57 protein-coding genes and 2 pseudogenes (2 of these 59 only partly in view) are annotated in these 57,671 nt (G+C 37.6%); 43 read left to right on the top strand and 16 right to left on the bottom strand.

Features of this window, described 5'->3' with window-relative positions; all coding sequences use genetic code 11:
* Positions 1–419 carry the 5' portion of a DNA-3-methyladenine glycosylase gene (locus B5P37_RS03810; RefSeq protein ID WP_085236974.1) on the bottom strand. Its footprint begins 199 nt before the window's first position, so only the first 419 of its 618 coding nucleotides appear in the window; the start codon lies at positions 417–419; its stop codon lies beyond the left edge, outside the window.
* 170 nt (positions 420–589) lie between these two features.
* Here B5P37_RS03810 and B5P37_RS03805 point away from each other — a divergent pair, with 170 nt between their 5' ends.
* From B5P37_RS03805 to B5P37_RS03780, 6 genes are all read left to right on the top strand, one after another.
* Positions 590–1,249: a DUF805 domain-containing protein gene (locus B5P37_RS03805; RefSeq protein WP_085236973.1), complete on the top strand. Its 660-nt coding sequence runs from the start codon at positions 590–592 to the stop codon at positions 1,247–1,249.
* Between the two features lie 342 nt (positions 1,250–1,591).
* Complete coding sequence (locus tag B5P37_RS03800) at positions 1,592–2,497, top strand: ABC transporter ATP-binding protein (protein WP_085236972.1); 906 nt, start codon at positions 1,592–1,594, stop codon at positions 2,495–2,497.
* Positions 2,484–3,734 carry an ABC transporter permease gene (locus tag B5P37_RS03795; RefSeq protein ID WP_085236971.1) on the top strand — a complete coding sequence of 417 codons (1,251 nt, stop codon included), beginning with the start codon at positions 2,484–2,486 and terminating at the stop codon, positions 3,732–3,734. The genes B5P37_RS03800 and B5P37_RS03795 overlap by 14 nt, the downstream gene beginning before the upstream one ends.
* Before the next feature lie 457 nt (positions 3,735–4,191).
* Entirely contained in the window at positions 4,192–4,518 is a 327-nt protein-coding gene (locus B5P37_RS03790) for a YnfA family protein (RefSeq protein WP_085238411.1), read from the top strand.
* Between the two features lie 33 nt (positions 4,519–4,551).
* Positions 4,552–5,577: an aldose epimerase family protein gene (locus B5P37_RS03785; protein ID WP_085236970.1), complete on the top strand. Its 1,026-nt coding sequence runs from the start codon at positions 4,552–4,554 to the stop codon at positions 5,575–5,577.
* A gap of 186 nt (positions 5,578–5,763) precedes the next feature.
* Positions 5,764–7,083, top strand: a complete 1,320-nt coding sequence (locus tag B5P37_RS03780) for an ISL3 family transposase (protein ID WP_085238410.1) — start codon at positions 5,764–5,766, stop codon at positions 7,081–7,083.
* A 161-nt stretch (positions 7,084–7,244) separates the two neighbouring features.
* On the opposite strand, the gene B5P37_RS03775 is transcribed toward B5P37_RS03780, so the two are convergent.
* The gene (locus tag B5P37_RS03775) at positions 7,245–7,904 is read right to left on the bottom strand and encodes an MOSC domain-containing protein (RefSeq protein WP_085236969.1); all 660 of its coding nucleotides are present in this window, start codon (positions 7,902–7,904) and stop codon (positions 7,245–7,247) included.
* Between the two features lie 126 nt (positions 7,905–8,030).
* Here B5P37_RS03775 and rpiA point away from each other — a divergent pair, with 126 nt between their 5' ends.
* Complete coding sequence (gene rpiA / locus B5P37_RS03770) at positions 8,031–8,720, top strand: ribose 5-phosphate isomerase A (protein WP_085236968.1); 690 nt, start codon at positions 8,031–8,033, stop codon at positions 8,718–8,720.
* A 219-nt stretch (positions 8,721–8,939) separates the two neighbouring features.
* On the opposite strand, the gene hutG is transcribed toward rpiA, so the two are convergent.
* Positions 8,940–9,869, bottom strand: a complete 930-nt coding sequence (gene hutG / locus B5P37_RS03765) for a formimidoylglutamase (RefSeq protein ID WP_085236967.1) — start codon at positions 9,867–9,869, stop codon at positions 8,940–8,942.
* 416 nt (positions 9,870–10,285) lie between these two features.
* Here hutG and sdpC point away from each other — a divergent pair, with 416 nt between their 5' ends.
* Positions 10,286–11,233 (top strand): peptidoglycan release complex CPBP-like subunit SdpC, encoded by a 948-nt coding sequence (gene sdpC, locus B5P37_RS03760; RefSeq protein ID WP_085236966.1) that lies wholly within the window; start codon positions 10,286–10,288, stop codon positions 11,231–11,233.
* Between the two features lie 160 nt (positions 11,234–11,393).
* On the opposite strand, the gene B5P37_RS03755 is transcribed toward sdpC, so the two are convergent.
* On the bottom strand, positions 11,394–12,269 hold the full coding sequence (locus B5P37_RS03755) for a LysR family transcriptional regulator (RefSeq protein ID WP_085236965.1): 876 nt from the start codon (positions 12,267–12,269) through the stop codon (positions 11,394–11,396).
* 237 nt (positions 12,270–12,506) lie between these two features.
* Between B5P37_RS03755 and hutU the strand changes: the two genes are divergently transcribed.
* The 6 genes from hutU (at position 12,507) to B5P37_RS03725 (ending at position 19,196) form a co-directional block, all read left to right on the top strand.
* Positions 12,507–14,171: a urocanate hydratase gene (gene hutU, locus B5P37_RS03750; RefSeq protein ID WP_169710825.1), complete on the top strand. Its 1,665-nt coding sequence runs from the start codon at positions 12,507–12,509 to the stop codon at positions 14,169–14,171.
* Positions 14,171–15,433 carry an imidazolonepropionase gene (gene hutI / locus B5P37_RS03745; protein WP_169710824.1) on the top strand — a complete coding sequence of 421 codons (1,263 nt, stop codon included), beginning with the start codon at positions 14,171–14,173 and terminating at the stop codon, positions 15,431–15,433. Before hutU ends, hutI begins: the two co-directional genes overlap by 1 nt.
* Positions 15,434–15,598: 165 nt before the next feature.
* Positions 15,599–15,784: a hypothetical protein gene (locus B5P37_RS03740; protein ID WP_085236962.1), complete on the top strand. Its 186-nt coding sequence runs from the start codon at positions 15,599–15,601 to the stop codon at positions 15,782–15,784.
* A 53-nt stretch (positions 15,785–15,837) separates the two neighbouring features.
* Entirely contained in the window at positions 15,838–16,974 is a 1,137-nt protein-coding gene (locus B5P37_RS03735; RefSeq protein ID WP_085238409.1) for an amidohydrolase, read from the top strand.
* 321 nt (positions 16,975–17,295) lie between these two features.
* A complete protein-coding gene (locus B5P37_RS03730) occupies positions 17,296–18,612 on the top strand; it encodes a Na+/H+ antiporter NhaC family protein (protein ID WP_085236961.1) in 1,317 nt (438 codons plus the stop codon).
* Between the two features lie 77 nt (positions 18,613–18,689).
* Positions 18,690–19,196 carry an SRPBCC domain-containing protein gene (locus B5P37_RS03725; RefSeq protein ID WP_085236960.1) on the top strand — a complete coding sequence of 169 codons (507 nt, stop codon included), beginning with the start codon at positions 18,690–18,692 and terminating at the stop codon, positions 19,194–19,196.
* Between the two features lie 149 nt (positions 19,197–19,345).
* Here the strand turns inward: B5P37_RS03725 and B5P37_RS03720 are convergent, their stop codons facing one another.
* Positions 19,346–19,888 carry a hypothetical protein gene (locus tag B5P37_RS03720; RefSeq protein WP_244898635.1) on the bottom strand — a complete coding sequence of 181 codons (543 nt, stop codon included), beginning with the start codon at positions 19,886–19,888 and terminating at the stop codon, positions 19,346–19,348.
* 194 nt (positions 19,889–20,082) lie between these two features.
* Between B5P37_RS03720 and B5P37_RS03715 the strand changes: the two genes are divergently transcribed.
* The 3 genes from B5P37_RS03715 (at position 20,083) to B5P37_RS03700 (ending at position 23,273) form a co-directional block, all read left to right on the top strand.
* The gene (locus B5P37_RS03715; RefSeq protein WP_085236958.1) at positions 20,083–21,003 is read left to right on the top strand and encodes a bile acid:sodium symporter family protein; all 921 of its coding nucleotides are present in this window, start codon (positions 20,083–20,085) and stop codon (positions 21,001–21,003) included.
* Between the two features lie 726 nt (positions 21,004–21,729).
* Positions 21,730–22,560: a VOC family protein gene (locus tag B5P37_RS03705; protein ID WP_085236956.1), complete on the top strand. Its 831-nt coding sequence runs from the start codon at positions 21,730–21,732 to the stop codon at positions 22,558–22,560.
* A gap of 68 nt (positions 22,561–22,628) precedes the next feature.
* Entirely contained in the window at positions 22,629–23,273 is a 645-nt protein-coding gene (locus B5P37_RS03700) for an HAD family hydrolase (protein WP_085236955.1), read from the top strand.
* Between the two features lie 642 nt (positions 23,274–23,915).
* On the opposite strand, the gene B5P37_RS03690 is transcribed toward B5P37_RS03700, so the two are convergent.
* Positions 23,916–24,098, bottom strand: coding sequence for a hypothetical protein (locus tag B5P37_RS03690; protein WP_085236953.1), 183 nt, complete (start codon positions 24,096–24,098; stop codon positions 23,916–23,918).
* Between the two features lie 6 nt (positions 24,099–24,104).
* Positions 24,105–24,440 (bottom strand): hypothetical protein, encoded by a 336-nt coding sequence (locus tag B5P37_RS03685; protein ID WP_085236952.1) that lies wholly within the window; start codon positions 24,438–24,440, stop codon positions 24,105–24,107.
* 445 nt (positions 24,441–24,885) lie between these two features.
* Between B5P37_RS03685 and B5P37_RS03680 the strand changes: the two genes are divergently transcribed.
* Positions 24,886–26,274, top strand: a complete 1,389-nt coding sequence (locus B5P37_RS03680; protein WP_085236951.1) for an amino acid permease — start codon at positions 24,886–24,888, stop codon at positions 26,272–26,274.
* A gap of 306 nt (positions 26,275–26,580) precedes the next feature.
* On the opposite strand, the gene B5P37_RS03675 is transcribed toward B5P37_RS03680, so the two are convergent.
* Positions 26,581–26,961: a hypothetical protein gene (locus tag B5P37_RS03675; RefSeq protein WP_085236950.1), complete on the bottom strand. Its 381-nt coding sequence runs from the start codon at positions 26,959–26,961 to the stop codon at positions 26,581–26,583.
* A 290-nt stretch (positions 26,962–27,251) separates the two neighbouring features.
* On the bottom strand, positions 27,252–27,953 hold the full coding sequence (locus B5P37_RS03670) for a helix-turn-helix transcriptional regulator (protein ID WP_085236949.1): 702 nt from the start codon (positions 27,951–27,953) through the stop codon (positions 27,252–27,254).
* Positions 27,954–28,550: 597 nt separating this feature from the next.
* On the opposite strand from B5P37_RS03670, the gene B5P37_RS03665 reads away from it, so the two are divergent.
* The 15 genes from B5P37_RS03665 (at position 28,551) to B5P37_RS03595 (ending at position 42,841) form a co-directional block, all read left to right on the top strand.
* Positions 28,551–29,351, top strand: coding sequence for an inositol monophosphatase family protein (locus B5P37_RS03665; RefSeq protein WP_085236948.1), 801 nt, complete (start codon positions 28,551–28,553; stop codon positions 29,349–29,351).
* Positions 29,352–29,463: 112 nt separating this feature from the next.
* Positions 29,464–30,417 carry an LCP family glycopolymer transferase gene (locus B5P37_RS03660; RefSeq protein ID WP_085236947.1) on the top strand — a complete coding sequence of 318 codons (954 nt, stop codon included), beginning with the start codon at positions 29,464–29,466 and terminating at the stop codon, positions 30,415–30,417.
* A 292-nt stretch (positions 30,418–30,709) separates the two neighbouring features.
* Positions 30,710–31,417 carry a DUF969 domain-containing protein gene (locus tag B5P37_RS03655; protein ID WP_085236946.1) on the top strand — a complete coding sequence of 236 codons (708 nt, stop codon included), beginning with the start codon at positions 30,710–30,712 and terminating at the stop codon, positions 31,415–31,417.
* On the top strand, positions 31,398–32,324 hold the full coding sequence (locus B5P37_RS03650) for a DUF979 domain-containing protein (protein WP_085236945.1): 927 nt from the start codon (positions 31,398–31,400) through the stop codon (positions 32,322–32,324). The genes B5P37_RS03655 and B5P37_RS03650 overlap by 20 nt, the downstream gene beginning before the upstream one ends.
* A gap of 21 nt (positions 32,325–32,345) precedes the next feature.
* Positions 32,346–32,987: a pyroglutamyl-peptidase I gene (gene pcp, locus B5P37_RS03645; RefSeq protein ID WP_085236944.1), complete on the top strand. Its 642-nt coding sequence runs from the start codon at positions 32,346–32,348 to the stop codon at positions 32,985–32,987.
* Positions 32,988–33,151: 164 nt separating this feature from the next.
* Entirely contained in the window at positions 33,152–36,088 is a 2,937-nt protein-coding gene (gene fdhF / locus B5P37_RS03640; protein ID WP_085236943.1) for a formate dehydrogenase subunit alpha, read from the top strand.
* The gene (locus tag B5P37_RS03635; protein WP_085236942.1) at positions 36,088–36,555 is read left to right on the top strand and encodes a helical membrane plugin domain-containing protein; all 468 of its coding nucleotides are present in this window, start codon (positions 36,088–36,090) and stop codon (positions 36,553–36,555) included. The genes fdhF and B5P37_RS03635 overlap by 1 nt, the downstream gene beginning before the upstream one ends.
* Before the next feature lie 249 nt (positions 36,556–36,804).
* Entirely contained in the window at positions 36,805–37,050 is a 246-nt protein-coding gene (locus tag B5P37_RS03630; protein WP_085236941.1) for a hypothetical protein, read from the top strand.
* A gap of 23 nt (positions 37,051–37,073) precedes the next feature.
* Positions 37,074–37,850, top strand: coding sequence for an N-acetylglucosaminidase (locus B5P37_RS03625; protein ID WP_085236940.1), 777 nt, complete (start codon positions 37,074–37,076; stop codon positions 37,848–37,850).
* 28 nt (positions 37,851–37,878) lie between these two features.
* The gene (locus tag B5P37_RS03620; protein WP_085236939.1) at positions 37,879–39,006 is read left to right on the top strand and encodes an FAD-dependent monooxygenase; all 1,128 of its coding nucleotides are present in this window, start codon (positions 37,879–37,881) and stop codon (positions 39,004–39,006) included.
* Positions 39,007–39,678: 672 nt separating this feature from the next.
* On the top strand, positions 39,679–40,560 hold the full coding sequence (locus B5P37_RS03615; protein WP_162682398.1) for a metal ABC transporter ATP-binding protein: 882 nt from the start codon (positions 39,679–39,681) through the stop codon (positions 40,558–40,560).
* Between the two features lie 14 nt (positions 40,561–40,574).
* Entirely contained in the window at positions 40,575–41,375 is an 801-nt protein-coding gene (locus B5P37_RS03610; protein ID WP_085236937.1) for an ABC transporter permease, read from the top strand.
* 18 nt (positions 41,376–41,393) lie between these two features.
* Positions 41,394–41,675, top strand: a complete 282-nt coding sequence (locus tag B5P37_RS03605) for an ATP-binding cassette domain-containing protein (protein WP_085236936.1) — start codon at positions 41,394–41,396, stop codon at positions 41,673–41,675.
* 55 nt (positions 41,676–41,730) lie between these two features.
* Complete coding sequence (locus B5P37_RS03600; RefSeq protein WP_085236935.1) at positions 41,731–42,117, top strand: HAD hydrolase family protein; 387 nt, start codon at positions 41,731–41,733, stop codon at positions 42,115–42,117.
* A 73-nt stretch (positions 42,118–42,190) separates the two neighbouring features.
* Positions 42,191–42,841: an ATP-binding cassette domain-containing protein gene (locus tag B5P37_RS03595; protein WP_085236934.1), complete on the top strand. Its 651-nt coding sequence runs from the start codon at positions 42,191–42,193 to the stop codon at positions 42,839–42,841.
* Between the two features lie 229 nt (positions 42,842–43,070).
* Here B5P37_RS03595 and B5P37_RS03590 read toward each other — a convergent pair whose 3' ends face one another.
* From B5P37_RS03590 to B5P37_RS03575, 4 genes are all read right to left on the bottom strand, one after another.
* Positions 43,071–44,033, bottom strand: coding sequence for an NAD(P)-dependent oxidoreductase (locus tag B5P37_RS03590; protein ID WP_085236933.1), 963 nt, complete (start codon positions 44,031–44,033; stop codon positions 43,071–43,073).
* Positions 44,034–44,098: 65 nt separating this feature from the next.
* On the bottom strand, positions 44,099–44,413 hold the full coding sequence (locus tag B5P37_RS03585) for a DMT family transporter (RefSeq protein ID WP_085236932.1): 315 nt from the start codon (positions 44,411–44,413) through the stop codon (positions 44,099–44,101).
* On the bottom strand, positions 44,410–44,736 hold the full coding sequence (locus B5P37_RS03580) for a DMT family transporter (RefSeq protein WP_085236931.1): 327 nt from the start codon (positions 44,734–44,736) through the stop codon (positions 44,410–44,412). The genes B5P37_RS03585 and B5P37_RS03580 overlap by 4 nt, the downstream gene beginning before the upstream one ends.
* 133 nt (positions 44,737–44,869) lie before the next feature.
* A complete protein-coding gene (locus B5P37_RS03575) occupies positions 44,870–45,436 on the bottom strand; it encodes a CHAP domain-containing protein (protein WP_085236930.1) in 567 nt (188 codons plus the stop codon).
* Between the two features lie 662 nt (positions 45,437–46,098).
* Between B5P37_RS03575 and B5P37_RS03565 the strand changes: the two genes are divergently transcribed.
* Together B5P37_RS03565 and nhaC are read left to right on the top strand one after the other, a co-directional pair.
* Positions 46,099–47,175, top strand: a complete 1,077-nt coding sequence (locus tag B5P37_RS03565; protein WP_085236928.1) for an NAD/NADP-dependent octopine/nopaline dehydrogenase family protein — start codon at positions 46,099–46,101, stop codon at positions 47,173–47,175.
* A gap of 24 nt (positions 47,176–47,199) precedes the next feature.
* Positions 47,200–48,585 (top strand): Na+/H+ antiporter NhaC, encoded by a 1,386-nt coding sequence (nhaC, locus tag B5P37_RS03560; protein WP_085236927.1) that lies wholly within the window; start codon positions 47,200–47,202, stop codon positions 48,583–48,585.
* A gap of 369 nt (positions 48,586–48,954) precedes the next feature.
* Here nhaC and istB read toward each other — a convergent pair whose 3' ends face one another.
* Together istB and istA are read right to left on the bottom strand one after the other, a co-directional pair.
* Positions 48,955–49,713, bottom strand: a complete 759-nt coding sequence (gene istB / locus B5P37_RS03550) for an IS21-like element helper ATPase IstB (protein ID WP_085238408.1) — start codon at positions 49,711–49,713, stop codon at positions 48,955–48,957.
* Entirely contained in the window at positions 49,713–50,996 is a 1,284-nt protein-coding gene (gene istA / locus B5P37_RS03545; RefSeq protein ID WP_085236926.1) for an IS21 family transposase, read from the bottom strand. Before istA ends, istB begins: the two co-directional genes overlap by 1 nt.
* A gap of 91 nt (positions 50,997–51,087) precedes the next feature.
* On the opposite strand from istA, the pseudogene B5P37_RS12415 reads away from it, so the two are divergent.
* From B5P37_RS12415 to B5P37_RS03530, 4 genes and pseudogenes are all read left to right on the top strand, one after another.
* A pseudogene (locus B5P37_RS12415) lies at positions 51,088–51,348 on the top strand (transposase); the annotation flags it as partial.
* Between the two features lie 348 nt (positions 51,349–51,696).
* Entirely contained in the window at positions 51,697–52,191 is a 495-nt protein-coding gene (locus B5P37_RS12410; RefSeq protein ID WP_483409475.1) for a transposase, read from the top strand.
* Positions 52,192–52,236: 45 nt separating this feature from the next.
* The gene (locus B5P37_RS12405) at positions 52,237–52,488 is read left to right on the top strand and encodes a transposase (protein WP_085236924.1); all 252 of its coding nucleotides are present in this window, start codon (positions 52,237–52,239) and stop codon (positions 52,486–52,488) included.
* Positions 52,489–52,927: 439 nt separating this feature from the next.
* Positions 52,928–53,305: a hypothetical protein gene (locus tag B5P37_RS03530; RefSeq protein ID WP_244898634.1), complete on the top strand. Its 378-nt coding sequence runs from the start codon at positions 52,928–52,930 to the stop codon at positions 53,303–53,305.
* 157 nt (positions 53,306–53,462) lie between these two features.
* Here B5P37_RS03530 and B5P37_RS12325 read toward each other — a convergent pair.
* A pseudogene (locus tag B5P37_RS12325) lies at positions 53,463–53,777 on the bottom strand (CHAP domain-containing protein); the annotation flags it as partial.
* Positions 53,778–54,892: 1,115 nt separating this feature from the next.
* Between B5P37_RS12325 and B5P37_RS03520 the strand changes: the two are divergent.
* The 4 genes from B5P37_RS03520 to B5P37_RS03505 all read left to right on the top strand — a co-directional run.
* On the top strand, positions 54,893–55,945 hold the full coding sequence (locus B5P37_RS03520) for an LLM class flavin-dependent oxidoreductase (RefSeq protein ID WP_085236922.1): 1,053 nt from the start codon (positions 54,893–54,895) through the stop codon (positions 55,943–55,945).
* A gap of 12 nt (positions 55,946–55,957) precedes the next feature.
* The gene (locus B5P37_RS03515) at positions 55,958–56,311 is read left to right on the top strand and encodes a DoxX family protein (RefSeq protein WP_085236921.1); all 354 of its coding nucleotides are present in this window, start codon (positions 55,958–55,960) and stop codon (positions 56,309–56,311) included.
* 588 nt (positions 56,312–56,899) lie between these two features.
* Positions 56,900–57,247, top strand: a complete 348-nt coding sequence (locus B5P37_RS03510; protein WP_085236920.1) for a transcriptional regulator, SarA/Rot family — start codon at positions 56,900–56,902, stop codon at positions 57,245–57,247.
* A 379-nt stretch (positions 57,248–57,626) separates the two neighbouring features.
* Positions 57,627–57,671 carry the start of an acyl-CoA dehydrogenase family protein gene (locus B5P37_RS03505; RefSeq protein ID WP_085236919.1) on the top strand. It continues 1,122 nt past the right edge of the window, so the window shows 45 of its 1,167 coding nt (coding positions 1–45); it begins with the start codon at positions 57,627–57,629; its stop codon lies beyond the right edge, outside the window.

The raw sequence follows: 57,671 nt of genomic DNA, 5'->3' as shown, positions 1-57,671 counted from the left end.
TTGATCTCGCTACCATCCAGTGAGCGTGGGATTTGCATAGCCATTGTCCATTTTCCAGGCCCATTGGTGAGTTCCAATCCTTGGCGTCCTCGGTTTTTAATCATCATATCAATGCCTTCTTCAGGCTGAATCGCACGGATGAGCACCCCTTCTGGAATCCCTTCGTTTTGTGTCACAATATTAATTAAAATGTAGCGATGCATGGGGTGTGCGTAAATGGTGCCCCCTTTTTGATAAAGTGATGCGACTTTTGGTGTCCGTCGCCATTGATAGCTATGTGCGGCTTGATCCTTAATCCCTAAATAGGCCTCTGTTTCGACGATATAACCACTAAAGCGAACGGTCGGGCTTTCATAGATTAACTTCACACCGAGTAACGCTTGTGCCGTTTGACTTGTAGATTGATAAATAAAATCCATGTTAACCTCCATTTTTGATGTATGACTTTGATTGTCCTGAAAAGTGAATTGTGTATCTAATTATGAGTCATTTATATATTTATGAAAAGTAAGATATTTAAAGTGAAAAAATATGATAAACTAAAAGTAAGTTTTCTGAAATAATAATTTTTTGAAGGAGGCGTTTTAATATGGAATCACCTAAAGTAGGTTTTGTAGAAGCGTACAAATTATTTTGGTTGAATTATGTTAATTTTAAAGGTAGGAGTCGGCGTAGTGAATATTGGTGGGTTGCGTTATGGCATGTCATTGTTCTCGTATCCCTCATTTTAGTAGGTGGAATTTCTATTCTTATTCCAGTCGTTGGCGTAATCATCACCATCATTGCGGCACTGTTGATAATGATTTACGGATTAGCGATTGCGATTCCAAACTTATCATTGTTAGTTCGACGTTTTCATGATATCGGGTGGTCTATGGCAATTCCGATTGTTTCATTCATTGTGGGCGTCATCAATGCAATATTAACCTCTATCGAGGAAAATCAACAATTGAACTATACTAGTGAGACGGAAGTTTATGTTCATACAACTATTACGAATAGCTTGTTGCCGGAATGGTTGAGTTATATCATGTTGATTTTATCGATTGTTCTTTCTTTGACTTGCTTTATTGTCACATTGATTGATAGCAAGACAAAAGATAATAAGTACGGTCAATCGCCAAAGTATGGGCACAATTATGTCGTTAATCATGGCGCATTTGAAACACAACAAGGGCAAGCGACACATGGAGATATGCCGCAAAATATGGATGAAGAAGCAGAGAAGAAAGATCCATATCGCTATTAAAAATTTGTAGTAAAAATGAAAAAAATTATTTTATTGTTATACCGTGTGACTGAATAAGGTTGGGACAAAAACATTCAAGTATGAAGTGAGTCTGAACGGAGAAGCAAATGATTTTTTGACATGATGGTACATCGTGACACTTTGATCAAAGGGATTGTTTGGGTCAATGTTATCGAACTCACTTCTGTTGATGTCAGGCGTCTCAACCTTTCAATTGTTTTTATAAAGCATTTATGTTCAAAAAATATTTGAGAAGTCCATTGGGTTTATACAATAAGTATTGTTTACATTATCATAAATATTATATATTAATGATAGTATATTAAAAAGGAGTGTCCATAAATGGCTCTGAAAGTTGAATACGTCAGTAAGAAATTCAATCAATTTGTTGCAGTCAATCAAATTTCCTTTGAAGTTAAAAAAGGGGAAATGTTAGGCTTTCTCGGACGAAATGGTGCGGGCAAAACAACGACATTTCGTATGATTTTAGGTTTATCTGAACCGACAGAAGGCCGTATTACATATGAGGGGAAGTTAATTGATCACACGGTTTATAATCGCGTGGGTTATTTACCTGAAGAAAGAGGTTTGCATCCTAAAGTCACAGTGTCAGATGAGTTGAAATATTTAGCAACACTTAAAGGAATGGACTCAAAAGCGGTCAAAGAAGCCATTGATTATTGGTTAACCCGTTTTAAAATCAGTGAAAATCGTGATAAAAAAATTGAATCTCTGTCTAAAGGAAATCAGCAAAAAGTACAATTATTAGCAAGTATGTTACATGAACCGGAGTTGCTTATTTTAGATGAGCCGTTTAGTGGACTCGATCCAGTCAATGTGGAGCTGTTAAAAAAGGCAATTAAAGAATTAAATGACAAAGGAACGACCATTATTTTCAGTTCGCATCGCATGGAACATATTGAAGAGTTATGTGATTCAATATGCATTATGAATAAAGGGGAGTTGGTCGTTCAAGGAGATATCCAAACCGTTAAAGAAACAGCAGGCTACAAACGAATTGTTGTCGATGCACCTTACGACTTAACCGAAGTGGAGACATTACCAGGCGTTCTCAAACATGAAGTGATTAAAACGGAGCATTACTTTACAGTAAAAGATGAGTCGGTGGCAGAAGCGGTTTTTAAAATGATCCAGGATAAAGGATATGTGAAACGCTTTCAATTGATGGACCCAACGATTAACGAAATATTTATTGAAAAAGTAGGTGATATCGATGAAGAAATTTAATGCTACTTTAAGGTTTACATATTTAAATAAGGTTAAAACAAGAGGGTTTGTTATTAATACCATACTGATGGTTTTAGCTATTACAGTCATCATGAATTTGGATACAATTATTAAGTTTTTTAATAACGACGAAGAAAATGTGGCCATCGTTACAAATAATCAAAGACTGTATCAACAATTAGAAGGTCAACTTAAAGTGGTCGATAATAAGATACATTATCAAAATTTATCAGAAAAAGAGGCTAAAGCAAAAGTTAAAAATGATGAATTAGATCGTGCGTATGTGATTCACGAAGGTCAACAGCGAACGCTATCAGCAACGATTATTTCAAAATCCAATCCATCTGAGGAAAATAAAGGGACTTTGCAATCCATACTGACACAAATTCAAGTACAACAAGTGACCCAATCGCTAGGCTTAAACGGTGATGATTTAAAGAAAATCCAGAGTCAGAGTCAAGTGGATCACACAATTATTCAAAGTGACGATCATCATGGACTTACAATTTCCGATGAAGAACAACAACACGCATTAACAATTGTCTTTGCTGGCATCACGCTAATGTTCTTTATTATTTTTAATTATGCTCAACAAATTGCCTCAGAAATGGCGACTGAAAAAACATCGCGTGTGTCTGAGATGATTATTACCAGTGTACAACCGACTTATCATATTTTAGCGAAAATTGCAGCCATTTTATGTGTTGCATTTACTCAAATATTCATTTTAGGTGTTACATTTGTAGCTAATTATTTTATTTTTAATTCAAAATCTAATACTGGCAGCATACAATTATGGGGGACCCCTCATGTTGAGCGCCTCATTGTTTTTGGTGTCATTTTCTTGATTATCGGTGTGTTGACTTATGTGATTTTAGCAGCCATTTTAGGTAATATGACAGCACGAATTGAAGATTTAGCGCAATCGCTCATGCCGATGAGTTTTATACTCATATTAGCCTTTTATAGCAGTATATTCGGTGCGCAGAATCCAGATCATCTCTATTTTAAAATTCTGTCTTATGTGCCGTTCTTCTCGCCTTTTGTAACTTTTTTACGTTTATCCTTACCAACGACGTCGATAATGGAAGGGATTATCGCTGTTGGGATACACATTGTTTTGATTTTTGTTTTAACATTTATCGCGACGAAATCTTATAAAAATTCGGTACTATCCTTTGAAAAGGGATGGAAAAATGTGCTGAAACGTGCCTTTCAACGTAATCACCATGCTTGATTGGTTATATTTCGATGATGCAAGCACCGCACCTCATTTTTAATGACATCTAGATATAGTACTTTATGATTTTGTCTATAAAAAGCCGAGCGTCTTTGAAGCGTTCTCGTGAAGTTGAATCTTAAGAATCAATTTTGGGAGCGTACGACCTACTCGGCTTTTTTGTATATAGGAAAATGCCCTATCTCAATCTAACATTCAGCTTGCTCACAGTTTGATAAAACATTTATTTTTGAGAATATTCGAGGAAGCTAATGTTCTGATGTTCATTTTTTTCAAGTCTTCCATTATCGAACAACCACTGAACAGATGTGATGTCTTTTATTGAATGTGTATATTAATAACTTGAAGTAGGTCAATTTAAGCGTTATAAGAAAAAATACGAGATTTTATCACCCACTTCAAATTTGGAAACTGATACAATAAAATAAAAGTAATATGAGGTGAACATGTGACTATTTTATATTCCACAGCAATTTTTATCATAGCGGGTTTGTGTGAAATCGGCGGTGGTTATCTCATATGGTTATGGTTGCGTGCGGATCGACCATTTTGGCTAGGAGCAATCGGAGGGATTGTACTCATCTTGTACGGTATGATTGCCACGCTACAAACTTTTCCAAGTTTTGGTCGTGTATACGCAGCTTATGGCGGTGTTTTTATCGTTATGAGTCTCTTATGGGCTTATTGGGTGGATAAGACACAGCCAGATAAATATGATTTGATCGGTGGCATTGTTTGTATCATAGGGGTGTTGATTATGGTGTTGCCGACGAGAGGGTAATCTTTGGGAGAGAGTAAAGGAGCTAGATTAATAATGAATATTAATATTGAACAACAATCTAACGGGGTTGAATTAATTAAGATTGAAAACAAAGAAAGCAAAATTGTGTTCATGAATTATGGTGCGCGTATTGTGAGTTGGAAAATAGGGGACAATAACATTGTTTTAGGGAATGAAGTTGAAGCGGATGAGTTTTATCCGTACAATCCTTTTTATTTTGGTGCAACAGTTGGCCGTTATGGGGGACGTATCGCTAAAGGACAATTTGAACTTAACGGTGAGACATATCAACTTGAACAAAATGATGGTGAAAATCATTTGCACGGGGGGATGCAAGGATTGTCAGACCGTTTATTTGAGTACGATATTGTTCAGGACGAGTTGGGTGAAAAGGTACAAGTTCATTTCACAACGACATTAAGTTCAGCTGCGGATCATTACCCAGGAAATATAGCGCTTAAAGTGGTATTTACTTATGATGCCTCAAAAACATGGACAATTGAGTATTTTGCCGAATCGGATGCGGATACGTTATTTAATCCTATGAATCATGTGTATTTTAATTTGAATCGTGATAATAACGTGGTTGACAATCATGTCATTTCGAGTGAACAGCTTCAAATGTTTCCTTTGGATGATGCAGGCATGCCAATGCTGAAGCCGATTGATTTAGTAGCACAATTGGGAACAAACGAAATTCCACTAGCGACGCTTTTTAATAGTACGCATCCTACACTTCAAGCACAAGTGGGGGCAAGAGGCGGATTAGACCATCCTTTTGAAGTGAATGCTGGGAAAATGACACTTTCAAATCAAGATTTCAAGTTGCATGTAGAAACCGATACACCACAGATCGTGCTGTATACGCTCAATGATTCAGAAGGTTGGAAAAGCCATATGAATATTTATAAGCCGCATGCAGGCATTACTGTAGAAACACAAAGCATGCCGAATGATATTCAACTTTTTGGCGAGACTGCGCATTCTATATTAAAGGCCCATACACCGTTTTATTCTAAAACAAGCTACCGAATTGAAACATTGCAGTCTCGTTCATAGTCAGATTCATTGATAAGTGAATGGAGTTGTTTTATGGACAAAGCGCCTTGATAAAAGGTTCTATACTTTTAACGGTTGGTGAGTTTTTCACTGGCCGTTATTTTTGTTTTAAATACAAAAATAGCACAAATACCTCTATAATTGTAAGTGACTAAACCAACAAATTAAGGAGAGATATTCGTGCCTATGTATAATGATATATCAGAAATGATTGGAATAAAAGTATCAAATTTAAAAATCACTGAATGTTTAGGTATTCAAACCTTCAAGAACGTTCAATCATTGTTTTATAAAGGGATGTTAACTTATCAACCTAAAGGTTGTGAGTGTTGTGGTATCAAGAATGAGCAACACACAGTTATTAAAAATGGCTTTCGCAGTACAAGAGTGTATATGGGGCTTATTCTTGAAAGACCTAGTTATCTTGTTTTAAAAAAGCAACGCTTCTATTGTAAAGCTTGTGGTCAAACTTTTACGGCTAAAACACCATATATAGAACCGCGTTGTACAATTTCTAATGACGTAAAACTAATGGTGACGAGAAAGCTCGCCACTGTCATATCTGAAAAAGATATAGCGAATAGTGTTTTAGTTTCACCTTCAACTGTTCATAGATATTTGAAAGACCTAGGGGAAGCAGTAAAAACACAACCTAGTGATATATTGCCCCAACATTTATCCTTTGATGAATTTAAGTCAACTAATGATGTCGACAGCTCTATGAGCTTTATATACTGTGATAGTATCACGCATGATATTATTGATATCTTGCCAGATCGACGTAAGTTCAAGTTGGAAGAATACTTTTTAAGATTCTCAAGAAAGCAACGTGAAGGAGTTAAAAGTGTTTCTATTGATATGTATCCACCATACATGTCGCTAATTCAATCATTATTTCCCAATGCAGATATTATCTTAGACCGTTTTCATATTGTTCAAGCGGTTAACCGTGAAATCAATCACAGTCGCGTTAAAACAATGAATAGTTTTAAGACTAGAGAAAAACCCAAGTACAATAAATTAAAACGGTATTGGAAGCTTTTATTAAAATCTCCAATTGAATTAGACAGAGTCCATTATCACTCGTTCAGACTTTTTAATACATGGCATAGTCAGTATAGTTTAGTACAATTCTTGTTAACTTTTGATGAAGAATTCCAATTAACGTATGAAGCAGGACATCATATTCTAGAAACTCTAAGATCAAATAACATTGAACAATTAGAGGAAGCATTACAACGTTCGAAGAGTTTAAATATTTCAAATGGACTCAAACGTGTTGTTAACACACTCATAAAATATATACCTTATATTTCAAATACGATTCAAAATCCTCATTTGACCAATGGTCCAATTGAAGGTATTAACAATAAAATAAAGCTTATTAAGCGTGTCTCTTATGGTTATAGAAATTTTTATAACTTTAGAAATAGGATTTTAATTATTTCAAGGTTATACGTGAGTGAATATAAAAAACGTACTAAGCAACAAAAAATTGCCACTTAGTACGATATTTCTTCACCAACCGACGTTGACAAAGAGCCTGATAAAAAGCAGCCGTAAAAAATCGGCTGCTTTTTAAGTTGATGTACGGATTGCGTTTAAAAATATGATATGGGCGTCTCTTTTAAAAATAGGAAAATTAATCGTCTAAATCGGTAATTGGGTTATTGTGTTGTACATTGCTGAAGCATTTTTTTTAATGTTTCTTTTCGTTTATTCGTCAGGTATGGATTTTGTAATGCATAGGTAAGACGCGCTTGGTTTTTACGGTCATTATAATAGAGATCATTAAGTGATTGAACGGATAAGCGTGTTGCTTTAGGTGCAGAACGGAAAAGTGAGAGTACGGCGTTAGGCTTTACGAATCCTTCTTTGATAACTCGGAAGTAACAACCTGTTTTCCCAGTTTTTGACATTTCTTTAACTAGTGAGGGATAGCCATATTTACTTTGAATTTTCCAGCAAGGTTCTCGAATTTCAGAGACTTCAATTATTGCTTCTCCTAATCGATACTGGTCGCCAAAAAAAAGTTCTGTTTCGTCTATATCACAAACGGTAATGTTTTCACCAAACATCGCATATTCAGGTAGGGGACGAATAGCCTTTTGCCACATCATATAGTTGGCTCGACTATATAAACAAACGGCTTTGTCTGGTCCGCCATGCCCGTGATACGCTTGTTCATCCTCTACAAAACCCGTGCGCGATAACCACATTTTTTCTTGAATCGGTTGTTTGTTCATTGCACTTTTCATAGGACGATCATTTCCGTATTGCAGATCTTCAATTTTGCCAGTTGAAATTGCGTGAATTGCGTAATGCATTTTAATCGACCTCCATGTTTAAGTTAAACTCATTTTAGCGTATTTTGTATGCTTCGTCATGGTATTTTATGATGAATATTGTAAAATAAGAATCATAAGGATAAGTCAAAATCAAGGAGTGGGGTAATGAGTAATAAAGCATTGAAATTAAAGACTGCGGATGAGGCAGTGAAACGGATTCAAGATGGTATGACAATTGGAATTGGGACAGGGAGTACAGTGGAATTACTGGTGCCTAAAATTGCGACATTAATTCAAGACAAAGGTTATCAATTAATCGGCGTTTGTACATCAGAGCGGACAGAGAACCAAGCAAAGGCGCTCAATATCCCTACGGCTAATATTAATGATGTCACACATATTGATATTGCCATTGATGGGGCCGATGAAATTGATCCGCAGTTAAACTTAATTAAAGGCGGCGGTGGTGCACTATTTCGCGAAAAGGTCATCGATACATTTGCCGATCAATTTTATGTGATTGTCGATCAAACCAAATGTGTCGACTATTTAGGACAAACTTTTAAATTACCGGTAGAAGTGGATCGTTTTAATTGGTGTCAGACTGTCAGAAGTATTGAGCAACACTTTAACATTAAAGTCACACGTCGTATGGTGGAAGATAAGCCATTTATAACAGATAATGGACATTATATTTTAGACTGTGCTTTCGAATCTGAAGTGGATCCTTATGAAGTGCATGAGTATCTGATTCATCTTGTAGGTGTCATAGAGACAGGGTATTTCTTAGATACTGTAACGGAAGCCATTGTAGGGACTGAAGAAGGTGTGAAATTAATTTACGCTAAGGCGTAAATCATTTTTATGCTGTGTCATTGATGATGAGCACTTTAAGGCGTACATATCATGATGAGTGACCCCGTTTAAAAATGAAAGATGTGGAAACGATTAAAATACGCGTTGAAGGGGTCTAGCGACAGATGTCTTCAACGCGTATTTTAATTTATTTTAGTCTGTTAAGTTTGAAATACGTTTAAGCGCGAAGTCTAAAAAATAAAGCGAATGTGGACACATTTAGCAGTGAATAAAATGCGCGAGAAAATGTGCCGCTAACTTAGCTGTCCGTTGATCGATATCATAGCGTGGATTCGTCTCGGCGATACTGACTGAAGTGACTTTGTCATGCTTTAAAATACGTCTTGCAAGCTCTAAGACCGTGTGAGGTGTTAAGCCGAGTACAGCACTGGCACTCACGCCTGGCGCAAAGGCACTATCAATGACGTCCATACAAATAGTAAACAAAATGACATCATGATCATTAATAAAGTGATCGATTTTATCTTTGACAGGGGGACAGATTTGTTCAATTAATTCTTCAGAGAGTACATATTGTGTATGGGTTGCATCAGCATAATCAAACAGGCTTTGGGTATTACTTGTGCGTTGAATGCCAAGGACAAAATAATCTAGCGCTTCGTCTTCCTCTAGCATTTGATAGAAGCTTGTTCCAGATGTAGAAAACGTCTCTTGACGGTTATCAAAATGTGCGTCGATATTGATGACACCAATGCTTTTGTCAGGATAAGCTTGGCGGACACCGAGATATTGTGCATATGCAATGTCGTGGCCACCGCCTAATAAAAAAGTACGCTCATGGCGTGTTAATAATTGGGCGACGTATGACCCGAATAATTGTTGTGATTGTACTAAAGTCGATGCTGTATGTGTCCAGTTGCCATAGTCAATGATTTTCAAATTTGATAATGTCGGTAATCCTGCAAAGGCACTTTTAATGGCGTCAGGGCCCTCTTTTGCGCCAACACGTCCTTGATTAAGCGCGACACCCTCATCAATCGCATAGCCTAATAATGCAACATCACTGGTTGGAAGGGGTGTATTTTCGATATCAGCGAATTGGACGGTTTGAAAATGACGGAATGCTTGTGGGTCTGTTTCACTATCTAAACGACCTGACCAAAGTTTAGGATTGGGCTTTTCATACATAAATTGAACTCCTTTCACATTCATGGCATAGTTGTACATCAAATACATGTGTCAATTCCATGCTACTATTTTTACAGCGCGATTGCCAAAGAAAAAGTAAGCGCTTTATTTTGGTTTTCGAGACGATGCGAAAGCGTGCGCCCCCAAATGAACCGCATGTCAAATGCGATGAACTGTAGGCACATCACGTCCATTTCTTTTTCTAAAAAACGTCATTTATTATAGGACTTATATTACAATTCAATGATATTTAACGGCTAGTAATTTATTTCTATTACATATATGGTTATAATGGACGATAGAGACTATGAGTTGATAGTCGTCCAACATGAAAAGGATTTGTGAAGTGAATCTTGTACGTTGGACCCTCATGCATACGAACATGAATAGCGATGGTTTAATATGGAGGATTAATAATGAATCGAACGCGCATCTCTGGCTTTCAGTGGGCAATGACGATTTTTGTGTTTTTTGTACTATCTTATGTGATACCCATCATATTGCAAGATTTTCAAAAAGCATCTGGTTTAAAATCATTTGTATTTACATTAAATAGTTTAGGCCCATTTATTGCTGCAGTTATATGTATATTAGTATTTAAAAATAAAAAAGAACAACTTGCAGGACTGAAGTTTTCAATTAATTTAAAAGTCATCGAACGACTTTTAATCGCATTTACATTACCGCTCATTATCTTTATGATCGGCATGTACATTTTTAACACGTACGCAGATAGTTTTATTTTATTGCAATCAAAAGATTTATCTGAATCGATTTGTACGATTTTAATCGGACATATTTTGATGGCCTTTTTTATTGAATTGGGCTTTCGGTCGTATCTTTTAAATATAGTTGAAACGCGATTGCCACACTTTTTTTCGAATATTGTCGTCAGTGTCTTGTATCTCGTATGGGACGTGAATACGGCTTTTGGTATGCCATACACTTTGTATAGCGCCATCTATGTCTTTGCTTTTTCAATGATTGCGGGTGAATTGGTTCGTGGGACAGGCGGCCGAGCGATATACGTTGCGACATTATTCCATGCAGGGATGACGTTCGCAAAAGTCTTCTTTTTTAGTGAAGAAATTGGAGACGTATTCTCGATGAAAGTGTTAGCGTATTCAACAGCAGGTGTCGCAATTGTTGTCGTCATACTCGGTTTATTGATGCGACTATTCACACTCCGTCAAAAAGAAGATGTGGTGGAGGCACCGGTGAGTGAAGACGAAACGGCGCCTGAAACAGAACAACAAAATGATGATGTCAATGACGTGAATGTGAATGAAGCGCACGACGTGAATGAAGCGGAAGTAGCGACTACATCGGCAGAGTCAGAGGAACATACCGAAGAGACAAAATAGTGGGGCACCGTGCCTTGCGATTAATAAATGAAAATGAAAGAACCAGACGAGATCATTATGAGATGATAACGGTCTGGTTCTTTTACATTTGGCGTTATTAACGTGCGATTTTTGAACGATTTCAATTCTAAAATGTGAGGAAGTAATACTTTTAGGTGAATCAAAATTCAACTTGCCAATAGGTACAACAAGCACGAACTAAATCAAAAAACTGACGATTATACTCACGTTTTTTAGAAAAATTGAGATAAATGGTTCTTTGGATATTCGGGCGAATTTTAACAGCATTCAGTTGAAAAGTGGCATAGGATTGGGCATACATTTGTGGTATCACAGCATATCCCATGCCTTGGTGCACAAAATTTGTAGCGCTCTCAAAACGGTCTACCTCCATGATGATATTCGGAGGAATCTCTAAACGAGTGAAATAGTCATCGATATGTTTACGGACTTGATACCCTTGATTAGGAACAATCAGGGGCAAATCTTTTATAGATATCGATTTTTGGTTGTCAAATGTATCATGAGGAACAAGGAGGACATAATCTTCTTGATATAGTGGCAAAGAATGAATATGTTCATGTCGGATTTGATCATTAGACAGGCCCAAATGAATGTCAAATTGAATCAATTTTTGGGCCAATTCATGCGGGTCTAATATTTCGGTGATTTGATAATGCTGCTCTGGATGGATTTGGTGATGGGTTTGAACCACAGTTGCGACCCAACGTGCTGTCGATTCGATGACTGCCATTTTAATCTTAGGTGTTTGACTGATTTTAAGATCATACATTTTTTCGACAGACTGGTGATAGTGCTTCACCAAAGCAATCGCCTCATTATAAAATTGGATGCCTTTTTCGGTAATAGAGATTTCTTTCGTCGTTCTTTTCAGCAGTTGATAGCCAAGTTCATTTTCCATTTTTTTAATGGCTGCAGTCAGTGAGGGTTGGCTAATATGTAAGACTTGAGCGGCTTTAGTAAAACTGTTTTGATGAACGATTTCAATAAAATATTCCAGTTGTATGACTTTCATGACAGGCTCCTTTTATAGTTTGAAGTTATAAATTATTAGTTTATTGATATTAGTGATTTATATTTAAGCATATTACAATAAAGGTATAAATGAAAGCGCTTTATCAAAAGAAGTGAAGGCATTGTGACTGACGAATATCATAGGGCCGCATTGTGTGACCGTTTTTACAATTTGAAATATTGAATGAAGGGTTGCAATACTGCTGTTCATTTTTAATCAAAGGAGAGATTGCATATGGTGAGAACGATTCAAGCGAAAAAAGGTTTGGACATTGAATGTAAAGGTTGGGAGCAAGAAGCCGTATTACGCATGTTATACAATAACTTAGATCCAGAAGTAGCTGAACACCCTGAAAAATTAGTGGTGTATGGTGGGATTGGGAAAGCTGCACGAAACTGGGAAGCCTTTGACGCAATAGTGGAAACGTTACGACGTTTAGAAAATGATGAAACGATGCTCGTTCAATCTGGGAAGCCGGTTGCGGTTTTTAAGACGCATGAAGAAGCACCACGGGTGTTATTGTCTAACTCGGTATTAGTACCTAAATGGGCGACTTGGGAACATTTTCATGAGCTCGATAAAAAAGGATTGATGATGTACGGTCAAATGACAGCAGGCAGTTGGATCTACATTGGTTCTCAAGGCATCGTACAGGGAACGTATGAAACATTTGCAGAATTAGCCCGTCAACATTTTGGAGGAGACTTAAAAGGTACGATTACGTTAACAGCAGGTTTAGGAGGGATGGGAGGGGCACAACCCCTTGCAGTCACAATGAATGGGGGTGTCGTGATTGGCGTCGATGTCGATCCAACACGTATTCAAAAGCGGATTGATACACGTTATTGTGATTGGATGACAGATTCTTTAGATGAAGCACTCGAGAAAGCAAGTCAAGCCAAACAAGAAGGTCGCGCCTTGGCCATTGGTTTAGTGGGGAATGCTGCAGAGGTACATCATGAAATATTAAGACGAAATTTTAAAATTGACATTGTAACGGATCAGACGTCAGCGCACGACCCTTTAAATGGTTATATACCGGAAGGCTACAGCGTGGAAGAAGCGACGCAATTAAGAAGTGAACATCCTGATCAATATATCACGCGATCAAAGCAATCTATGAAAAAACATGTGGAAGCGATGCTAGAATTTCAAAATCGTGGCGCGGTCGTATTCGATTATGGGAACAACATTCGGCAGGTGGCTTTCGATGAAGGTTTAGCGCAGGCCTTTGATTTTCCTGGGTTTGTTCCAGCGTATATTCGTCCTTTATTTTGTGAAGGTAAGGGCCCGTTTCGATTTGCAGCACTGTCAGGTGATCCTAAAGATATCGAACGTGCAGATCAACTTATGCGGGAATTGTTCCCAGATGATGCTAAGCTAATGCGTTGGTTAGATATGGCAAGTGAAAAAATAGCTTTTCAAGGGTTACCTTCCAGAATTGCATGGCTCGGTTACGGGGAACGAGCAAAAATGGGATTGGCACTTAACGCATTAGTTCGGACAGGAGAAATCTCTGCGCCTATTGTGATTGGACGGGATCATCTCGATTCAGGCTCGGTTGCATCGCCGAACCGTGAGACTGAGGCGATGAAAGATGGTTCGGATGCAGTGGGTGACTGGGCGATTTTAAATGCATTAGTCAACACAGCGGCAGGCGGTTCATGGATTTCAGTGCATCATGGCGGCGGCGTTGGGATGGGATATTCCTTACATGCAGGAATGGTCGTCGTTGCAGATGGAAGTGTTCGTGCTGAACGAAGATTGGGGCGTGTATTAACGACAGATCCGGGTATGGGAATCGTAAGACATGCAGATGCAGGTTATGAAAAAGCCATTAAAACGGCTAGAACGAAAGGTGTGGATATTCCGATGATGGCAAAGGAGGTAGAAAGTGAATGATTTATGACTTACTCATTCAAAATATTAAAACATTGATTTTACCTGTCTCTACAGCGGAACCTTTAAAAGGAAAAGCACTCGATACGTTGAAAGTAGTTGAAAAAGGCACTGTCGTCGTACATGAAGGTAAGATTGTTTATTCAGGACCTTACTCTGAATCTTTTAAAGCACGTGAAACGATTGATGCAACTGATCGTGTCGTTTCACCGGCATTGGTGGATGCGCATACCCACCTTGTTCATGGGGGATCTCGTGAACATGAGATGGCTTTAAAACGACAAGGGAAATCTTATTTAGAAATTCTTGAAGCGGGAGGTGGCATCCTATCGACCGTTGAGGCGACGCGTCAAGCATCAGAGGAAGCGTTGTTTGAAAAGGCAGAATTTGCATTGTTAACGATGATACATCACGGTGTTTTAGCTTTAGAAAGTAAAAGTGGTTATGGACTTGATAAAGAAAATGAACTCAAGCAGCTGCGCGTATCTAAACGATTAGAGAAAAAGTACGGTTTGCAAATGCGGCATACTTTTTTAGGTCCTCACGCGATACCAAAAGAAGCGACATCTCGAGAACAATTTTTGCAAGAGATGATTGATTTATTGCCAGAAGTGAAATCCATTGCAGACTTTGCAGATATTTTTTGCGAGACAGGCGTTTTTACTTTGGATGAATCAAAACGTTATATGGAAGCGGCCAAAGCACAAGGACTTAAAGTGAAAATTCATGCGGATGAAATTGACCCACTCGGTGGACTCGGCTTGGCTATTGATGAACATGCGATATCTGCTGATCATCTTGTCTCTTCGAGTGATGCAGATAAAAAAAGATTAAGCGAGTCCAATACGGTGGCCGTGTTATTACCGGGAACGACTTTTTATTTAGGGAAAGAGGACTATGCGGATGCAAGAGGGATGTTAAATCAAAACGGAGCGATAGCGATTGCGACGGACTATAACCCTGGAAGTTGTGTCACGAACAATTTGCAAATGGTTATGGCGATCGCAGCATTAAAGCTCAAAATGTCACCGAATGAAATTTGGAATGCTGTAACGGTTAATGCGGCCAAAGCCATTGATGTCGATGCGGGAACAATTAACGAAGGTGACCGTGCGAATATTGTCATTTGGCGTGCACCGAACCATGAATACATCCCATATCATTATGGTGTGAATCATGTCGAGAAAGTCATACAAAATGGGCGTCTGATAGTTGATCGTGAACGACAAGGCTTGTTAAACGAAACGACGTCTTCGCATAGTTGACGTTATCTCCGTTGTTTGATAGCAATGAACTGAATGAGGGCCGAGGGTAAAAATTTGAATACTAGGACATCTTGAAGTCGCGCTTTTAAATGTTGGAATATAAAAGCGTATCATATTCGAGCATGTCCTAGTTTTTCTTTTGAATCATTGAGCGCCATCAAATCAATGTGTTTTGCAAATGTGCCATTGTTAACTGAAGAAGCTTTTCATTTTGTGGTCATCAATATTTATATAGAGGCGAATGTGACACAAATCAATCAACAATTGTCTCTCATTTTGCTACAATATAATGAATCAATCATAAGGGGAAGAAAAGGTGTTCTGAAAGAAGCGATAACGCATTTAAAATAGACGACTTTGTGCTTGCTTAAGATTTGAAATGACAAGAATGGGGTGTGATGATGATGACAGTGGAACGACAACAATTAATTGAATGGAGACGTATTTTTCATGCGAATCCCGAACTGTCCAATGAAGAATACGAGACGACACGGCGATTACGTGAAATTTTAGAAAGCTATCATATCCATATTTTGAATTTGCCGATGACGCGGGGATTGGTTGCAGAAATCGGTCAAGGGGATGATTTTATTGCACTTCGCGCGGATATTGATGCTTTACCGATTGACGAGCAAACTGGGGTGTCTTATCAATCTCAAAAACGACATGTGATGCATGCATGTGGACATGATATTCATATGGCCGCAATTTTAGGGACAGCAATCCGTTTAAAAGCAATGGCATCGCAACTGCCAGGTCGAATTCGCATCATTTTCCAATCCGCTGAAGAAACAGGTGATGGCGCGTGGGCGCTTGTCAAAACGGGGGTACTCGATGGGGCCCTTGCTGTTTTAGGTTTTCATAATGATCCTTCAATTCGTGTAGGCGAATGGCGCGCAAAAGCAGGGTATATGACCGCCAATGTTGATCGCTTTCAAATTCATATTAAAGGGGTAGGTGCTCATGCCGCAATGCCACATCAAGGGTCAGACCCTCACATTGTTTTAAGTCAACTCACGATGAGTCTTCAGACGATTGTGAGTCGTAATATCGCACCGTATGATGAAGCGGTAGTCACGATTGGGCAAATGCATTGCGGTGAAACTTGGAATGTGATTCCTCAAAATGCAATGTTGGAAGGTACAGTGCGTAGTTTCAACCCAGATGTTCGAGATCTCATTGAAAAACGGATGCAAGCGATATGTGACGGCTTAGCGCAACAATTCGACGTAGAGGTTTCCCTCACTTATCAACGTCTTGCAGCGGCTGTAAATAATGATGAAACTTTACAACAGCTTGCATTAACCACGGCAAACGAAGTGGGTTATCAAGCGGAGGTACTTCCACGTGCGTTGACCATTGGTGAAGATTTCTCTAGTTATCAACATGTCGCACCTGTACATTTTGCAATGATTGGATCGGAAAGTCCATACCCGCTTCATCATGCGCAATATCAGCCGAATGAGGCGATATTAGAAAAAGTGCCTGAATATTTCATAAAGTTAATTCAAAAGCTATGGAAAGCGCATGGCGAACATTGACGAACGCATTGATTTCATGTATGGTTTAACAGTAATTTTGATTGATATCCATAAGATGTGAGACGGAAGTTGTCAGTATGACTTGAGAAAAAGTGAATCGGTAGTGCGAAGATCAGATGATATTCCTAATGGGCAATGATTGTCAGTAGTGAAAACATCTTACTGAATCGCATTTTAACGTGTGTGATCTTTGTGAATGAGATTGATAAAAGCACTTGACTCAATCGGAAATGCGGTCCTACATCTCTTGGAACGAGAAAAAGAAAAGGGCATCTGTGACATTGTTAATGTGGCAGGTGTTTAAAAATAAGGAGACTATGTATGTTAAAACAAGCGGATGTCTATCCAAGTCCATGGGCGCTCACCCCACTCATCGTCTTTATAGGGGTCTTTTTAGGTGCGGGTATCATCACGAAAGATTTTACTTTTATGCCATTAAATGTAGCAGCGAGCATCGGTGTTGTCGTTGCGCTCGTCATGAATCGACAAGAAAAGTTAACAACCAAGGTTGAAATTTTTGCACGTAAAGCAGGTCATCCTAATATTGTGTTAATGATGTTTATCTTTTTACTTGCGGGTGCTTTTTCGAAAACAACGGAGGCGATGGGCGGCGTCTCGTCCATCGTTAATTTAGGCTTAACTTTAATTCCGCAAAGTTTTTTAATTGTAGGGTTATTTGTGATTTGTATGTTTATTTCCATTTCGATGGGGACTTCAGTAGGTACAGTTGCAGCAATTGCTCCAGTAGGGTTAGGACTCAGTGAGGCGACAGAAATCCCCGCGGCACTTGCTATGGCCACAGTCATAGGGGGTGCGATGTTCGGCGATAACTTATCAATGATTTCAGATACGACCATTGCAGCGGTAAGAACCCAAAATACGAAAATGAGTGATAAATTTAAAGTGAACTTTCGAGTAGTCGTCCCCGGTGCATTATTGACGATGTTCATTTTGTGGGGACTCACACATGGGTATGAAGGGGTACAAACGAAAAGCTATGATTTTGAATGGTTTAAAGTCATTCCCTATTTGTTTGTATTAATATTGGCGGTCATAGGGGTCAATGTGATTTTAGTGCTGATTGGGGGAACCCTTTTGTCCGCAATGATAGGGCTTATTGATGGATCTTTTCATTTGGGGAAACTGTTAAAAGTGGTTTCTGAAGGGATGCTGAACATGCAAGATATTGCCATTATTGCTTTACTCATTGGAGGGATGATTGGACTCGTCGAACATCATGGCGGAATGACTTGGTTACTGAATTTTGTGAAGTCGCGAGTTAAAACACGACGTAGTGCAGAGTTTGGGATTGCAAGTCTGGTGAGTGTTGCAGATATTTCAACTGCCAATAATACGATTTCAATCATTTTGGCGGGTCCATTGGCAAAGGATATTGCTGATGCGTATGATATTGATCCGAGAAAGTCTGCAAGTTTGCTTGATATTTTTGGAAGTGCCTGTCAAGGATTCGTGCCATATAGTCCACAGTTAATCGCAGCCGCTAGTGTAGCGAGCATCTCACCGGTCGCGTTACTCCCTTATTCTATTTATCCAATCATGCTTGCACTGTGTGGGGTTATCGCAATCGTTTTTGATTTGCCGCGTCTTAAAACGACCCATCAATCACGAGTACATTGATAATGGAGCGACAGGCATAGGGGCAGTAAAGGCGTTGGTATGTGATGCATGAAAGGCCGAAAGCAAGGAGGATGGAAATGAAGCATATACAAAATGAATGGGTTGAAATTCAACTCGTTCGTCATATGAAAACAACACCCATACATGCATATCAGGCGTGGGTGGACCCCAAACGATTAATTCATTGGTTTATGACTTCTCCTCGTACGAACCAGGAACTTGTAGTAAATCCTGTTGAAGGGGGACAATACAAGATAGTGGATTTACGACAAGGAAAGCGCATTGAAGTAATCGGGACTTATCAAACATTGAAACAAGGAGAACAGATTATGCAAACGATTCAGATGCCTGAATTGAGTGAACAAGCCGATGAGATTGAGGTCTATTTCGAAGCGCGTTCACCTGAGTTAATGGCAATGACATTTTATTATAGAGCAATGATGCCTAAAGCCCGACGTATGTCGCATCTCGAATACAAGCAACAGAAAAAAGCGTATCATGATCACACGGCGCATGGTTTTGAATTGATGTTTGATTTGTTACAACGCGAGTTAGAGGCACGCGATATAGAGCATGAACTATGAAAAAATGATTGTACTGCTATGTGAGGCGGTGCAGTCATTTTTTTCGTATAGAACGCAGAGCAGTTTCAATGATTTCAACATGCATTGTGTGGCGTACGGTCGTCATTCACCTGTTGCGCTTAAATGCGAAGGGATGAGCTGAGCCCGTGTTAAAGATGTGATGAAATGCGTATTTTGGGAAAAGTTCGTACAGGGATATGGACGTGGTAAATGTCTACATTTCGCGTTGCTAACGCATGAATGAGGCCGCACATGACCGCAGACGTAGTTGTGATTTTTAAAATATCTTGTGTGAAGTTGTACATGATACGTGAATCTTGAAAGTCATTTAAAATATCGATGACTTTATCTTTAATGAAGGGGTCATTTAAGCCATCTATCATCACCTCGAAGCGATGTTCTTCAAATGGACGCTCGTGTATAGGTTGTATCGTATCGAATAATTGATAAGGAACAATTTGAAATATGCGATAGTGGTGAAAACTAATAAAACTAATCAGATAAGGGAGTGCTTGCTTTGGAAGTTGAACTTTGAGCAAGTACGATTGTTGAAGTTTCAACCATTCTGTTTGTATTTTTAAATCTAAATGAATGGTTTTGATTTGTTTTAATAACTTATGACGCGCCCAGCGATGCGACATTTGGTCGATGTTTAAAATAAAAGTCTCTGTTTTGCCTAGAATCATTGTCATTCCCCATTTTATTTTTTTATCGTCCTCATTGTATCATGAGTGTATTTGAAAATCTGTCGGACTATAGATGTAAAAATAAAGCAATAAAAGTGACCGAGATAGTTAAAATATTTGCAAAAAATATTGCGGGCTATATTTACGTATGTTAATATTCTGATTATTAAGATTATTTTATAGTTGGGGGAGATATTTTAATGTTACAACGGATAGGTCAGTTTGCATCTAAAACTTTTTTATTATGGATGTTATTAGCAAGTTTGATTGCTTTTATCATTCCGGACGTTTTCAAAGGATGGGGAATTGTCATCCCGTATCTATTAGGCGTCGTGATGTTGGGGATGGGATTAACAGTCACAGTGGACGACTTTAAACTCGTTTTAAAGGAGCCGAAAGCGGTCCTCATCGGAGTGGCATTACAATATACGATTATGCCGCTGACTGCATATGCTGTCGTTAAATTGTTTCAACTGCCACCTGATATTGCTATTGGTGTTATTTTAGTCGGCTGTTGTCCTGGCGGAACATCGAGTAATGTCATTAGTTACTTAGCGAAAGGGAATGTATCATTGTCAGTTACAATTACGACTGTTTCGACAGTACTCGCTTCATTTTTGACCCCTTTACTTATGTACGGATTGGCAAGAGAATGGATGAATGTATCGTTATTGGCGATGTTCATCTCAGTATTAAAAGTTGTACTCGTGCCATTGTTATTAGGGATCATCATTCAAAGATTTTTTAAACGTATTGCTGAAGTGGGGGAAGATATTTTACCTTTGATTTCAGTCATCGCCATTTCAATCATTTTAGCGACAGTTGTTGCTGGTAGTCGTGCGCTGATTATTCAAACAGGATTACTTATCTTTGCGGTGGTCATCTTACATAATATGATTGGCTATTTGCTCGGATTTTGGCTCTCATATGCGCTTAAATTAAACTATGCCAATCAAAAAACAGTGGCCATTGAAGTGGGAATGCAAAACTCAGGACTCGCTTCTTCACTTGCGACGGTACATTTTAATCCATTGGCCGCTGTGCCAGGCGCTATTTTTAGTGTCGTTCATTTAGTTACAGGACCACTATTAGCGAAGTATTGGGCATCTAAAGTGACATGATTATCAAGAGGAGAATGGTAGTGAATACATTAATATCTCATTTTTCATGCAGGGCAAGGGGACTTTGGAAATCTTGCGTTGTTTGAAAAATAAAGAGAAGATGACTCGAGTGAATGCAATTTTTGGCAAGGGCTTTCATTCGAGTTATTTCATTGGTGTGAATATATGTCGTACAGAGGGTTAATAGAGTAGTGCCAATGAATATCCAGATAAACGATGCATATCAGTTATTGTTAAATGATGTAAATTTTAACAATATGATTTTTGGGAGTTTCCAAGACATATTTTATTACAAATTTTACTTTTCTATTAGGTTGTGCGAAAATATGGTTTAAATCAAAGGATTTTACGGTTAATAAAAAGGTGTGATTTAAAATGATGGTCAAGATTTTTCAAAACTATTTCATTACTGTCTCGATATTTTTGATGATGTTAATTCTGTCCGCTGGGTTCATCATGAACTTTTCAAATGGGTTTCAGTTATTCACAAGCCTTATGGTAATTTTAACACTCGTTAACTTTACAATAGAAACATGGTTAATGAAAACCACATTGCCAAGGCGACAAGTTCGATTTATCCAAAGCTTAGTTTTTCCAATTTCAATCATTATTATAGGAGGAGTATGTTTCTTTCTCTTACCAGGTTTAACTTAGGTCAATATGTTGAAATATCTAGGTATATAAAATATACTAGTTGATGATGGAATAATGAGGAGGGGTATCAAAATGATTATTACAGGGCATCATCATATCTCTATGTACACTAAAAATTTAGATATGAATAAAGCGTTTTATCTTCACACATTGGGATTGAATTTAGTTCAAGAGACAGTCAATCAAGATAACCACGATATGGTTCACGTTTTTTATGGTAATCAAACGAATACACCTGGAACACTATTAACTTTTTTCGAAATCCCAAATGCGGGAGCAATGCGTAAAGGAACAAATATGATTGCTAGAATTGGTTTGCTTGTAAAAAGTGTGGCAGCTTTAGATTTTTTTGAAAATCGATTACAAGGTATAGCACAGCAGATTTCAAGAGGTTCATATGAGGGACAACCCGCACTTTATTTCGATGATCCTGATAATGTATCCTATGTAATGCTAGTGAATGGTGAGGCGACTATACCAATAAATTGGGGGAATTCGGTCGAAAATGATGTTCCCCAAGAATACCAGATTTTAGGATTAGGTCCTATTGAAATCCATGTTAGAGATGCACAAAAAACCATTAATTATTTTCGTGATACTTTAGGTTACAAAAGTAAAGCGCAATTTGATCATCAAATGATATTCGCATTAGATGAGTCAGGTTATTATACAGATATCGTAATCGTCCAAAAAGACGGTCCATCTGTTCGACCAGGTCGAGGTTATATTCATCATCATGCGTTGACAACAGATAATGAATCAACATTAAATGAGTTAATTAGAATTCATGACGAATTACCTGGGAAACATTCAGGGATGATTGATCGTATTTGGTTCAAGTCTTTATATTATAGACAGAATAAAGTGATGTTTGAATTTGCAACAGCAGGTCCAGGGTTTTAAAAACATGTTTCAATTAACGCGACAATCATTGTACAGTAAAATCAACGAATGGAATAGAGGAGATAAAAATGTATCGTGCAGTGATTTTTGATTTTGATGGTACGATTATAGACACCGAGCAACATTTATTCAATTCAGTTAATCATTATTTAAAAGAAGCGGGTCAACCGTGTGTGAGTGAAGCGTTTTATCGTTCGAATATTGGCGGGCGTGCATTAGGACTTCACCAACATTTATTAACACATATCGGAGAGTCATTAACGCAACAACTCTATCAGGAACATTATGAAACAGCGAGCGAGTTGCCATTAAGACCTGGTGTGCTTGCGCTGATGCAACAATTACATCAACGGCATATTCCAATGGGGATTGCAACAAGTAGTACAAGACAACATATTGAAGTGCTTACACAAAAATTAGGGATAAATCAATATATCTCTACAATCAAAGGGCGTGAAGATGTCGAAGCGGTTAAACCAGCACCGGATTTATATTTAACAGTTGTTCAAGCACTGAATTTTCTTCCAACGCAATGTTTAGCAATCGAGGACTCTGTTAAGGGGGCAACAGCAGCAGTTCATGCCGGCTTAGATGTGATTGTGAATCCCAATGTTTTCACTGCAAAAAGCGACTTTTCCGAGTTGAATTTACTTGCTAAATCAGTCGACTTGACACAAGTCGTATCAAAGTATTTTGATGAGGAAAGCCAATGAGTATTGAAATGATATTATTTTTTATCATTGGTCCTCTCATCATTTTAGTCGGCCAACTTGTCTTGGCACCCCGGTTCCAAAAGCATATACCTATGCATATCCATGTCCTTTCTGCCCTGACTGGCCTGGTTGTTTATGGTGTCCTAGCTGGGGTTGTGTATTATTTTTTCTTACAAGGTCGAATATAGCACAATGAGCTGTGAAGATATTAACCATCAGATAATATTTTCACAGCTCATTTTATCGGTACGCCTGGCAAAGGTCACAAGAAACGCATTTTAGGGTTAGTATACATCTGTGATATTAAGTGAAATGACTTTATATCCTAGTTTACCAGCACTTTTTTAAGTCAACCAGTGTCTTTATAAAAATCAGTTCCAGCGACAAGGCAGAACGCAATGTGTCTATTTTATAGTGTTAATGGGTATCGATTTTATTCGAATGAGGAGATTTTAGTTCATTTTCTTAATTTCTCTCGATGCGATGACATTGAAAAATTTGCGCGGTTTGTAGGGTGAACGACATCGGATCATCTTTTATATTTTGGACTGGATCACGTACTGACCAGTTCAATGCATAGAAAAAGCCAATGGCGCATCCGTTATTGTGTCATTCAACGTTTGCGTCATTGACAAAGTAAGGTTATTTCAAAATAAGAATCGCAGCAATCACCAAGACGAGCAGCATGGCATCGACCCCTACCATCAGTTTATAGCGGGTATTTGGAATGTCTGTTTTTGATGTTTTATAAAGCATATAAGCATTAGGAATCAAACTGATTAAGAGAACGATTATAATCAGTGCACCTATCCATTGTGTCGACATGGTTCATCACTCCTTTACGCTACGTTGTCGAATCATGCCGATAAGTAGGCCGAGAACGACCCCGACTCCGACACCAATCAACGGATGTTGTAACAATTGCCCAATCAAAATACCGCCAATGAGCCCGATTAATAGTGGCGGCCCGTACAGGCGTTTACGTGATTCATTATTTAAAAGACTGAATGTTATAAAATAGAGCAAAGCAAACGTGCACGCGACGAATATTGAACGCATCAGCAACGTTTGCGTCTCCTCAGTCGCCTGTGCTTGATTCATAAAGAAAAACAGTAGTCCTAATATGATGGAAATGATGATTCCCCTCACAACAATGATTCGATTCATAAAGTACTCCTTCACAGCTTGAATTGCCCCCATTATAACATAGAAGAGAAAGTGTATGGCCATTGCGAGTGCGCTGATCATGCATTTTTATGCCAAACTGTTTCGTACGCTATGAAAGTAGGAGGCCTGATTCATTCGTCATGAGAGAGGTGTTATTTTGTGACAATTTTGTGACTTTTTTTGAATTGCACAGTATGAAAAAGAGTCTGATGATGAAAAGGAGGCAGATGGTTCTATCCCTTGAAGTTAAGGGGATTAAAGGTTGTGCGCTATCTAAGAGAGTGTGATTTATTGAAGTAAGCGCTTACATAAAAGTCGTTAATAATCGCATTACATTTTTAAATTTTTCTTTAAATATCAACATATTGTAGTATAATAGCGACATGCACGGTTCAACATCAATTTAATATGAAATAGGGGTTACAAAAGGAGATGGAACGTTGTCATGGAAGATAATCAATTACACAGAGGATTAAGTTCTCGGCAGATTCAAATGATCGCACTAGGTGGTACAATTGGTGTGGGTTTATTTATGGGCGCATCAAGTACCATTGCATGGACAGGCCCATCTGTTATCTTTGCTTATTTAGTTGCAGGTTTGTTTTTATTTTTAATTATGCGTGCAATGGGAGAGATGGTTTATCTCGATCCATCTACGGGTTCATTTGCAAATTATGCTACAGACTATATACATCCCGTCGCAGGTTACGTGACTGCGTGGGCGAATATATTTCAATGGATTGTTGTAGGGATGTCCGAAGTTATTGCGGTGGGCGCATACATGAAATTTTGGTTCCCAGAATTGCCAACATGGATTCCTGGCATTATTGTGATTGTGATTTTGACGGCTGCGAATGCAGTGTCTGTTAAAGCATTTGGTGAGTTTGAATTCTGGTTTGCAATGATTAAAATTGTAACAATCATTTTAATGATTATTGCAGGATTCGGTTTGATTTTCTTTGGAATCGGTAATGGCGGTCATCCAATCGGGTTAAGTAACCTTACAGCACACGGTGGGTTTTTACCTAATGGTTGGTTAGGCTTTTTCTTTGCTTTATCTATTGTCATCGGTTCATATCAAGGGGTTGAGTTAATCGGTATTACAGCAGGTGAAACAAAGGACCCACAAAAGAATATTAAAAAAGCAGTTAATGGTGTCATCTGGCGTATTTTAATCTTTTATATTGGTGCCATTTTCGTCATTGTTACAGTGTATCCTTGGAATGCATTACATGATATTGGAAGTCCTTTTGTCGCAACATTTGCAAAAGTAGGAATTACCATAGCAGCAGGTTTGATTAATTTTGTTGTCATCACGGCAGCGATGTCAGGATGTAACTCAGGGATATTTAGCTCTAGCCGAATGATTTTTACATTAGCACAACATCGTCAATTACCAGCAATATTTAAAAAAGTATTGAAAAATGGTGTGCCTTTTTACACAGTTATCGCTGTATCTATTGGTATTTTTATTGGGGTCATTTTAAATGTCATTTTACCGAAAATGATTGATGGATCTGAAAACATTTTTGTATATGTTTATAGTGCATCAATTTTACCGGGGATGATTCCGTGGTTTATGATTTTATTTAGTCATATTCAATTTAGAAAGAAATTTCCAGAAAAATTGGAAAATCACCCATTTAAAATGCCACTTGCACCGTTCACAAACTATCTTTCAATCTTATTTTTAGTATTGGTACTTGTGGGTATGCTCATCAATCAAGAGACACGTGTCTCAGTCATTATTGGATTTTTGTTTTTAGGATTTATGGCTGTCTTTTTCTTTTTACGTGGATACCACAAGCGTGATAAAGAAGATTTTAAATTATAATTGTAACAAGATCGTCTAATGTAAAGGTTAAAGCATTAGCGATGTGAAAGGTCATATTGGATTGAGTTGTATCGTTTTATTGAGAGCCGCCGTGCTTTAATCGGTAGTTTGAAAGCCATTGGATGTAAGAGATAAAAAGATGGGTGAGACATTTTAATAGCATCCCTTTTTCCAATGGCCGTTTGATTGACACAAACGTCGCATCGTTCGAGTGAATCTTTAAGGGTCTAAAGCGTAAGGTGTACTGAGGGTCGGACAAATGTCCACCCTTTTTTCATTGGTCACATCGTATTGATGGCAGATGATTCAGTAATGCGCCTCGCTGATATCCGTGAGACCCGATATCCATCTCGCTGTTGCAAAACAGGACTGTGCACATGAAATCACTTGAATATAGCCCTGATTGACTTTACTTTGGCTGCCGAAGTCGATGAAAACGAGCGGGTGATGATATAGATGATGTAGGCAAGTATAATAACGGTCATAAGGATAGTGCGTGAAGGCGTCAATTTGCGCGGGATTAGGGGCATTATGAAATAATACTGCTACTTTTTCTTGTAATTTTTCTAAAATATGCGCCGCTTGATTGCGGTCGTGAGGATAGATTAAATCAAATTGAGTCGCTAAATCCAACAGTACATTTAATCCTTGTAAAGCTTCTGTTTCATTTGGTATGTGATAGGTCATTATGTTCACCTCTTTGTTAAATATAGGCTATTATATCAGTGATTGATGGTGAATATGTAAGCATGACACAAGTTGTAATATGATTTAAAACAATTGTTAATGCTGACGCACAATGAATAAAAAACTGGAGCAATTCAAGAAGATTTTATTGAAATATCCTTAAAACATGAGCGATGAATATCACAGTATTCAATATAAAGGTTTGCGGTAAAACGAATTTTTAACTTTTGTGCAAATCGTGATTGAACACAAAAAAACCAATGTTGCATTGTATCGCACACATCGGTTTTTTATGATGAATGAGGATGTTTTAAAAAGGATTGATAGTTCTCGAGCGTAATATCTTCAGTTTTTATCGATTTTTTAAATGAATAAGCAATATCTTCAATTAAGGCAATGTCAACATATTGCGTATAATTTCCTCCAATATGATACACAATGGCTTGCCAACCTTCATGGCGAGCGATTAAACCAATAAAGATGACATTTTCAAATTGTGGTGGTGCATTTTTTGTCGTACGATAATCGATACCCATGACTTTTCTTTCATGACAGTAAACAAGAAGATCTTCAAAAAGATGAGGTAAGCGTGGTTGCTTATGTGTTTCATATAAAATGAATTCATCCAACTGCTGTAATGTGCGCCGAATATGGGTGTACGGCTGTTTTAAAATCTTCTGAATAAGGGTCCGTGTGATTGTTTTATAGGGCAGTGTTGATTGTGCCAAGCTCTCTTTTAAAAGGAGATATAAGGCTTGTAATTCCGTGTCAGTGAGGGTCAATTGATAAGGTCGATGTGTCCTTTGTAGTTGATAGCCACCGGATTTTCCGGTATATGCCACGATCGGTACCCCTTTTTTCTCAAGTGCTTGTATATCACGAGAAATCGTTCGTTTTGAGACATTCAGTTGACGCGCTAATGCTGAGGCAGTCATTGTTTTTTCTTCTTGAATGAGAGACAGAAGTTGCTGTTGACGCATTTCTTTATTCATGCGCACCCCTCCTTTGTCAAGTTAATTTCATTATAGCACAGGTTGATATAAATGATGTTTACAATGACAGGGATGGTCAAAGTGAAAAATGTAAATAAAAAGTTCACAAAAATTTTAGAAAACGCTTACATAATGGACAAAAATATGTTATAGTGTATTTAGCTACTAGGGAGATGGTACAAAATCTATTCAAATAAAGGGGTAGCTATCTTATCGATAGTAAAGTTTGGATAATCAGTTGTACTGATTCTAGTTTAACATCTTCAATATTTATTACTTACTTTCCTTTCTATACCGGTTGGTTGATGCCAGCCGGTGTTTTATTATGTCATCAATACGATGATTGACGTGCTTAAGGTCGATGAATTCTAAGTCATATGAATAATGAAGAGGGGAATATAAAACAGTGCAACGTATGCGCAGTGAAATAGCCGTGTCATACGTTGTGCTGTGATACAAGACTATGACTCAACATTGACATGAACACGGTTTGACGACAGTCACGTTATCAAAGAGAATGACATATGTTGAAAAATTCTGTTTGTATCACGATGACTTTTGTATAATAGAAATAACACAACAGAAGAGGTGAGGCACATGCTAACTGAGTCAGAACGCGAACACATCGATCAACATGTTCAACAATGGATACGTCAAATTGCCCATGCGTTACCTACACTCATGACCCATATGAAAACAGAAACAAAATTAAATCGGTTTGATCTCGTCACTAATGTGGATCGTACAGTAGAGGCGCGTTTTGCCCAGTTTTTACAAATGCATTATCCCACGCATCAGTTGTATGGAGAAGAGGCGCATCATGAGACGGCGCATCTAAAAACAGGTCATACGTGGTTAATTGATCCGATTGATGGTACTGCAAATTTAGTGAAGCAACACGATGATTTTTGCATGATTATTGCTTATTTTGTACAAGGCATCCCACAACTATCTTATATTTTTGATTATACACGTCAAAAGCTGTATCGTGCTGTAAAAGGAAAAGGTGCATTTGTGAACGACACCATGCTAGAACCGATTGTACGTACACCATTGAAAGAAAAAATCATTTCATTTAATAACCGAGTCATGAATACACGAACCGTACAAGATTTGTTAGATGCCTCTTTTGCATATCGATTAATAGGGGCATGTGGGTTAGATTCAGCGCGCGTAATCACAGGCCAATTTGGTGCGCACATTCATACGAACGCGAAACCTTGGGATATTGCCGCCCAATTTTTATTTGCAGAAGTGTTGGGTTTGAAGATGACTGATTTTCATCAACAGCCGATAGACTTTACACGTGGAGGGCCATTTATTATAAGTAATCCAGGGTGCTACGAAGAGATTTTAAGCATCTTGTTATCAAATGGAGGGTATCAAAAGGAGTGCTGAGTCTAAAGTCTGATTGCTGATAAAAAACTTTGCGATAAAATAGCATGTAATGAGTCAAGCGGATACAATCGTGTCATCACTTGGCCATTTCATAAAGGAAAGAAGTGATCTCTTGGAATATAAAAGAACAAAAAAACGTAAAAATCCAGTCGTGAGATTTTTATTATGGGTAATTGGCATTTTATTTGTTTTAGCGTTGATTGCGACAGGCTATCTTGCATATAAAGTTTTTTCAGTGGGCGATGCGATTCATGATCCGCTAGATAGAAAGCATTCTAACTTGAGAACAAGCAATGTTGATTTAAGCAAAGGAGAGCCTTTTTCAATTGCATTGTTCGGCGTGGATTCAGATGTGCAACGTGCTAGCCAAGGGGATGGCGCTAGAAGTGATACGATTATGATTTTATCTGTTAATCCGAAAAAGAAAACGACTGAAATGATCAGTATTCCTCGCGATACTCAAGCAGAGATTGTTGGACGTGGCACAACTGAAAAAATTAACCATGCCTACGCTTATGGCGGGCCTGATATGGCTGTAAAATCGATTGAAAAATTAATGGGCGTGCCAATTGACCACTATGCGACAGTGAATATGGATGGTTTGAGAGAGACGATTGATACAGTTGGAGGTATTGACGTGATCAGTAATGCAACTTTTAATGCTGGCGGTCATGCGTTCACAAAAGGTCAAAAAATTCATCTTGATGGTGAAACTGCGATGACATTTATTCGTAGTCGTAAAGAAACGGGAGCTGGTGACGATTTTGGTAGACAAGAGAGACAACAGCTAGTGCTTCAAGGGTTGGCCAATCAGTTAACAGGTATTTCATCAATTACAAGTTTTAATGCATTGATGAATCAATTGAGTAAAAATGTTAAAACCGATTTAACGATTGGTGAATTAAACCAAATTCGCAGCCGTTACAGTGATGCGAATGATAACGTGAATCGTCATCAAATGCAAGGTACGGGAGGCATTCAAGAGGATGGACTTTATTACTTTGTACCTGACGAGGCGCAAAAGCAATCATTAACACAGTTATTTAAACAAAATTTAGCGCTATAGGTTAGCGAAAAAATGAAATAGACGCGATGCATTTCGCCTTTTAATGTGTGACGTATTTGTGTACGCACGGTTAAAAGGCGATTTTATTTTAGCGTTTTTAGGAAAAAAATTGAGAGAAACATTTCATCATGGCCATCCGTTTAAATGGTTTGCAACCATTTAAGGTGACGACGCAATTCAACATGATGGAAAGCACTTGTCCTCAGATGTCAGCGGTTAACACAGTGATTTGAAAGCATCTTCATTAAAGTGTAAATTATAATTAACCGTTGACAACAAAAGGAGGGGTTTTATGGAATGGCTAAAACTGGTAGGCATTCTTATTATTGTTCTAGGTTTCTATTTTAAATGGGATACAATCGGTACAGTGCTGATTGCTGCTGTTGTGACAGGGCTTGTCTCTCATATGAGTGTCATCACCATATTGGAAACATTAGGGAAAGCGTTTGTTGATAATCGAATGGTGTCACTCTTTATTTTAACGTTACCTATGATCGGCATGCTTGAACGATTCGGTTTGAAAACACAGGCGACACGTCTTATAAATCGAATACAAGGGGTGACGGCCGGGCGTATCATGACCGTGTATTTGTTCATCAGAGAAATCGCAGGATTGGCATCGATTCGTATTGGAGGGCATCCACAATTTGTACGCCCACTCATGAATCCGATGGTACAAGCGGCGGCTAAGACGAAATATCAACGAAATATTGATCATGAGGACGAAGAAAAACTGAAAGCACACATCGCTGCAATGGAAAATTTTGGTAACTTTTTTGGGCAAAATTTATTTGTTGGCGCATCCGGTGTCCTATTAATTGTTGCAACATTTCAATCTTTACATATGGAAGTCAAGGCGGTTGAAATCGCAATTTATTCTGCACCGATTGCAGTGATCGTACTCATTGTGGGAATCATACAAAATAGGATGTTTGATCGGAAAATGAATCGCAAGTATGGAAAGAAAGGAGCAACACAAGATGACACAACAAACGATTAACCAAATTTTGGAAATTTTTTATGTGTGTATCGGGCTACAATTGCTTTATACGGCTTGGCGTGTATTTCGTCAATCAGCAAATGAGAAAAGGATGGGCAGCGCACTTTTTTGGCTGATATTAGGCATTTTGTTTATAGCAGGTCCCGTTATCCCAGCTGTAATCAATGGTTTACTCGTATTATTGATGGGACTGTTGACGTTTACAAAAAACGTACGGTTAGGGAAAGTCGTCGATGTCGAACATCGAGAGGAGATCACACATGCTTCACGCTTTGGGAACTTACTCTTTATTCCAGCACTTGTATTAGCAGTTGTCGCAGTCATCATCTCAACTTGGACGCCGTTAGGTGGAGCGATTGGTATAGGTCTCTCGTCTTTAGTTGCACTCGGTGTTGCATACGCCATCCTTCGTCCAAAAGTGAAAATAGGCTTGTACGATAGTGATCGACTTGTTCAACAAATTGGCACTGTGGGGATACTGCCACAATTTTTAGCAGCGTTAGGTATTTTGTTTACAGTAAGTGGGGTGGGAACAACGATTTCTAAAGGGATTTCTGGCTTCTTACCACAAGATAATGCGTTGCTCGGTGTGATTGCCTATGTGTTAGGCATGGTTATTTTTACAATGTTAATGGGTAATGCATTTGCTGCGTTTACGGTGATCACCGCGAGCATTGGCGTTCCTTTTGTCATCGCCAATGGTGGGAATCCAGCGATCGTTGGGGCATTAGCAATGACTGGAGGTTTTTGTGGGACGTTGTTAACCCCTATGGCAGCAAATTTTAATACACTTCCTGTTGCGTTGCTGGAAATGAAGGATGAATTAGGTGTCATTAAGGCACAAGCGCCAATGGCATTCATTCTTATCGTTGCGCATATCGTGTTAATGTATCTACTCGCATTTTAATCAACTGAGGAGGTTTTAATCATGAAAGTGTTAGTCACAGCATTTGATCCTTTTGGTGGAGAAAGTGTAAATCCCGCATTACAAGCGGTGGAACAATTGCCTGATATGATAGAGGGGCATACGATTGATAAGTTGGAAGTTCCGACGGTGTTTCATCAATGTATGGTAGTCGTGCGTGAAAAGTTGAAAGAAACTGCGTACGATGTCGTCATTGCAGTCGGGCAAGCAGGAGGACGTTATGAAATCACACCGGAACGAATCGCAATTAACATTGATGATGCGAGAATTCCTGACAATCAAGGTCAACAACCGATTGATCAACCTATTCAGCAAGCGGGTGCACCGGCTTATTTTACATCATTACCTGTTAAAAGAATGGTTGAAGCGATACGTGCAAAAGGGATTCCGGCACGATTATCTAACAGTGCCGGCACATTCGTATGCAACCATATGATGTATCAATTGGCTTTTGAAGCCGCAACGCATTACCCGCATATGAGAACAGGATTTATTCATGTTCCGTTTGCGCCTGCTCAGGTCGTCAATAAGCCTGAGAAACCGTCGATGGCTATTGATATGATGGTAACCGGCTTGCTAACTGCAATAAAAGTATGCCTCGATTACGACACAGATATTGCGGCTGTTCAAGGTGAGACACACTAATGATGATGCCATGTATTGTGACGTGACCCGCTTTTTCTCGTTGAAAGGTGCATCATTGATTTATAGGCTTAAAATCAGTTAACTTTTATCGCTAGAAGGTATAGAATAAAAGTAACTACATATGTCGGGCATCTGAGTAAAAGTAAAATATAGGGGGGATATGGATGCAAGAACAACTTAATGTAACGCTAGATGGCCAAACGTACTTTGCAGAACCTGGTCAAAATTTACTCGAATTCATCAAAGAGAAACGTACATTTGTTCCATCGATTTGTTATAACGAATCTTTAGGACCGATTCAAACTTGTGACACTTGTGCAGTAGAAGTGGATGGCAAGATTGTACGTGCATGTGGGACAACGATTGAGCAATCAATGGTCGTTAATACCACGACTAAAGACGCGAAAGACAGTCAAAAAGAAGCACTAGACCGCATTTTACAAAAGCATCAACTTTACTGTACCGTATGTGATTATAATAATGGGAATTGTGAAATTCATAATACGATGGATCAATGGGGGTTGGAGCATCAAACTTATGAATACCAACCGAAACCGTATGAAGTTGATTTCGGCCCTTTTTATCGTTATGATCCGAATCAATGTATTTTATGTGGGCGTTGTGTTGAAGTGTGTCAAGACGTTCAAGTCAATGAAACGTTATCGATTGATTGGGAGCGTGAACATCCACGTGTCATTTGGGATAACGACGTCTCAATTAATGACTCTTCATGTGTCGGCTGTGGCCAATGTGCAACAGTATGTCCATGTAACGCAATGATGGAAAATAACATGGTAGGCAACGTAGGTTATATGACGGATATAGCACCAGGATCATTAGCTTCAATGATTGATTTAACGAAGAAAGCGGAGACGGGTTACGGTCCACTGTTCGCTGTATCGGATTCGGAAGCCGCAATGCGTGAAACGCGCATTAAGAAAACGAAGACGGTGTGCACATATTGTGGTGTGGGATGTAGCTTTGAAGTCTGGACAAAAGACCGCGAAATCTTAAAAGTACAACCTTCGCATGATTCACCAGCAAACAAAATTTCTACTTGTGTGAAAGGAAAATTCGGTTGGGATTACGTCAACTCTGAAGCACGTTTGACACAACCGCTTATCCGTCGCAGTGATCATTTTGAAGAAGTAGAATGGGATGAAGCGATTCAATACGTGGCTGGACGTATGCAAGCAATTAAAGATCAGCATGGCCCAGACGCACTGGCCTTTATTTCATCTTCAAAAGCGACAAATGAAGAATCTTACTTAATGCAAAAGCTTGCCCGTCAAGTGATTGGCACGAACAATATTGATAACTGTTCGAGATATTGTCAAGCGCCGGCGACTAAAGGATTATTTCGCACGGTTGGACATGGTGGGGATTCAGGATCAATAGAAGACATCGGCAACGCGGAAATGGTCATTACAATTGGGACGAACACAGCAGAAGCGCATCCTGTCATCGCCTCACGAATAAAACGGTCACACAAGTTGTTCGGTCAAAAACTGCATGTGTTTGATATTCGTAAACATGAAATGGCGCAACGTGCAGATGAATTTTATCAACCTTATCCAGGTACGGATTTAGTTTGGTTATCTGCTGTCACGAAATATATTATTGATCAAGGTTGGCACGCAAAAGCCTTTATTGACGAATGGGTTGACCATTTTGATGATTATTATCAATCCCTTGAACCTTATACGATGGAGTTTGCAGAGACGCATACAGGCATTGCTAAAGAACGTTTAATCCAACTTGCAAAAGAAATTGTCTCTGTCAATTCAGTGTCGATTTGTTGGGCCATGGGTGTGACACAACAAGAAACAGGTTCTGATACAAGTACAGCGATTTCGAATTTATTATTGGCAACAGGAAATTATATGAAACCAGGCGCGGGTTCTTACCCATTGCGTGGACATAATAATGTACAAGGATGCTCTGATTTTGGAAGCATGCCTGATAAATTACCAGGATACCAAGGCGTAGCGGATGATGAGGCGCGTGGTCGTTATGAAGCCACTTGGGGTGTGAAATTACCGAGCCATCCGGGTTACGATAACCATCAGATGATGGATCACATTCATGCGGGAGATTTACACAGCTTGTTTATTTTAGGTGAAGATACCGGCATTGTGGATTCCAATATCAATTATGTCCAAGCCGCATTAGAAAAAGTAGACTTTCTCGTTGTACAGGATGAGTTTCTTACTTTTACAGCTGAATATGCGGATGTCGTTTTACCGGCAAGTCCATCATTGGAAAAAGACGGCACATTTACGAATACCGAACGTCGTTTCCAACGATTGTATCAAGTATTGAAGCCACTTGGAAACTCAAAACCTGACTGGCAAATCACACAAATGCTTGCTAAAGCACTAGGGTTTGATTGGGGCTATACGCATCCAGCAGAAATTATGGATGAAGCATCTGATTTAACACCGATGTTTGCGGGCGTAAAATATCATCGTTTAGAAGGTTACAATAGTTTACAATGGCCAGTTGCTGCAGATGGTACAGACTCACCGTTATTGTTTACCGAGCGTTTTAATTTTGACAACGGTAAAGCAAAATTTTATGCGCTAGATTTTAAAAACTTTTATAAAACGAATGAAACGTATGATTTACATGTCAACAATGGACGTGTGCTTGAACATTTCCATGAAGGAAACATGACGTATAAAGTGCCAGGTTTACAATATAAAATGCCTACTGCTTTTGTGGAAGTTTCTCCTGAATTAGCGGAAGAACGTGGTATTCATGAAGGAGCGGCAGTAAAATTGATTTCCGAACAAGGCGAAGCAACGATGCACGTCCATGTCACTGATCGCGTTGTTGGTAAACAAATTTACTTACCTTTAAATGATAACAGTGAAGCAGCAATCAATTATTTAACAAGTAGTGTGACGGACCCGGAAACGCATACGCCAGCATATAAATCAACAACGTGTCGTATGGAAGTACTCAGTCAACGTGGAAAGTCACCCTTGAATCCTACAAACTTCCGTAACCAAACGAGAAATCCACAGTACAGTGTGCGCGTAGATAAAAAATGGGCAAGACCTGATTATGTCTTCCCTGGGGATCAGGTGATGAAATAATGGCTGAACGTATATCGAAAATTAAACGCATCCAAAAGTCTGAAGCGGAAATTAAAGCAGAAAATATCGCACAGGTGACAGATGCCATTGCAGAAAATAAAGATAGCCTATTAAAGGCGATTGATTTGATTCGCACATTAGATGATGCGAAAATTTTAGATGCATTGACTGCAGCAGTGAAGCAACGAGGTGTCATTACAGAAAAGATGACAACGGAGTTAAATAAAGCACAATATGCAGGTGCGATTCATAATATGGGCCAACTTTTCTTTTTGTTAGGAGATTTGCAAATAGACGAGTTGCGCATATTGTTAAACAAAGTGAATCAAGGCTTGCGCGTAGCCAATCAAGCGAGTCCAAATGCACGAACATCAGTCACAGGTTTGATGCGTGTGCTGAAGGATGAGGAGATGAATCGTAGTTTGACATACTTTTTAAATATGTTGAAGGGGATGTCACGCGAATAGAATAGCGACCGTCTCATAAAAGATGTGTTGATATGAATCGGACATGTGAAGAATGATGTTGATTTTTCACATGTCCATTTTTATATCCCGGTGTTGCTGTGTTGAAATATGCGTACTGAGTGGATGGATTCAACACCACTTGAAAATGCAATACAAAAATCAGCTGACGGTAATCGGCATATTAAAAAGGGGCATCGCAGTTATAAATGATTCATGATAAAATAATACAGGTATGAAAGAGGTGGGAAAATGGATACAAAAAAAATTAAAATCATCGGTGTGATATCTAATGCCTTTTTACTTTTAGGGCTTGCTTTATTGTTTTTTGTAAGTGCTTGGATGGCACTGGTTTGCTTTTTAATCTCTTTAGGACTTAGTCTTATTTTATTTAATATGTTGTTTCGAGGAAAGCGTGTACTTAAAATAATAGTGAATGTGGCATACTTGATTGTACTTTGTGTAATCATTACGATGATTTATCTGTCCCGTTCATGATTGATTAAAAAGGAGTTTGTCGAATGAAACGATCGCGTCAAATCAAACCGTTAAAAGTCATTATTTTTTTGTTAATTGTGCTATTTACGATTTTGTTTTTGGTCAATGAGACATCTCTCTTTAAAAATGATAAAACGCATACGTTTGATGAAGCTGTTGCCATGCAAACACACGGTGAAGCATTACATACAAAATCGCAAGACAATCGTTTCGTTAGTGCCTCTCAAATGGAAGTCAAGCGAGCGATGCAAATCAATCGAGATGATTCTGATTTGATGTATATGGACCTTTCTGAACGCGTTGAAATGTCAGAAGCAGAAGTCAATGCGATGTTGAAAGGGAAAGGGATTTTAGAAGGGCGTGGTAAAACATTTTTAGCAGCCCAAGATCAATATGAAGTGAATGTTATTTATTTAGTGAGCCATGCTTTACTCGAGACAGCTGATGGGCATTCTGAATTGGCTAAAGGGATTCGCAGTGGAAAGCAGCATTATTACAACTTCTTTGGAATTGGTGCATTTGACAGCAATGCGATAAAAACGGGAACAAGTTATGCACAACAAGCCGATTGGGATTCACCAGATAAAGCGATTATGGGTGGTGCAAAATTCATTAGAGCGCAATATTTTGAGCAAGGTCAGTTAAGTTTATATCAAATGCGATGGAATCCAAAAAGTCCAGCGACGCATCAATATGCGAGCGACATAGATTGGCCGAGTAAAATTGCGCAACGTATGGAAAAGTATTATAAAACATACGGAATTAAAAAAGATGATATCAGAAAAGATTTATACAAGTAGGTTGATTTTAAGAACGAGGTGAACGTCAATGAAAATTGGGATTATAGGTGCTGGCATTGGGGGATTAACCGCTGCGATAATGCTTCAAGAACAGGGCCATGATGTCGTGATTTATGAAAAAAACGATGCAATACGTGAAATGGGTGCAGGTATTGGTATTGGGGATAATGTCATTCAACTTTTAGGTTCACACGATTTAGCTAAAGGGATTAAAAATGCAGGTCAAGTCCTAGAAGAATTACGTATTTTAGATGATCGAGGCCAATTATTAAATGCACTCGTGTTGAATGAAACACAAACCAATGTGACGCTTGAAAGACAAGTGCTAGTCGATATTTTAAAATCATATATTGACGACACCATCATCCATTTCAATCATGAAGTGACAGATGTGGAAAGCCACCAAACGAATGCAACCATTCATTTTAAGCAGCATCAATCTGTAAAAGTCGATATGGTCATCGGTGCAGATGGGATTCACTCACGTGTGCGCACAACCGTACAGCCGAAAAGTAAAGTCCTTTATCAAGGGTACACATGTTTTAGAGGTATCGTAGACGACATGGACTTGTTGAAACCCATTGCTGAAGAATATTGGGGGAAAAAAGGGAGGTTTGGTATCGTCCCATTATTAAACGGTCGTGTATATTGGTTTGCTACGATTAATGCAAAAGCCCGAGATGCGCGCTTTAAAAACTTTAATAAACCACATCTGCAAGCTTACTTCAATCATTTTCCTGACCCCGTTAGAAAAGTTTTAGCTTTACAATCTGAAACAGAAATTTTACATCATGATATCTATGATTTAAAACCAATATCTCAGTTTGTATACGAACAGCGTATTGTGTTGTTAGGAGATGCGGCACATGCGACGACGCCGAATATGGGGCAAGGTGCTGGTCAAGCGATGGAAGATGCAGTTGTATTAGCCAACGTATTGAAGAAGTACTCGGATCTGGATCGTGCATTGCAACGTTATCAGCGTTTGCGTGTGAAACATACACAAAAAATCATTAAGAAATCCCGTAAAATCGGGGAAATCGCACAAAAATCAAATGGAATGACGATGAGCGTGAGAAATCGGCTCCTCCGTATGATGCCGAAATGGGTCATGGCAAGACAAACCCGTTTGTTGTATCGTGGAAAAAAAGAGTAAATAGAGCGACTGAGAAATTCCTATACACCATTCTCAGACGCATTTTCTCGTATATCATTTAAACAAGGGTGTGGTATGGCGTTTCGTCTATGCCCCCTTTTTGTTTGTGAAAGTGGATTATGAGGTGAGTTGGTCAATGACTAGTTAGCGTATTCATTGACTTTATGCTATTTAATACGCTGATATGATAAACAAATGGAGGCGGCATTGTGCTATGAAACATTTGTTCAAACCCCACAATTCTATGTGTCTTTGAAATAAATAAATAAATAAATAAATAAATAAATAAAAATACGTAGAATTAATTTAGTATTTTTTTAAAAAATTAACTTGCCATTATTGAAAATCTAAGTGAAGTACATAATAATAAAACAATGAAGCGTCATAGACTGAAATCATGAACGAAGTATGCTTCCCAAGTTTTCAACCTAAAGGATGCTTTAATGATAAGGATTCAAATGTCTGTATTTGGATTTGTGACTTCTTCATTGTTAGAAAGGGTGACATAGATTCAAGCGAAGGGAAAGAATGGTTTTTAAAGATTATCGTAATGCGTATAGAAGGTAATTGTGGAGGTGTCTAAAAAATTTTTCGAAAATTCATACTAATCCAAAATGATTAGCAAACGTAAAGTTTCTTATGAATGAAAGTATGGGTTAAGGAGTGATTAAATTGAATCACATTTTGAAGGTCGAAAATTTATCTTGTTTTTATGAAAACGGAGATGGCATTAAAAATATTTCGTTTGAATTAAATAGTGGTGATTTCTTAGCGCTTATTGGAAAAAGTGGTGCAGGTAAAAGCACATTAATCAATTCGATTTTAGGCATACTTCCTTTAACAGAGGGAGAGGTTTTGATAGCGGACGACTTATCGTCTAAAGATATTTCATTTAGCCCACAAAATCAAGCGATTGATTGGTATTTAAATGTTTTTGATAACATCTATATGGAGGCTTTATTTGATGGATATTCAAATGCTAAAGCAGAAACCATTCATGCATTAAATAAAATAGGTTTAGAAGGAAAAGAAAAGGAGGATCCAACAAATTTATCCGGTGGTCAATTGCAACGTGTACAGTTGGCAAGACAACTTGTATCAAACGCAAAAGTTTTAATTTTGGATGAACCGACATCGAGTTTGGATGTGATCACATCTGAAAAAATTTTAGATCAACTGAAAGATAAGACGCAAGAAGGAAAAGTTTGTTTAATCTCTTCTCATGATTTAGACATGTTAGAAAGGTACTGTAATAAAGTGCTGTATATTGAAAACGGCAACTTGATCTTTTTTGGTGAGATCAATCATTTTTTAGAACAATATAATCGTCTGAATGAATATAAAGTCAACTATGAAGGTCATCTCTCTAAAGAACTTGAAAAAAATATAGCAGCGCACTTTAATGTGATAGCGTGGCATCCTCTAACGGTTGAAGTCAATAATGGAGAATCGATTAATGCAATATTGAAATTATTGATTGATCATGATATCGCCATTCATGCTGTTGAACAAAATAAGCGTAGTTTAAAAGAGATTATTAAGTTAAAAGGGTAAGGAGCGTAGAAAACATGAAAAAGTTAAATTATAGAGATCAAAGGTCGAATTTAATAGAATCTGTTTTTAAGATAAGCTACATTGAGTTTAGAGCATTAATCAACAATAAACATTTAATTTACACTCAAATCCTTATTCCTATTCTTTATTTCCTATTTTATTCAACAGGCATTGCTTCAACTTTTGGTATGATTCATTATGAAAGTAAAGAAGTTTCTTTTTTACAATTTTCTTTTATCGGTATTATCGGATTGATTGTATATAGTCAAATGGCACAATCTGTTTATAGGATTATATTGGATCGAAAGTGGGGATTATTAGCGTTAAAATACTTCAAAGGGGTTTCCCCATTAGCGTATATTATCGGAAAAATGTCATTTCCGTTATTTAACTTTTTAATACAGGTCGTTGTCCTCTATTTAATTTCGCTCATTTTTGGAGACTATTTTGCAGTGAAGCAATTTATACTGATTGCTTTATGCGCTATCGTTATGATGATTTTTTGGTTTTCAGTAGGAACTGTTATATCGTTGAAAATAACGTCATACAAAATAAGAGATTTAATTTTGAACACTTTATTGTTACCGATTTCTTTTACAGCACCTATTTTCTTTAGTTTTGATAAAGCGCCGTTATTGATTCGTACAGTCTCTTATTTCAATCCTTTAACCTACCAGTTAAAGGCACTGAGAGATATCGGATTTGGCGTTTCAAACCCTTTCAATATAGGAATTGTTATATTGATGGCGATTTTAATGTCAACAATCGCACTGTATTCAATAAAAAACGCAAAATTAACAACGAATGAAAGATAGAAAGCGTGAGAATGAAATATGACAATATTAAAAGATATTTATATTGAATTTTTAGGTAAAGCTTTGTTGACGATTGAGCATTTAGAAATATTAGACGGTGATAAAATTGCGATTATCGGTGCGAATGGAAGCGGAAAAACAACCCTTTTAAATTTAATTTCGGGTCATTTCAACAATTTTTCAGGGGTTTTTGAAAATAAACACGACTTTCTATATTTAAAACAAATTGAGAACAACAATGAATTAGGAAACGAAACGAATTATGCGTTGATCTCTAAAATGGGGGGGCGTTCCGTATAGTGGCAGTTTTGAAAATTTTAGTGGAGGGGAAAAAATTAGATTAGGTTTATCAAATGTGATCAAAGATGAATTTGTCAATTTAATGCTTGATGAACCGACGACAAATTTAGATTTGAGTAGTGTAAAATTTTTAATGAAGACATTAAAAAATCACCAAGGTACTATTATTTTTACGACACACGACAGAAATTTAGTGGAAGAAATTGCGACAAAAATTTGGGTCATCGAAAATCACAAAGTAAAAGAATACAAAGGAAGCTGGACAGATTACACGGAACAAAAACAACTAGAAAGAGCAACGGTTGAAAATATAAATACCCAAATAGACGTACAAAAAGAACAGTTACAATCGGCGATACAAAATAAAAGAGAAGCATTAAAACGCACTTCTAATGTGACATCAAGTAAAAAGAATAAATCCAGGAAGATTAGGACAATCTAAATCAAGAGGGAGTAGTCAAAAAGGGATTTCTCGACAAATTAAATCACTTGAGAAGAAATTAGAAAATATTCCAATGAAAAAGGAAATACTTGAAAATAAGGAGATACAATTCCCTTCTATGGATATACAGAAATCGAGTAGAATAGTGATGTATGCGAATGAACTGACGATTCATGCTGGTGATAACATGCTTTTAGACAACACATCTTTTCAAATTGAAACGGGTGAAAAAGTGGCTTTTGTTGGTAACAATGGAGTAGGAAAAACGACATTATTAAACCATATCTATCATCGTCATGAAGCCATCATCATATCTTCCAATGTTAAGTTTTCTTATTTAAGACAAGACTTTTTCTTTGATCAAAAGGACGTTGATCTTATCCATTTCGTTATGAATGATACTGAACATTCATATGATTTCGTTGTAGATGTTTTGGAAAAGATTGGCTTCGATAAAAGCGATTTAGTGAAACAAACAACGACACTTAGTGCAGGGGAACAGCTTAAAGCATTGCTTGCGACTTCATTGTTAAACCGTAGCAACGTCTTAATTTTGGACGAACCGACCAATTACCTAGACATTGATGCAATTCAAGGGTTAGAGCAATTGATCAAACAATATCCAGGAACGATATTATTTACATCACATGATAGCTTTTTTGTCGATAAAATTGCGACGGTCATTTATGAAATATCACAACGTAAATTAAAAAGAATCAGATAGGTTTTAATGTAAAAAGACGGTGTTTTCTAGGCGCATTTTCAAAATTTAGACGTGATTACCATATCTGAATGTAAAGCACATCAAAGTTTAAACCTCCAAAATTCAATTAAAAGAATTTTTGGAGGTTTTTAAAAGCGTTAAAAGTTTTATTCCTTTTGAATGACTGATAACCAATCATACTGCTGTATAAAGTAGGATGTCACTATATTCAAAAAGGTGATGTGTCGTGTCATTTAGAGGCATTGACAATATAATCTGGTGTTTCTCCAGTTGCCTTTTTAATTAAATTATTTGCTACGATTTCTGCCATCATATCACGGGCTTCAAATGTGGCATTTCCGATATGAGGCGTAATGACGACATTCTTCAATGACTTTAACCCTTCAGTAATTTCAGGTTCAAACTCATAAACGTCGAGTGCAGCCCCTTCAATCATTTTGTTTTCCAATGCTTCGAGCAGTGCAGCTTCGTGGATAATTGGGCCACGAGAAGCATTGATGAGGTAACTTGTCGGTTTCATCATTTTAAGCTGAGGTGTATCGATCATGTGTTTCATTGAAGGTTGGTAAGCCGCATTAATTGTTACAAAATCAGCGTTTTGTAGCAATGTATCTAAATCAACATATTGCGCACCGAGCGCTTGCTCTTTATCAGGTTTTTGATGTGGTCCTGTATAAAGAATGTTCATATTGAACCCTTTGGCGCGCTGTGCAACCGCGGTACCAATTTCACCGAGTCCAATAATCCCAATTGTTTTTCCAGATACTTCACGGCCTCGGAAAAATAACGGTGCCCAACCATTGAACCCTTGATTGCGCATGAGTTGATCCCCTTCAGGTATGCGTCGTGCGACAGCAAGCAAAATCGCCATTGTTAATTCAGCTGTTGCATCAGTGGAAGCCTTAGGTGTATTGGAAACATCGATGTTTTTTGAACGTGCGTAGTCAATATCAACATTGTTAAAACCAGCCCCATAATTGGCAATGAACTGAAGTTCTGTACCACTATCAATCACTTCTTGGTCCACTTCTGTCGATAATAAGCTGACTAAACCAAATGCGTCTTTAACGCCTTTTTTTAACGTTGCTTTGTCAATGATTCCGTCCCCGTCATACATTTCGATTTCAAAATGTGCTTTTAATAATTCCAACCCTTTTTCTGGGATTGGACCTGCAATAAATACTTTTTTCATCATCCATGCCACCTTTCTTCTCTAAGTATATGAAACCCTATTTTGTAATACAAGCAATGCAATTTTTATACGACAAGTTTTAATCCTACAGCTGAAATAATAATCAATAAAATAAAAAAGACACGTAAAAATTTTTTAGATTCATTGTATACGAACATCCCGAGCAATGTGCCACCCGCTGTCCCAATCCCTGTCCAGATTGCATAGGCTGTCCCCATTGGGATGGTATTCATCGCCCAGGATAAACTTAATAAACTGAACGCAAAGGTGATCGCAAGCAGTAGCACATAGCGTTTTTGATGATGTGCCGCATATTGATTCAACCATAAGACGCCGAGGACTTCGAATAATCCTGCTAATAAAAGTGCAAACCAACTCAATGATTTTCACCTGCCTCATCCGAAGATAACTTCAATCCAATCACGCCAACTAATAAAGTGATGATAAAAAATAATTTAATCGGGCTTAAAGATTCACCGAAAAATAAGATACCAACAATCACGGTCCCTAATGTGCCGATACCGACAAATACAGCATAAACTGTGCCGACAGGTAGAACACGTGATGCAGATAACATCATCCAAAAGCTTAAGCAAATGATTGCAATGGTAAGGAGCCATTGATAAAAATGATGGACGTGCGTTAGCCCAATCACCCATATTACTTCAATAAAGCCCGCTAAAATGACTTTAATCCATTGCATCGTCTCTCCCTCCTTAAAAACAATTCAGATTCATCATATAATGAAAGGTCACTTAGCAACAAGGTTAAAAAATCAAACGGCAATAAAAAACAAAAAAGCCGAGGTGTTGCCCCACCTCGGAATGATTTGAAACTTATAAATGAATGTAGAAATATGAAGCGGCTTCTGAAGCAGGGAGTGTACGTGAACTGATGCTGAATGGCCCGCCATTGTAGTTCATTTCTGAAATTTCAATTGAGCCATCAGAATGAACCGCTTCTACATATGCCACATGACCGAATGGCCCTTCTGATGATTGTAAAATTGCGCCTGCTTGTGGGGTGTGATTGACTGTGTAACCAGCAGCGGCAGCAGCTTGCGCCCAATTGTTTGCATTGCCCCAAGTTGAGCCCACTTTCCCTCCGACTTTATCATAGACATACCATGTGCACTGGCCTGCTGTGTAAAGGTTGCCGGCACTGACAACACCTGTCGACTGAGTCGATGTGGAAGTGTGCGTTGTATTTGTGCCATTCGTATATGTTTGATTGCTTTGAGACTGATAAGAATAGTTCGAGGAACCTTGTGTATTGGTGTTGTATTGATAGCTGTACGTGTAATGATAACTGTTTTCTGCAGCGTCGGCTTGTTGGTGGTCTAAACCAACTAAAGCGGCACCTAACCCCGCAGTTAATGTTGTTGTAGCGATTGTTTTTAACATGATAAAAGTCCTCCTAAAGTATTGAATATTTATTGAAAGGATAAAACATAAAAGTTTATCCATGAATGCGTTATTCGTTTAACGACAATTTGCACTTTATCAAAAATAAAGGTGGCTGTGTGTCATGTTACTGTTTTGTAATTGAATTTAAACCCGAATGGGATATCGTGTAATCTTTTGATGATGTGTAAATTTAATGAAAAAATCGGTCAGTTCAGTCTCTAAAGCATGAATCTAAAATTTTATATTACATTTAATGTAATATTTTAAATTTTGATTTTTTAGTGAAATCATCCGTTAAAAACACAGTGTCATTCATAGAAAAGCGTTGTGAAGTCCAGCTAATAACAAAGAAAGACAACATTCATATAAAGTATGAACACGCTTTTAAAATGAAATAAAAGTGGGCGATTTTCCACATCTCTTTAAAAATAGTGGGTATAAAGTAATGATGTTGACTAAAGGCACATCAAACATTAAAAAAGAGTTTTCTTTTTATAACCGTTCTGTTACGATTCATGGGAGTGGTACTGAAATCAGTTTGATTTTGTCGTTCCACATTTGTAAAAATGAGCAATTGTCAACTGCACACAAGTCTATGATGATAGAGGTCAATCATAGGTGTGCACGCAAAAGAAACGGACAGAAAGAAGGGTAAACATATGAAAATAGCAATTGTAGGGTCAGGGAATGGTGCTGTAACTGCTGCAGTAGATATGGTCAATCAAGGGCATCAAGTGAGACTTTATTGTCGTAACCAATCGATCAGTAAATTTAATCATGCGATGGAACAGGGCGGCTTTCATTTTAATAATGAAGGTTCAGAAAGCTTTGTGAAATTTACTGATATTAGTGATGATATGGGTTATGTATTAGAAGACGCAGAAATAGTCATGGTATGTATTCCTTCTTCATTTATTGAATATTATGCTGAATTGATGTCTTCATATGTGAAAGATAATCAAATTATTTTCTTCAATATGGCTGCAGCAATGGGATCAGCACGATTCATTAAAGTTTTAGAAGAAGCCCACTTATCAACACGACCGATTTTCGCAGAAGCGAACACATTAACTTATGGGACACGTGTCGACTTTGAAACGTCAACTGTTGATTTATCATTGAACGTACGCAAAGTTTATTTCTCTACCTTCAATGAAAAAGATCTCAGCAAGACGTTTAAAAAGGTAGAACAAATTTATCCGTACCTTGTTAAAGAAGAGAGTTTATGGCGTACGAACTTGGAAAATGGGAACCCAGAAGTACACCCAGGACCAACATTGTTAAATGTAGGACGCATTGATTATAGCGGTGATTTTGCATTGTATAAGGAAGGGATTACAAATCATACCGTTCGTTTACTCCATGCTGTTGAAGTTGAGCGTTTAACGCTAGGGCGTAAACTCGGTTTTGAATTAGAAACGGCAAAAGAAGCGCGTATAGAACGCGGCTATTTAGAACGAGAAATGGAAGATGAGCCACTGAATAAACTCTTTAATCATAGTCCGGTGTTTTCTCGTATTCCAGGGCCGAATAAAGTGAACAATCGTTACTTGACTGAGGATATCGCGTATGGCTTAGTATTGTGGTCGAGTTTAGGAAGAGAAATCGGTGTTCCGACGCCGAATATCGATGCTATTATTGTTATCGCTTCCACAATCTTGGAACGTGATTTCTTTAATGAGGGGTTAACGATTGAATACTTAGGACGTGAGAACGTAGGATTAACTTCTTATTAAAACATAAAAGGGGATGTGGTCTATATGAAAAGAAAACCTACGTTACTCGAATCACTATCAACGATTATTGTAATGATGTTTGTTGTGTGTGTGGGCTTTATATTTTTTGAAATTCCCGTACAACCTTTATTAATTATTTCAGCCGCCTATGCATCATGGATTGCATGGCGTGTCGGCTTACGCTGGAAAGATTTAGAAGAAGGCATCACTGAACGTTTATCAACAGCGATGCCAGCGATTTTTATCATCTTAACTGTGGGGATTGTTGTTGGAACTTGGATGTATTCAGGAACGGTGCCAGCATTGATTTACTATGGTTTGAATTTAATGAGCCCGAGTTATTTTTTGATTTCTGCCTTTATTATTTCAGCGCTCACATCAGTGGCGACAGGGACGGCTTGGGGGTCGGCGTCAACGGCAGGTATTGCATTGATGGCAATTGGTATGCAGATGGATATCCCAGCAGGTATGGCGGCGGGTGCCATTATTTCAGGTGCAGTATTTGGAGATAAAATGTCCCCCTTGTCAGATACGACAAACCTAGCCGCGTTGGTCACACGTGTGAATATTTTTAGCCACATTAAACATATGATTTGGACAACGGTACCGGCATCAATCATCGGTTTGATCGTTTGGTATATCGCATCAAGTCGGCTATCCATGCCAACGAACACAGCACAAATCGATGCTTTATTGAAAGATATTACAACAATGTATCACATCAACTTTTTCGTGTGGCTCCCTTTGATTGTCATTGTCATTTGTCTACTTATCAAAATTTCTACGGTTCCATCCATGTTGATTTCAAGCGTGGTTGCCATATTAGTAGGGACATTGAATCATGGCTTTCAACTCAAAGATGGATTTGTTGCGACATTGAGTGGGTTTAAACCAGATATGTTGAATCAGCAGAACGGATTATCAGAAAAGGCGTTGTCTTTGATTGAACAAGGTGGCATGATGAGTATGACTCAAGTGTTAGTCACGATTTTTTGTGGCTATGCCTTTGCAGGTATTGTAGAAAAAGCGGGGTGTCTAGACGTTATTTTACAAAGTATTTCAAAAAATATTCGGTCTAGAGGGCAACTGGTGTTAGTGACGATTGTTGGGAGCCTCATGATGGTGCTCGCTGCAGGTGTCGCATCCGTTGTCATTATTATGGTCGGTGTGTTATTGATGCCAATGTACGATAAATTGGGATTAGATCGTGTGAATCTATCTCGAACGCTTGAAGATTCAGGGACAATGGTCATTCCACTTATTCCATGGGGCACGTCGGGGATCTATTACACGCAGCAATTGGGCGTGAGTGTAGGTGAATTTTTTGTATGGGCCGTACCGTGTTATCTCTGTGTGATTATTGCGCTTCTATATGGCTTTACAGGGATTAGTATTAAAAAGAAAGTATAAAGGGGGTGGGACATAATCCCCCTAGTTTGTTAAAAAAGCTCTGATTAGATGTCAAAAAACATTTAATCAGAGCTCTTTTTAGATATGACTTAAAAAAATAAAGCACTTCCCGTATAATTATTAATAACCACAAAAATAATAGACAGGGGTGCTTTATATGTACAAAAATTATAACATGTTTCAACTTACACTTCCAATAGAAACTGAGATGTCTTTTCCAGAAAATGATATCGTATTCATTATCAACAAGCTGGTAGAATCTATTCCCCAAGAAGCTTTTAATCCATATTATAGCCAAAGAGGTCCTTCATCATACTATAAACGTCAAGATAAATATGTACAATTTTGCTTAAATAAGCATGTACAGTTTTATTCTTTTTCTGAAGGGAAATGGTTTTTTAGTCTATAAGACTTTCCAACGATAGATACGATTGAGGCATGATGCAATACGCGGTCTAAAATTGCGTTCGCTATTTTCGTATCTTGGAATACCTCATCCCATGCTTTAAAATTAATATTCGTGGTAAGTATCGTGCTTTTCTTTTCATATCGACGATCAATAACTTGAAAAAACAACTTTGCGTCTTCAACATCAATCGGTAAATATCCAATTTCATCAATAATTAAAAGCTTATATTTACTATAATGTTTAAGCCTAGTTTCAAGCCTCCCTTCATTGTGAGCCTTACGTAAATTCTCAATCAACTGCTGGCATTTTATAAAGTAGGTGCTGTTTCTTTTTTTAGCAGCAGCTATGCCTAAGGCCGTTGCGAGGTGGGTTTTACCCACCCCACTAGGACCTAGAAAAACGATGTTTTCTTTGTTTTCTATAAATCTTAAAGACATAAAATCCTTGATTTGCTGTGGATTAATACTCGGTTGAAACTCAAAATCAAAGCTATTCAGCTCCTTTTGAAATGGAAACCCCGCCACCTTAACCATAGATTGAATCATATTTTTTTCTCTTATATCCACTTCATAGTTCGTCAGCTTAATCAAAGCATCTATAATAGAACCATCGTTCCTAATATTAAAATCTACAACTTCATCCAGATGTAATATCATTTGTTTCATTTTCAGATACTCTAAATTATCTAGAAGCTGTCTATAGTTAGAATTCGTTTTCATCATTCATACATCTCTCCAATGGCTTTTAAATTTTCTTTCGCTAAATCGTCAATGTCTGGATAATATGGAGATGATAATTGTAGTGCTTCAATATAATGTTCTTCTTTATAATTCAACTTGGCGTTACTTATAGAGTGGCACGCTATCAGCTTCATGTTATAATATACATGTAGTTCATGATTGAATACCTGTAATTGCACGCGCTTTCTGGCATATTCAGATGGTACTGAATATTGATTGCCTTGGTACGTAATCATATTGGAAGCGTTAACTTTTACATGTTGTCCAATTATTCTATAGGAGTCTCTTACTTTTTCCGTAGGAAGTGGAAGTAAGTGGCTCTTTTCTTTTTCTAATTCAATAATCGGTATTTTTCCCGTACCCTGATGTAGTTGATAATTCACTCTTTGATTCAGTTTTGAGATATATGCATGAAGCTCAGACAAATTAAATTTGCCTTGATAAGCATGGATTTCATCAAGTAGTTTCATAGAAGCTTCCACTTTACCCTTTGTCATAGGTCTCCCTGCTATACACGGTCGTATTTTTGTTCCCATATCATGTGCGAATTGTTCGAATCGACGATTGATTTGTCCTTTACTGAATCTTGTACGGGGCTGATCCATCACTGCTTTCATATTATCTGTGAGTAGTTCTTTAGGCACCCCGCCAATCATTTCAAATGACTGGGTTAAAAAAGACTTCAGAATTTCTTGTGATTTTGTAGTTGAAATATTAAAAATTCGAAATCTAGAGTAAGACAGGATTAACATGGCGATATGAACTTCAATGACATTGCCGTCTTTCAATCTAAATTTGATGTTTTCTTTCCAGTCCACTTGTGCTTGAGTGCCTGGTGCCGTTTCGTAACGTGCCACGCTTTTAAGCGTTTTAATTTTAGCCCCCGTTTTAAAATAATCATTAAATGTTTTGTGCTTCGATATATAACTTCTAAAAAGTGATTGAGAACAATCTAAGCCATGATTATCTTTGAGATACTGCCATAATACTCTTTTATAATAAAAGGTTTGTGGGCTTTCTTCTGATAAAAGTAGTTGGATTACATTGTAATATTTATCAACTTTTGAAGTTCTTTTTCGAGAACTTGACGGTGTGTAACCTTTTAAGTATTTGTCGATTGTCCGTCTATCTTTACCAAGATCCCGAGCTAACTTGCTTTTATTGATTTTCATTTTTGCACTCTCCATCATTTCTTTCAGCTTTGGTAAGTCTGAAAGGCTTGTGATTTTAATTTCTGTATCTATTTTGACTGTATAGTTCATAATTTCACCTCAATCAAATTATGATTAAAACAGTCGTTTTTGTACATACTTATTCAAGCGAGAGTGTACATTTTTAAATTAGCATTTATAATCATACCACCCCAAAATGATGTTAAAAATCATACTGTATGGTTATACTCATTCTGTTTTTTCAGGCCGAAGAATCGAACACCTTTTAAAAGATAGTTGCCGAATGATGTGGCTTGCGCAAGGCCAAACGCCAACTTATAGAACAATCAATCGCTTTAGAGTGAACCCCCATATGATGAAATTTCTACATATTTTATTTGTCGGTTTAAGAGCACAATTATTAGAAGATAAACTCATTACAGAGGATGTCATTTATATTGATGGCACAAAAATAGAAGCAAATGCGAATAAGTACACATTCCAATGGCTAGCTAATACGAAGCGTTTTAGTCAGTCTGTCATTGAAAAATCTACGGCATTATATGAGCAACTCGTTTCTGAAGAGATTATTCCTGAAATCAAGCGTGAATCTGGGCATGAATTAACAAGTGAAGAACTGAATCAAATAGAGACGCATTTAGGTTTTAAAGATGATGCGCTCACGTCTGAAATTGAAACGACTCAAGATGTAAAAACAAGAAAAAGCCTTAGAAAAGAAAGAAGTAAGGTGAGACAAAGTAAGAAAGCCGTCCAAGATTTTAAAGACCGTAAATTAAAATATGACAAACAAATGGAAATTTATGGCGACAGAAAAAGTTATTCTAAGACTGATCATGATGCGACATTTATGAGAATGAAAGATGACCACATGAAAAATGGACAATTAAAACCAGGTTATAACTTACAAATAGCAACAAATAATCAATTTATACTAGCCTACGGCGTGTATAATAAACCAGGAGATACGAGAACACTGGAGCCGTTTTTGAATGAAATGAAAGAATTATATGGTGACATTCCGGAGTATATCGTGGCAGATGCAGGTTACGGAAGTGAATACAACTATACCATGATACTAGATAAATTTGAGAAAACACCTTTGATCACTTATAGTATGTATCTCAAAGAGAAGCAGCGTAAATATAAAAACAATCCATTTATTACTGCTAACTGGGAATACAACGAGATAGAAGATTATTACATATGTCCGAATAAGAAGACATTACATTTTCGAAGTTACAGAAAGAGAAGAGACGGATACGGTATTCAAAGAGATTTTAAATGATATGCATGTGAAGAGTGTGTGGGCTGTCCATTACGAAGTCAATGTATGAAACAAAGTACTCACCCCAACACAAATAAAAGCTTATTTAAAAATCTAACTTGGGACTATTTTAAAGCTTTCACAAATAAGCAGCTTTCAGATCCAAAGAAAAAACACATTTATCAAAAGAGAAAGATAGATGTTGAATCAACTTTTGGAAATCTGAAGGCTAATTTGGGTTTCCAAAGATTATCGGTTCGCACTCAATCAAAAGTTGAATGTGAACTTGGCATCGCACTCATGGCAGTAAATATATGAAAACTGGCCAAAATTAGTGCTAGTTTTCGTTCGCTAATTAAGAAAAAAGCCGTCAAATTCTAAAAAATGAATTTTGACGGCTTTTTCTTAATGGAACTGAAGGTCTGTGTCCCAGCCCCCAGAAGCATTTGAAATGCAATCATGTACAACGATTTTCTATATCACTTTGTTGATTAAAGATTTAGTCTGTCTCGTTGGTATTAAGGTTTATAAACCATACTGAAGTTGAGATAAATGAAGCGTTTTTCGAGTGTTGGATTAAAAATGTTTAAGTGGTATGGAAGCGGGGAATACGAGCACTATGAAGAGGTGATTCCATTTTTTACTTAATAGTGATTTTAGCGATGTTGCTATTATGGTTTGGGATTCATCGATATATCAATCATGATACACAACAATTAAAAAATCTTTCTATCGTTTTATGGGGGTTAGCCTTATATTGTATTTTGTAGCGATTGTACTGTATAAGATTGACGCCCTTACTTTATATGAACGAATTCACGAAGCCATGCTCATCACGGTATTTGGATTGATTATCGCTTGGATTTATTCCCATTTACACCGAAATATGGATACTATTGTGTACACGGTGATGATTGTTCTATGTACGATATGCATCGTAGTGACACATCTCCCAAACCTAGATGTGAGTTTAAGATTAATGACGCTTGTAGTTCGATTTATTTTAACGGTTGTTTTGGTGGGTGTCGGGGTGCATGTTGTAGTGAAACAAATTAAGGCACAACATATGGAAAACTTTCCGCTACTCTATTTGTTTGCTTTTGGGTATTGGGTTGTAGTCGCCTATGGGTTTTAATCTCGCACAGTGATTGTTAAAGTGATTCATGTTGATGACGGTTCATAAGTATGGGTTAATACAATGGAAATGGTATGATTCAAGGGCAGTCAATGTTTTGGCATTACATAATAAATCCCCTCTTTGTCTCTACCAAACAAAGAGGGGATTTATTATGTTAGTGAATGTAGTTATAGCTTGCTGCTTCGCTAGCGGAAATTGTACGTGAAGTCACAACACCAGGACCAAAGCCGTAGTTCATTTCTGAAACCGTTATAGAACCATTACTGTTCACTGATTCAACGTATGCTACGTGACCAAAAGGCCCTTGAGTCGTTTGTAAAATTGCACCAGCTGCTGGACGGTTGTTTACAGTGTAACCTGCAGCAGCCGCAGCGTTAGCCCAGTTGTTTGCATTACCCCAAGTAGAACCGATTGAGCCACCTACACGATCAAATACGTAATAAGTACATTGACCTACAGTATAAAGGTTAACACCTGATCCTCCACGGAATACTGAACGTGAAGATGTTGTTGATGTCGCATATGAAGATTGTGAATATGATGATGTAGATGCTGACGAGTAAGTATACGTTAAATTAGATGTGTATTGTGTCGTTGTTGGTGCACTATAAGTATATGCCGGTGTTGCATATGAACCACTGTAATGATTATAAGTCGCTTCTTGACCTGTGTAATAAGTTGCTGAAGCATTTCCACCATTGAAACGATCTGGAGACCAGTTACCTACCCATGAAAAATGGTAGTTCCCAAAGTTATCAATCGTATAACTGTAACTATATGATGTTGGATCTGCTGGATTATATCCATTATTGTATTCTGCTGCTTGTGCATCATGACCTTGTGACATAACGAAAGCTGCAAAACCAGCAGTAGCGAGTGTAGTAGTAGCGATTAGTTTTTTCATTTAAAAAAATCCTCCTAAATAATTTGTTCAAGATTATAAAGTAAATTCACATTGTAGTGAGTTGATTTTTGCATAAGTATAAGCCGATGTGTCGTGGCTTAATAACGATATATACTCTATCAGAAAATAACACCCTTGTGTAGTGATTCTTTGTTTTGTAATGTTTAACCAATTGGCTAGAAAATTACGTAACATTTTATTTCTCTATAAAGCCCATTGTTATGCGATTTATAGGATATGATGATTACTTGAGAAATGTCAATAAAATGTTTTGTTACACAATTGTAATATGATTACAGAAAGGTTTCTTAATTACTTTTATAACTTTTAGATTCTTTTCACACTAAAAGTAAAAAGGGCGATGTTCTTTTGAAAGGGGTTATAAATATGCACTGTTGTATGAAATGAGGCTTTGTGAGAGACGAGTCAATGCCTTTGTATCTAAGGTTATGAATCAACCGAGAATCCGTTGAATGAGACAAAGAATGAAAAAACTTCCTATATAATAGAACGATTTATGAATTATAAAATATCTTTAAATTAAATGAATAATTATAATGATATTGCGTCATAGTTTGGATATGATCTTAAATTTAGTAGGAGTCTTTATTGTTGACATATTATGGAAGTTGCCGATATAATCTAAGTATAAAAAATATACTAGAAAAGAGGGTACCGCATTGAAAATTGAATTAGGTTTGACGTCATTTGCAGAAAATCACACCATCCACACTGAAGAAGGGGATTTGCCCGCGATCTCGAGCGCTGAACGTATCCGAAATATTGTTGAAGAAATTCAATTAGCTGATGAAGTCGGATTGGATGTGTACGGACTTGGAGAACATCATCGCCCTGATTATGCGGTATCAAGCCCTGCCACTGTACTGGCTGCTGCTGCAACACAAACGAAAAATATAAAATTGGCTTCTGCAGTGACAGTCCTTTCTTCTGATGATCCGGTACGGGTTTATCAAGAATTTGCAACGCTTGATGCATTATCAAATGGACGTGCTGAAATTATGGCGGGGCGTGGGTCATTTATTGAATCCTTTCCATTGTTTGGTTATGATTTGAACAATTATGAGGCCCTTTACGATGAAAAATTAGATTTACTGATGAACATTAATCAAAATGAAATTGTTCATTGGGAAGGGACGGTGCGCCCATCTATTGACGGAATAGGGGTTTATCCACGTGCTGTTCAGAAAGAATTGCCGATTTGGTTAGCGACAGGTGGGACACCAGAATCTTCTTTGAAAGCGGGTGCACTCGGATTACCCATCGCCTATGCAATCATTGGCGGAGACCCAAAACGATTCAGACGTAATATTGCAATGTACAAAGCGATTGCTGAATCCAACGGTTTTGAAGCGACATCTCTGCAAGTTGCAACGCATTCTTGGGGATATGTTGCAGACACGGATGAACAAGCCATACGTGAATTTTATCCAGCCGTAGAAGCGCATCATCAGATTATCGCAAAAGAGAGAGGTTGGCCTCCGTTTGATAATGCGCATTTCCAACGTGAGATTGGACCGAATGGCGCCATGTATGTCGGAAGTCCGGAAACGGTTGCGGAAAAGATTATTGATACTGTAGAAACATTGGAACTTACAAGATTTATGCTACACTTACCAGTAGGTTCTATGCCTCATGAAAAAGTAATGCATGCGATTCAACTTTTTGGTCGAAATGTAAAACCGATTGTTGATTCATATTTTGAGAATAAATAGGAGGAATATAGGATGATTGTTAGATATGCTACAAACTTAAAAATTGCGAAGTCATTATTTAAAGCAGCACAACCAAAACTTAAAGGTGAACCGGGGATGGTTGAGACATTTAAATCCTTTAAATTACCAGAAGGCATGGTTAAAATTATTGGCGTGACAGAAACGTTAGCGGCAGGCCTTTTTGCATTAAGTATTATTGATAAACGTTTTTCAAAAATGGCTTCTGTGTTAACGTTAGGCGTATTAACAGGCGCGATTTATAAACATTTAGAAGCTGGACAAGGCAAGGAAGGGGCACAGCATGCGATTGATGTTGCTTCATTAGCAGCGTTAAGCTTAGTTGATGTGCTCGTAGATAAAAAATAATACACGCTTTTGTATTAAAGATGAGTCTCCCTTTCGATAGGTGAATAGGGATGCATTAGCGTTTCTCCATATAGGCATCAGTCGAGAGCTCGGCTGGTGCCTATATGTATATAGGGAAACATTTGACATCGCGGGAAAGTAAAATCGATCTGGACTGTATTCAGTGGCTACGCATGTTAAGCGCAAAGTCTTATTGGTAACAATAAAATAAAGTTAATTCTATAATAATTTAACCTACATAATATTTAGATTTGTAGGTTATTATTTTTTTGTTTTTTCAAATCGTCATGATTGATTGTTGATAAGACATTTGCACAAAACTTAATTATTGTTTATTTAATAATTAAGCTCTAAATTAATTTATTTCTAATCTATATTTCAGTCATATGAGGAAATTGAGTAGTTTTGTTATTTTACTAAAGAAAAAATAACAAAATTTTTTTCTGAATCAGCACTCAGAAAGTAATTGAAAAAAAGACAGATTCGGTTTAAAATATAAATGTTAAAATATTAAATTTCCAAGTTAATATAGTTGTGAGTAAAATAGACTGTTTCTATCAAGCTTGGATGCACCTAGGGGGTAAGTATATGGAAAAGTTTCAAATTAAAAATATGAAAGAGCTCATGAAAATCAGCTGTACAACAAAATGTATTTATGCAGAAATTAAGAAAAAATACGGTTTAACTTATGAAGAACTTTTTATTTTAACTTTTATTTTGGAGCATAAGTCAGCAACATACAATGTGAAAGATATTATTAAAGCGTCGAAGTTTAAGCCGTACTACATTACGAAAGCAATGCAAAAACTAAAAGATTACGGCTTCCTTACTAAAAAGCGTAATGAACAAGACGAACGTACTGTTATCATTGAAGTTTCCAAAGCACAATATGAAAAAATTGAGCAGCTTTTTAGTGAGATTGAAGTATTACTTTAATCCGCCGTCGTGTGGATTCACGGGGTTTGAGAATTGATGAGCAAAATGAAAGTGTATCGTTGAGATAATCAAATATAGCATTTAAAACATATTGTAAAGAGAAGTATTGAATCTATCGCTGGGCAAATGATGCGGGAAGGGTTACCGGAGATGTATCGGCTTCCTATCATGATGGCTCTTTATGAGATGGGTGAGAAACGACAAATAGCAAAATGAATTTGCTTTTTGTCGTTTTTTTAACGATTGAATAGAACTGGCTGCTGTCCGAAACGAATCGAGTTCGAAATGTGATGAATGTAATCGGATTAGGCATAAGCACATATTTGTACTATAATGTTGAGTGGATAGATAAGAAATGAAACGGAAGAAGGTTATAGAAATGAGATCGGTATTCACTCAGTCTCCGATACAAAAAGAATGGATT

The organism is Staphylococcus lutrae, from assembly GCF_002101335.1.
Lineage (GTDB): Bacteria > Bacillota > Bacilli > Staphylococcales > Staphylococcaceae > Staphylococcus > Staphylococcus lutrae.
Note: the sequence above shows the minus strand (reverse complement) of the source record. Positions and strands in the feature narration are given on the sequence as shown.

Bases quoted from the DNA above. Each gene is read 5' to 3' on its own strand.
- B5P37_RS03805 (WP_085236973.1), top strand. From the start codon at position 590: ATGGAATCACCTAAAGTAGGTTTTGTAGAAGCGTACAAATTATTTTGG.
- B5P37_RS03800 (WP_085236972.1), top strand. From the start codon at position 1,592: ATGGCTCTGAAAGTTGAATACGTCAGTAAGAAATTCAATCAATTTGTT.
- B5P37_RS03795 (WP_085236971.1), top strand. From the start codon at position 2,484: ATGAAGAAATTTAATGCTACTTTAAGGTTTACATATTTAAATAAGGTT.
- B5P37_RS03785 (WP_085236970.1), top strand. From the start codon at position 4,552: ATGAATATTAATATTGAACAACAATCTAACGGGGTTGAATTAATTAAG.
- B5P37_RS03780 (WP_085238410.1), top strand. From the start codon at position 5,764: ATGTATAATGATATATCAGAAATGATTGGAATAAAAGTATCAAATTTA.
- B5P37_RS03775 (WP_085236969.1), bottom strand. From the start codon at position 7,904: ATGCATTACGCAATTCACGCAATTTCAACTGGCAAAATTGAAGATCTG.
- rpiA (WP_085236968.1), top strand. From the start codon at position 8,031: ATGAGTAATAAAGCATTGAAATTAAAGACTGCGGATGAGGCAGTGAAA.
- hutG (WP_085236967.1), bottom strand. From the start codon at position 9,869: ATGTATGAAAAGCCCAATCCTAAACTTTGGTCAGGTCGTTTAGATAGT.
- sdpC (WP_085236966.1), top strand. From the start codon at position 10,286: ATGAATCGAACGCGCATCTCTGGCTTTCAGTGGGCAATGACGATTTTT.
- B5P37_RS03755 (WP_085236965.1), bottom strand. From the start codon at position 12,269: ATGAAAGTCATACAACTGGAATATTTTATTGAAATCGTTCATCAAAAC.
- B5P37_RS03740 (WP_085236962.1), top strand. From the start codon at position 15,599: ATGTGTTTTGCAAATGTGCCATTGTTAACTGAAGAAGCTTTTCATTTT.
- B5P37_RS03735 (WP_085238409.1), top strand. From the start codon at position 15,838: ATGACAGTGGAACGACAACAATTAATTGAATGGAGACGTATTTTTCAT.
- B5P37_RS03730 (WP_085236961.1), top strand. From the start codon at position 17,296: ATGTTAAAACAAGCGGATGTCTATCCAAGTCCATGGGCGCTCACCCCA.
- B5P37_RS03725 (WP_085236960.1), top strand. From the start codon at position 18,690: ATGAAGCATATACAAAATGAATGGGTTGAAATTCAACTCGTTCGTCAT.
- B5P37_RS03720 (WP_244898635.1), bottom strand. From the start codon at position 19,888: ATGACAATGATTCTAGGCAAAACAGAGACTTTTATTTTAAACATCGAC.
- B5P37_RS03715 (WP_085236958.1), top strand. From the start codon at position 20,083: ATGTTACAACGGATAGGTCAGTTTGCATCTAAAACTTTTTTATTATGG.
- B5P37_RS03705 (WP_085236956.1), top strand. From the start codon at position 21,730: ATGATTATTACAGGGCATCATCATATCTCTATGTACACTAAAAATTTA.
- B5P37_RS03700 (WP_085236955.1), top strand. From the start codon at position 22,629: ATGTATCGTGCAGTGATTTTTGATTTTGATGGTACGATTATAGACACC.
- B5P37_RS03690 (WP_085236953.1), bottom strand. From the start codon at position 24,098: ATGTCGACACAATGGATAGGTGCACTGATTATAATCGTTCTCTTAATC.
- B5P37_RS03685 (WP_085236952.1), bottom strand. From the start codon at position 24,440: ATGAATCGAATCATTGTTGTGAGGGGAATCATCATTTCCATCATATTA.
- B5P37_RS03680 (WP_085236951.1), top strand. From the start codon at position 24,886: ATGGAAGATAATCAATTACACAGAGGATTAAGTTCTCGGCAGATTCAA.
- B5P37_RS03675 (WP_085236950.1), bottom strand. From the start codon at position 26,961: ATGACCTATCACATACCAAATGAAACAGAAGCTTTACAAGGATTAAAT.
- B5P37_RS03670 (WP_085236949.1), bottom strand. From the start codon at position 27,953: ATGAATAAAGAAATGCGTCAACAGCAACTTCTGTCTCTCATTCAAGAA.
- B5P37_RS03665 (WP_085236948.1), top strand. From the start codon at position 28,551: ATGCTAACTGAGTCAGAACGCGAACACATCGATCAACATGTTCAACAA.
- B5P37_RS03655 (WP_085236946.1), top strand. From the start codon at position 30,710: ATGGAATGGCTAAAACTGGTAGGCATTCTTATTATTGTTCTAGGTTTC.
- B5P37_RS03650 (WP_085236945.1), top strand. From the start codon at position 31,398: ATGACACAACAAACGATTAACCAAATTTTGGAAATTTTTTATGTGTGT.
- pcp (WP_085236944.1), top strand. From the start codon at position 32,346: ATGAAAGTGTTAGTCACAGCATTTGATCCTTTTGGTGGAGAAAGTGTA.
- fdhF (WP_085236943.1), top strand. From the start codon at position 33,152: ATGCAAGAACAACTTAATGTAACGCTAGATGGCCAAACGTACTTTGCA.
- B5P37_RS03635 (WP_085236942.1), top strand. From the start codon at position 36,088: ATGGCTGAACGTATATCGAAAATTAAACGCATCCAAAAGTCTGAAGCG.
- B5P37_RS03630 (WP_085236941.1), top strand. From the start codon at position 36,805: ATGGATACAAAAAAAATTAAAATCATCGGTGTGATATCTAATGCCTTT.
- B5P37_RS03625 (WP_085236940.1), top strand. From the start codon at position 37,074: ATGAAACGATCGCGTCAAATCAAACCGTTAAAAGTCATTATTTTTTTG.
- B5P37_RS03620 (WP_085236939.1), top strand. From the start codon at position 37,879: ATGAAAATTGGGATTATAGGTGCTGGCATTGGGGGATTAACCGCTGCG.
- B5P37_RS03610 (WP_085236937.1), top strand. From the start codon at position 40,575: ATGAAAAAGTTAAATTATAGAGATCAAAGGTCGAATTTAATAGAATCT.
- B5P37_RS03605 (WP_085236936.1), top strand. From the start codon at position 41,394: ATGACAATATTAAAAGATATTTATATTGAATTTTTAGGTAAAGCTTTG.
- B5P37_RS03595 (WP_085236934.1), top strand. From the start codon at position 42,191: ATGAAAAAGGAAATACTTGAAAATAAGGAGATACAATTCCCTTCTATG.
- B5P37_RS03590 (WP_085236933.1), bottom strand. From the start codon at position 44,033: ATGAAAAAAGTATTTATTGCAGGTCCAATCCCAGAAAAAGGGTTGGAA.
- B5P37_RS03580 (WP_085236931.1), bottom strand. From the start codon at position 44,736: ATGCAATGGATTAAAGTCATTTTAGCGGGCTTTATTGAAGTAATATGG.
- B5P37_RS03575 (WP_085236930.1), bottom strand. From the start codon at position 45,436: ATGTTAAAAACAATCGCTACAACAACATTAACTGCGGGGTTAGGTGCC.
- B5P37_RS03565 (WP_085236928.1), top strand. From the start codon at position 46,099: ATGAAAATAGCAATTGTAGGGTCAGGGAATGGTGCTGTAACTGCTGCA.
- nhaC (WP_085236927.1), top strand. From the start codon at position 47,200: ATGAAAAGAAAACCTACGTTACTCGAATCACTATCAACGATTATTGTA.
- istB (WP_085238408.1), bottom strand. From the start codon at position 49,713: ATGAAAACGAATTCTAACTATAGACAGCTTCTAGATAATTTAGAGTAT.
- istA (WP_085236926.1), bottom strand. From the start codon at position 50,996: ATGAACTATACAGTCAAAATAGATACAGAAATTAAAATCACAAGCCTT.
- B5P37_RS12410 (WP_483409475.1), top strand. From the start codon at position 51,697: ATGGAAATTTATGGCGACAGAAAAAGTTATTCTAAGACTGATCATGAT.
- B5P37_RS12405 (WP_085236924.1), top strand. From the start codon at position 52,237: ATGAAACAAAGTACTCACCCCAACACAAATAAAAGCTTATTTAAAAAT.
- B5P37_RS03515 (WP_085236921.1), top strand. From the start codon at position 55,958: ATGATTGTTAGATATGCTACAAACTTAAAAATTGCGAAGTCATTATTT.
- B5P37_RS03510 (WP_085236920.1), top strand. From the start codon at position 56,900: ATGGAAAAGTTTCAAATTAAAAATATGAAAGAGCTCATGAAAATCAGC.